Genomic DNA, 57,671 nt, shown 5'->3' with positions numbered 1-57,671 from the left:
TGGCGTTCAGCCGAGCCAGGTCGGTCGGCTTGTAGGTGAAGTTGCCGTTGGCATCGATGCTCAGGGAGCCCTGGACCGGCTGGGTGTACGAGTAGGTCAGCTGTGAGCCGTCCGGGCTGGTCGAGGAGATGGTGCCGGTGACCACGCCGGTGACCTTGTTGACCTGCTGGTTGATCACGGTCGGTGTGGTTGGGGTGTTGGCGTTGGCCGGCGATACCGGGACGGTGATGAAGGTCGGCAGGGTGCTGTAGCTGCTGTTGCTGACCGTCACGGTGAAGGTGTCGGTGGTGATGACGCCGAGGTTGGCGTTCAGCCGGGCCAGGTCGGTGGGTGTGTAGGTGAAGTTGCCGTTGGCGTCGATGGTCAGGTGACCTTGGACCGGCTGGGTGTACGAGTAGGTCAGCTGTGAGCCGTCCGGGCTGGTCGAGGAGATGGTGCCGGTGACAGTGCCGGTGACGGCATTGACGACTTGGTTGATGACCTTCGGTGTGGTCGGGGTGTTGGCGTTGGCCGGCGAGACCGGGACGGTGATGAACGCCGGGAGTGAGCTGTTGCCCGCCTCGTTGGTGGCGGTGACCGTGAAGGTGTCGGTGGTGATGACGCCGAGGTTGGCGTTCAGCCGGGCCAGGTCGGTGGGCGTGTAGGTGAAGTTGCCGTTGGCATCGACGGTCAGGTGGCCCTGGACCGGCTGGGTCACCGAATAGTGAATCGTCGAGCCATCCGGGCTGGTCGAGGAGAAGGTGCCGGTGACCTTGCCGGTGAGCACGTCCTGGTGGATGTTGATGGCGGACGGCAGGCTCGGCGTGTTGTTGGACGCGAGCACCGGGACCGTGACGGTCACATTGGTCGAGGCGATGCCGTTGGTGGCGGTGACGGTGAAGGTGTCTTTGGGGTTCAGGCCCAAGGCGGCCAGCGCGGCGCCGAAGACGTTGGACTTGTAGGTGTAGGTGCCGTCGCCTTGGACGTTGACCGAGCCCCACAACGGGTTGCCGGCCACCTTGTAAGTCATGTCCGGGCCGCCGGCGGGCAGGGTGAAGTTCAGGTTCCCGCTCACGGTGCCGGTGACGGGGTCGGACGTGGTGGTCGGGTTGCCCGCCCTGGGGACCAGGCCGGCGAAGTCCTGCATGCCGCGAACCCAGCCGTACATGATGGCGCCGATCGGGTTGGTGAGGATGAACGGTGCGGTCGGGCCGGTCAGACCGTTGTCGGCCAGGCTGCGGATGGTCTCCGGCGCGGTGAAGAAACCGATGAGCGCGTTCTGGATCGCCGCGATGATCGGGTTGGAGCTGGTCGCGTGCGGCTTGGTGGGGGTGGTCGTGGTGCCCGAGCCCGAATCAGTAGTTGCGGCAAGGGCTTTGGTGGCGGCCGCCGGGGCCGCCTTGTTGACGGCGGCCGGTGCGGTCGCAGCCGCCGGGGCAGCCGGCTTGTCGGCCGGGGCCGGCCCGGACGGCTCGGGGCTGGGGGAGTCGGTGCCGGTGGCCGGTGCGGCGGCCGGCTGCTTGTTCTTCTGTTTCTGCTTGCTCTTGGGCTGCTCGGTGCCGTCGGCGCCGGTCTTGGTGCCCTTCTTGCCCTTGCCCGGCGCACGGGTGCCGTCGGTCGAGCCGGTCTCGGTCGGGTTGGTGGCGCCGGGAGTCCCTGCTGCCGAGCCGTCCGTACCCGTCGTGCTGCCTGAGCCGATCGAGCTGCCGGATCCGCTAGTGCTGCCCGCGCCGGTAGTGCTACCTGCGCCCGTCGTGCTGCCCGAGCCGGCGCTGCCCGAGCCCGAAGAGTCGGTGCCGCCCGGTACCAGCAAAGTGCCCGAGTTGTCCGCTGCGGCTGCCTTGGGCTTCTTCGGCGCAGGCTTGTGACCCTTGCTGCTGCTGTGGACCGAGCCACCGTTGTTGTTCGAGTTGCTCGACGACGAGGATGAGGATGACGACGAGCCCTCGCCGCCGGAAGCGTTGGCGATGCCCGCTCCGCTGGCCATCGCGGCGCCTAGGCCGAGGGTGACGGCGCCGACGCCGAGCCAGTTGTAGGGCTGGCGGGCGGCCTTGGGTGCGACGCGGTGGGCGCCCTTCTTGCGGCTGATGTTCTTGGACCGCGTGGTCGACCGGTGCGCACCCGACATGCTGTAGCTCTCCATCTTTGGGCTTGTGTCCCACGACACAAATGGGTCTTGGATGTAGCTGATTTCACGGTAATCAGCGGAATCGTCAAATTAGTAGCAGATTCCCAGGCAAAGATGGGCAAATCCCAAGCAAATATATTGTTGATTGCGTCAATCGCTGTTTCGGATGCAGTCGAACCTCCTGGTCAGGGGGTGTTCTCGCGTTATCAGTGCGGCCAGGGCACAATGGGCGGCCATGAGCTTGAAAGTGATCCGAGTTACAGCTATCGGTGCGCTGGTAGCGGCCGGTGCGACGGCAATGACGGCGTGTTCCATGCTGACGCAGGGACGCCCGGGCCAGTCGACTTCCATCCCGGCGTCGGGCAATTCCAGCGCCGCCGCCCAGCCCAGCTCGCCGGACAGCAAGGTGTCGACGGTGCCCAAGGACATCCTGGTGAAGACGATCACGGATCAGTTGGCGCGCGCCGGAGTGACGCCGCAGGCGGTCACCTGCCAGCAGGATCTGCTCGGCCAGGTCGGCCAGACCGCCGCCTGCGATGTCTCCATCACGGCGGTCAACAGCTTCGAGCCCATCGTCACGGTGACGGTCGTCAACGGGGACAAGGTCAGCTACGCCATCACCCCGTCGGTGAACAAGAGCCAGCTCGAGGTTGCGGTCAAGGACATGGTGACCCGGTCGACCAACGCCGCGCCGGACTCCGTCGTCTGCGAGACGGGTCTGGACGGCAAGGTGGGTGCGGTGGCATTCTGCAACGTCACTGCAGGGGGAGCGACGAACCGTCAGGCGGTGTCGGTCAGCCAGGTGCAGGGCCTGTCGATGAACTATGGGCTGGCTCAGTTGAACGGCAATGCTCCTGCCCAGTCCCCGGGGCCCAACGCCGGTGCCGGGCAGACCCTGCCCAAGAATGTGGCGGAGGGAGCGTTGATGGCGCAGCTCAAGCACGCGGGCCAGAACCCGGACTCGGTGACGTGCGCCGGTGACATGCCGGCCACCGTCGGCGCCACGTTGGCCTGCACTGCGGTCGCCGCGGGGCAGAATCAGAACTACCTGCTGACCCTGTCCGCTGTCTCGAACGGCAGCTACACATTCAAGTATCAGCTCGCGCAATAACTTTCGATGGCTCCAGCGGCCATCGGTTCTTCGGATCGGCAGACTAAGGAGGATCTGCTGTGCGCGGCGTGCCGTACACAGCAGAATGACAACATGCAGTCGGGATGGAAGCCGAGCAAGATCGCCGGCGTTGTCGGTGTGATCATCGTCGCGGTCTTGATAGGTACGGGCCTGATCATGCTGGGCATCAGCGTGAAACACCCGTCCGACAGTTCGGACGAGCCCAAGGACAAGAAGTCGACGGCGTTGCCGATGGTCGCCAAAGACCAACTGGAGCAGACCCTCACCAAGCAGCTGACCAATCCGGACCAGCCGCCGCCGACGGTGATCTGCGACCACGGATTGATCGGCAAGGTCGGCCAGAGCACCCCGTGCGCCGTAACGATGGCTGATTCCAACGCTTTTGATCCCATCGTCACGGTGAACGGCGTGGACGACGCGAACGTCAAGTTCGACCTGCAGCCCTCGATATCCAAGGTGCATCTGGAGTCTGCGGTCGGCGCCATGATCAAGAAGGAGTCCGACGTCGCTCCGGACTCGGTCGTGTGTGACACCGGCCTGGAGGGCAAGCAAGGATTCGTCGCCATCTGCCACGTGACGGCCGCGGGATTCACCAGCAACCGCACCGTGCAAGTGGGTGAAGTGCAAGGCCTCTCAATGCATTACGGCCTGGCTCCGGCGCTGCCGAAGCCGTCGGCCGAGAAGGCGCTGATGGCTCAGTTGGCGCAGATCGGCAAGCACCCGGACACTGCCACCTGCCATGGTGACCTGGAGGGCAGGGTGGACAACACCTTGCTGTGCACGGTGGCATACGGCGGCTCGCGACAGGATTACCTGCTGACGGTGACCGGCGTGAGCGACCGCGGTATCACGTTCAAGTACACCCCGCAGTAATCGCCTGCGGCGCAACCGTAATCGCTGGCCGCTGGGGCAACAGCGGCCGGCGATGTGCGTCTCGGCGAAGGCCGAGCAGCGGTAGGCTGCACGATCGTTCCGGCAGTCGAATCCGTCTGGCCCGCAATGAATCAGGCGCGTCGAAGGTGGCGGCCCGCGTCAATCTGCCAGTTGGCGCGTCGAAGTCGTTGTCTAGGCGTGAATTTCACGCGTCGAGATCAAGCTCCAAAGGTAACGGTCCAGCTGGAACTGAACCCGGAGGTGTTGGTCACGGTGAAGGTGACGATGCCGCCGACGTAGGTGCCGATCGGGTAGATGCCCACGTAGCCGTCGGTGAAGGTGTAGGCGCCCGTGGTCGGGTTGACAGTGACCGAGCCACCGAGGGTGCTCGCCGAGTAGCTGACCGTCGTCCCGTCAGGGCTGGCGCCGCTGACCACGCCCGTGGTCACGTGGTTGCCGTGCGCCGACGTCGCGCTGCCGCTCGGGGTGTCGTTGGTGGCCGGGGAGATCGGCACCGTGATGATGTTGGTGTGGCTGTAGCCCGAGCTGTTGGAGGCCGTCACGGTGAAGGTGTCGGTATTGACCACGGACACACCGAGAATCGGGTTGGCGGCCGTCCGCGCCGTCGTGCTCGGCGTGTAGGTGAAGGCACCGGTGGTGCTGTTGACCGTGAGTGCGCCCAGCAGCGTGCCGATGTTCACGGTGTAGGTCACCGCGCCGCCGTCCGGGCTGGTGGAGGACAGCGTGCCGGTGACCACGCCGCTGGCCAGGTTCTGGTTCTGGTTCGTGGAAACCGGGGTGCTCGGGGTGTCGTTGGTCCCGGGTGAGATGGGCACGGTGACAGTCGTGGAGCTGCTGTAGCCTGCCGCGTTGGTCGCGGTGAGGGTGAACGAGTCAGTGGTGATGATGCCGAGGTCGGCGTTGTTCCGCGCCGTGACGGTCGGGGTGTAGGTGTAGGACGTCACGCCGCCGGTGGTGTTCAGGGTGACGCTGCCACCGAGCGCGGACTGGCCGCCGAGCAGCACATTGGAGGACACCGAGTAGTTGACTGCTCCGCCGTCGGGACTGGTCGACGAGATGGTGCCGGTGACCACGCCGGAGTAGATGTTCTGGCTCTGGTTGCCCGCGGCCGGCGTCGTCGGGGTGTCGTTGGCGGCAGGTTCGATGGGCACCGTGATCAAGCCCGGCAGGATGCTGCTGAAGGTGCCGTTGCTGGCCACCACGGTGAAGGTGTCCGTATTGACCACGGAGATACCGAGAATCGGGTTGGCGGCGGTTCGGGCCGCGCTGCTGGGCGTGTAGGTGTAGGCGCCGGTCGTGCTGTTCAGGGTGAGGGTGCCGCCGATCGGTCCGGTGAGCACTGAGTAGGTCAGCGGGGCGCCGGCGGGGTCGGTGGCGGAGACGGTGCCGGTGATTACGCCGGTGATGGTGTTGGCGTGCTGGTTGTTCGAGGTCGGGCTGCTCGGGGTATCGAGGATCGTCGCGATCGGTTGCACGGTGACGCTGACGGTGCCGATACCGCTGGTGTAGCCGGCCGCGTTGGTGGCGGTGACTCCGAAGGTGTCGGTGGTCAGGCCGAGGCTGGCCTCCAGTTGGGCCAGCGTGCTGGGCGTGTAGGTGAAGGTGCTGCCCGAGACGTTGACCGTGCCCTGGGTGGGCAGGCTGAGCACCGAGTACGTCACGGTGCCGCCGTCGGGGCTGGTGGACACCAGGGTGCCGGTGACCACTCCCGTGCTGGTGTTGGTGCTGATGTTCGTGGCGGTGGGGGTGCTGGGGGTGTCGCCGGTGGCGGGTTCGATCGGGACGGTGATGAGGGCGGTGCTGCTGTAGGTGCCGTTGCTTGCGGTGACGGTGAAGGCGTCTGTATTGACTACGGAGATACCGAGAATCGGGTTGGCGGCGATTCGGGCTGCGGTGCTGGGTGTGTAGGTGAAGGCGCCGGTGGTGCTGTTGACGGTGACGCTGCCGAGCAGGGTGCCGGTGAGTACGGAGTAGGTCAGTGGTTGGCCGGCGGGGTCGGTGGAGGTGATGGTTCCGGTGACCAGGCCGCTGGCGGCGTTGGCGTTGACGTTGATGGCGGTGGGTGTGCTGGGGGTGTCGCCGGTGGCGGGTTCGATCGGGACGGTGATGAGGGCGGTGCTGCTGTAGGTGCCGTTGCTTGCGGTGACGGTGAAGGCGTCTGTATTGACTACGGAGATACCGAGAATCGGGTTGGCGGCGATTCGGGCTGCGGTGCTGGGTGTGTAGGTGAAGGCGCCGGTGGTGCTGTTGACGGTGACGCTGCCGAGCAGGGTGCCGGTGAGTACGGAGTAGGTCAGTGGTTGGCCGGCGGGGTCGGTGGAGGTGATGGTTCCGGTGACCAGGCCGCTGGCGGCGTTGGCGTTGACGTTGATGGCGGTGGGTGTGCTGGGGGTGTCGCCGGTGGCGGGTTCGATCGGCACGGTGATGATGCCGGGCAGGCTGGTGGTGCCACCGGCGCTGGTGGCGGTGACCGTGAAGACGTCGGTGTTCAATCCGGTGATGAGGCTGGTGCCGTTGGCGGCGATCCGGGCCAACTCGGTGGGCGTGTAGGTGAAGGTGGTGACGCCACTACTGGAGTTCAGGCTGACCGAGCCCTGCAGCGGATTGGTCAGTACCGAGTAGGTCACGGCCTGCCCGTCGGGCGCAGTGGAAGACAGCGTGCCGGTGACGACGCCGGTGACGGCGTTGGCGACCTGGTTGATCGAGGTCGGGGTGCTGGGACTGTCATTCGCAGCGGTGACCGGGACCGTCACGGTCACGTTGGTGGCGGCGATGCCGGTGCTGGCGGTGACGGTGAACGTGTCGGTCGGATTCAGGCCGAGCGCGGACAGTGCGCTGCCCAGGATGTTGGATTTGTAGGTGTAGCTGCCGTCGGCGGCGACGGTGACTGAGCCGAACAGCGGATTCGTGGCCACCGTGTAGGTCAATTGAGCGCCGGCAGGCTCGGTGAATCCCAGTGTGCCCGTTACGGTCCCATTGGCGGGGTTGGAGGTGGTGGTCGGGGTTCCGGTATGGGGTACCAGTCCTGCGAAGTCCTCGATGCCGCGGAAGATGCCGTACAGGAACGCGCCGACGGGATTCAACAGCGTGGATGGCGCGACCGGGCCGGTGAGGCCGTTGGCTGCCAGTTGCGAGATGGTGGCCGGTGCGGTGAAGAAGCTGATGAGTGCGTTCTGGATGGCGGCGATGATCGGATTCGAACTCGTCGCGTGCGCGGTGGTGGTGGTCGCCGTGCTCGAATCTGTTGTGGCAGCCGGGGTTACCGCGGCCAGCGCGACGGTCTTGGTGGTTGCCGTGGTGGATGAAGTTTTTGCTGTGGTTGCAGCAGTCGGTGTCGGGGTGGTGGCAGGCGTCTGGGTGGCGGCGGTCGGGGCGGCGGGCTTCGGCTGCCCGGTCTTGGACTTCTTGCCCTTGCCGGTGACCTTCGTCGGGTCCGCGGTGGTGGTGGCGTCCGAGGTGGTGGTGTCGGTGGCGGTGGCTGCCGTCGGCTTGGTTTTGTCGTGCTTCTTGGGCGTGGATCCGTCGTGCTGTTTGGCGTCATCGGTGTGCTTGGCGCCGGTACTGGCCGAGCCTGGTGAAGTGTTGTTGTTCGAGCTCGTCGACGATGCGGCGGAGGCGCCGCCCTTGGCGTTGGCGATGCCGGTCCCGCTGGCCATCGCAGCACCAAGGCCGATCGTCATGGCGCCCACGCCGAGCCAGTTGTAAGGCTGCCGTGCCGGCTTAGGCGCGACCCGGTGTGCGCCCTTCTTGCGTCCGCTCCCGTGGGATGAATTGGTCGAACGATGTGTAGCGGCCATGGCTGTCTCCCCGACGAGTCGCTGCGACGTTCCCCGGCTGGGGAGCGGAAATGTTAGCTGAAACACGATATATTTAACGCGTAAATTTAACAAGGGTAGGCGGAATGGCGTAGCCGCACGCGCGGCCCGCGACTGTGCACACTGCGGGGATCGCCAACGCGCAGGTGTGGCGAGCGCCGGCGCCGGAGGTAGCGCGTGGCTTCCGGCGGGTAGCTGAAGGGCTGTGGCCCAAGGGTTTTCGGGTCGGGCCGGCCTGACCGGACGGCGTTCCTCGGGCGGCTTTCCGCCGTCAGATTACGGTCGGGGACCGGTCGGACGGGTCAGGACAGGTCCGGCTGGGGCGCGTTCGACACCCACAACCGCGCCACATCCAACTTCAGTCGGGCAAGCATGGCGCGCAGCAACGGCAGGCTCAGGCCGATGACGTTCGACGGGTCGCCCTCGATCCGGTCGATGAACCAGCCACCGAGCCCGTCGAGAGTGAATGCGCCGGCAACCCACAATGGCTCACCGGTCGCTACATAGGCATCCAGATCGGCCGCGGTTGGTGAGCCGAAATGCACTGTCGTGGAACCCAGTTCGCACACCTGACCGGTAACCGCCCCGGCGGCCATTCGCAGCACGCAGTGTCCGGTGTGCAACACGCCAGCTCGTCCGGCCATCGAATCCCATTGCCGCCGAGCGGCTTGCGGGGAACCGGGCTTGCCGGACAACCGGCCGTCGAACTCCAGCATCGAATCGCAGCCGATCACCACGCAATCGGAAGACACCGCCGCGTCGACCAACTCGACGACCCGCGCGGCCTTCGCAGCCGCCAGTGCAAGCACCACCTCTGCCGGCGGCGCCGAACCGAGCGCAGCGACAATCGCATCTTCGTCGACGTCGGACACCACGACAACCGGATCGACACCGGCCTTGCGCAGCACGCTGAGCCGGCCCGACGAGGCCGAGCCCAGCACCACCCGCGTCATGGGATGTTCTTCGCGCAAGCGCTCATCAGCGCCGAACGAAGGTCCGCTCCACCAACGTGACGATCTGCCAGCTGGTGATCGGGTAACGGAGCTTGGTCACGGGGTGACCCCACAGGTTGCGCTCGCCCTTGCCGACGTCGGCAGAGCCGCCTGAGGCACCGGCCAGCACCGTCACCAGTGCGGCGATTTCTTCGTCGCTCGGATTGCCCTTGACGATCTGGAACAGCGGTGCGGCTTCGGCTGTTTCCACGGCTTCTGCAGCCTGGGTTTCGGCTTCGGTAGTCACAAATCGTTCTCCTGGATGGGATTTCGGCGTGCTCAGAGGTGCTGGGCACCCGCGAACACGCCGAAATCACTCTCGATCTACAGCGGGATGTTGCCGTGCTTCTTCGGCGGGGTCTGGACGATCTTGCGCTCCAGCAGCCGCAGCGCGTTGGCGATGTAGCCGCGGGTGTGCGACGGCGGGATCACCGCGTCGACGTATCCGCGCTCGGCCGCCACGTACGGGTTCACCAGGGTGTCCTCGTAGTCCTGCTGCAGTTCCAGGCGCAGCGCGTCAACGTCTTCGCCGCTCGCTGCAGCGTCCTTGAGCTGCTGGCGGTAGACGAAGCCGACCGCACCGGAGGCACCCATGACCGCGATCTGGGCCGTCGGCCAGGCCAGGTTCACGTCGCAGCCCATGTCCTTGGAACCCATGACGCAGTACGCACCGCCGTAGGCCTTACGGGTGATCACGGTGACCTTGGCGACGGTGGCCTCACCGTAGGCGTACAGCAGCTTGGCGCCGCGGCGGATGATGCCGTTGTACTCCTGCTCGGTGCCGGGCAGGAAGCCCGGGACGTCCACCAGCATGATGATCGGGATGTTGAAGGCGTCGCAGGTCCGGATGAACCGGGCGGCCTTCTCCGAGGCGTTGATGTCCAGGCAGCCGGCGAACTGGGTCGGCTGGTTGGCCACGATGCCGACCGGGCGGCCGTCGATCCGGCCGAAGCCGATGACGATGTTCTGCGCGTAGCCTGGCTGGACCTCGAGGAACTCGTCGTCGTCGAGGATGCGCGAGATGACCTCGTGCATGTCGTACGGCTGGTTCGGCGAATCCGGGATCAACGTGTCGAGCTCGAGATCCTCTTCGGTGAGGTTGTCCTCGATGGCGCCGGGGTGCGGCGGCTCGGGGTAGCGCGGCGGATCGGCGTAGTTGTTCGGGGGCAGGTAGCTCAGCAGGTCCCGCACGTAGTCCAGGGCGTCCTGTTCGCCGGAGGCGACGTAGTGCACGGTGCCGGACTTGGCCTCATGGGTGTGGGCGCCGCCCAGCTCCTCCATGGTGACCTCTTCGCCGGTGACGGTCTTGATGACGTCCGGTCCGGTGATGAACATCTGGCTGGTCTGGTCGACCATGATGATGAAGTCGGTGAGCGCGGGGGAGTAGACGTGACCACCGGCCGCGGCACCCATGATCAGCGAGATCTGCGGGATCACGCCCGAAGCCAGGATGTTGTTGCGGAAGATCCGGCTGTACAGGCCCAGGGAAACCACACCCTCCTGGATGCGGGCACCGGCGCCGTCGTTGATGCCGATCAGCGGGCGGCCGGTCTTGAGGGCCAGCTCCTGGATCTTGACGATCTTCTCGCCGTAGACCTCGCCGAGGCTGCCGCCGAACACGGTGGCGTCCTGGCTGAAGATGCAGACGTCGCGGCCGTCGATGGTGCCGTAACCGGTCACCACACCGTCACCGAGCGGGTGCTTGTCGCCCAGGCCGAAGTTGGTGCTGCGGTGCTTGGCCAGCGCGTCGAGCTCGACGAACGAGCCCTCGTCCAGCAGTGCCAGGATGCGCTCGCGAGCGGTGAGCTTGCCCTTTTCGTGGACCTTGTCGACCGCGGCCTGACCAACCGGGTGCAGAGTCTCCTCGGTGCGCTTACGCAGGTCCTCCAGCTTGCCCGCGGTGGTGTGGATGTCGATCGGCTTGTCCACCGGAGGCTCGGTAACGCTCGTCATAGCCCTCGATGTTAACGGTTCTCTAAGAAGACGCGTCGGTGGGTGGGGTTTGAGCGTTTCACGCGGGCTTGCGCAGTACCACGGTGGCGAAACTGGTCAGCCCCGGGACCGGGTGTTTGAGCAGGAAATCGCTCTTGACGCGCTCCGCCGCGTCCAGTGCTGCGTGTGCTCGGTAGTAGTGGTGCCCGAAGCCGGCGCGCCACGCTTCGACCCGGAAGCCGATGCTCTCGAAGCGGCGGCGGGCGCGGCGGGTGGGGCCGGTGGTCCACCGGTAGTACGCCGGGTGCTTCTGCCAGTTCGGGTCGTCCCGGCGGTCGGGGAGGAACTTGGCGGCCACGGACCGGGCGGCCGGCTCGGGGGCCAGCTTGTTCACCACGAAGGGCAGTGCCGACAGCGTCGGAAAGAAGTGAACGGCCAGGCCGCCGGGGCGCAGCAGTTTGAAGCAGTTCTGATGGAACGTGCGGGCGTCGGCGAGGTGTTCGCACAGCATCTTGGAGAACACCAGGTCATAGCGGCCCAGGTCGTAGCTGCTCTGGTCGTCGGTGATCGGCTGGCACAGGTCGAGCAACCGGGTCTGCAGGTTGATGTCGGCGCTGGCCAACGCGGTCGCCGAGATGTCGAAGACCGTGCGCCGCTTGACGAAGTCCCAGTCGCCGATGATCGGGTCGGCGCCGCCACCGAGTTCGGCGACGGCCCGGGCGCGCTCGGTCGATGCCAGGTCACGCACCAGATCTTCGAAGCCGGCCCAGAGCGTCTCCACGTCCTCGTAGACGACGGCGGTGCGCCCGCTGCTGGACAGCGCGGTAGTCATCGCAGTGCGGTGCCCTTCCCGTGACGGCTTGGCAGGTGCGGCAACGGAGTCAAGACAACGTGCTGCGCGGGCTATATTAGCCACCGGTTCGGCTGTTTTATACCGTTAGTACGAATCCTTTCTCGGCCGCGAGGATGGCGCCGAACAGGCGTCCGCGCCGCGGTCGGCGCGGACTGTTTGTAGGGTTGCGGCACAACGGCGTCGAGCATCGCCACCAACGACGCAGGGCCAGTACCTCGGTCGGCCCCGCGCAGCGGAGAGGACACCAGCGTGGGATCGGAGCGCAGGTACGACGGCGTCGACGGTCCACGGGTGGCGATCGCCCACGACTACCTGACCCAGCGCGGCGGCGCCGAAAAGGTCGTGTTGTCGATGAGCAAGGCATTCCCGAATGCGCCGATCTACACCCAGCTGTACGACCCGGCCGGCACCTATCCCGAATTCGCCGAGCGGGACATCCGCGTGTCTCGGCTCAACCGAATACCGTTGTTCCGCAAGAACCATCGGCTTGCGCTGCCGATCTTGCCGGTCGTCGCGTCCTCGACATTCATCGACGCCGACGTCGTGGTGACCAGCAGCAGCGGCTGGGCGCACGGCTTTCACACCTCCGGCCGCAAGCTGATCCACTGCCACACCCCGGCGCACTGGCTGTACACCCCGGATCAGTACCTCAGCGATGGCGGCGACCTGGCGAAGCGGGTGCTGCTCAAAGCGACGTCCGGCTATCTCAAGGCCTGGGACCGTCGCGCCGCGCTGTCCTGCGACCGGTATCTCGCGGTGTCCACGATGATCCGGGACCGGATCAAGGACGTGTACGGCATCGATGCGGGGGTGCTGCCCTCGCCGGTGGCGATGAACACCCACGCCGGTGTCGAGCCGGTGCCGGCGGTGGCCGACTGGGCCGCCGACGACCAATCGTTCTACCTTTGCGTGTCCCGGCTACTGCCGTACAAGAACGTCGACAAGGTGGTGCGCGCCTTCGCCGGCAGCGACCGGCGGCTGGTCGTGGTCGGCCGCGGCCCCGAGGCCGACCACATCGAGCGCATCCGCACCCCGAACGTCACGCTGGCCTCGGACCTGACCGACGCCCAGATGGCGTGGCTCTACCAGTCCTGCCGAGCGCTCGTCGCGGCAAGCTACGAGGACTACGGCCTGACCCCGATCGAGGCCGCGGTGTGGGGCAAGCCGGCCGTGGTGCTGCGGTGGGGTGGCTTCCTGGATACGGTGGTCGACGGCGTCACCGGAACGTTCTTCGATGAGCCGCGGGCCGATTCGATCGCGGCTGCCCTGGACCGTTTCGAGGCGCAGGCCTTCGATCCCGTGGCGATCAGCCGGCATGCCGAACAGTTCACCGAGGAGCGCTACGCCGAGCGGCTGTATGCGGCGGTCGACGAACTGGCCGCCGTGGCGCACTGAACGGCGGTCTGCCGCTAACGGCTGCAAATTTACTGAGATAGTCAATTGACCGCGGCATAGCATGCCGGATCAGTCTGTCGGTCGCTATGGTTGACGCGAATTCCGCAAGAAGGAGCAATAATTCATGTTTCGCGAACCGGCGTCGGCAGATCCGGCTGACGTAGCCCGCAAGCAGGCCGCCGCGCCGGAGTTGCGATTGCCGCCGAAGCCCGAATGGGTGCTCGATGAGAACGGCCGGGTGATCGACTACAAGATGCAGGGCATGGGCTTCGTGCAGAAGGCCAAGAACCGCATCGGTGAATTGCTGTTCAACATGTTGGTGACCTACATCCCGTCGCACACCATTCGGCAGGGCTTCCTGAGGTTGTGCGGATCCAAGATCGGCAACCACACCTCGATCCTGCGCGGGACCACCGTCCTGGACCCGGCCTACCTGACCATTGCGGACGGCGTGGCCATCGGCTTCCGCTGCCTGCTCGATGCGCGCGCCGGCATCTATATCGGCAACAACGTCACCATCGCCAGCGATGTGCAGATCATCGGTGGCGGCCATGACGTCAACCATCCGGACTTCCTGCCGGTGCCCATCCCGACGGTGATCGGCGACTACGTCTGGATCGCCAGCCGGGCGATGATCCTGCCGTCGCTGATCGGCCGGGGCGCGGTGGTGGCGGCTCACGCACTGGTCAACAAAGACATCGCCGAATTGGACATCGTCGGCGGCGTACCGGCCAAGGTGATCGGCAAACGCGAGGCAAATGCGTTGCAGTACACCAACAAACACCGCCCGCTGTTCTACTGATGGGGTCGGCGCTCTCCGATCACCGGCTGGTCTTCGTGGCCCCCGACGCGGGGCAGACCGCGGTCGGCGACTATGCCCAGGACCTCGTCGAGGCATTGCGACCACATTTCGGCGAGGTCGTCGAGGAACGCACCGCGGGACCCGGCATCGACACCGTGGCCGACATCCGTCGGCACCGCGAACGGGTGCGCCGGCTGGTCGCCGACGGTCCACCCGGGCGCACCCTGGTGCACGCGGAGCTGTCCACCGGGGTGATGCCGACGTTCTGGGCGGTGGCCGGATTGTCCGGGGTTCCGGTGACTGCCACCATCCACGATCCGCCGCAGGGTTTGTGGTTCCTGGCCCGGCCGCGGTTCATCGCGAACTCGCGGTTGCTCACGCATGGCATCCACTACCCGCTGCGGCCAGTGTCGCGGGCCATCGAAGGGCGGGTGCACGGCGAGCGCACGCTGATCGCACTGACTGAGACCGGCCGGCAGTCCATCGAGCGCACGTATCCGCGTACCCGCACGGCCTACATACCGCACCTGGTCCGTGAGCGCCCTGTCGTCCCGCCCACCCAGGACCGTCCGAAAGCCGTCGGGTTCTTCGGATTTGTCTATCGCGGCAAGGGATTTGAACAGATCGCGCAGATCCGCGAACAGCTGCCCGACGACATCCTGATCCGGGTCGCCGGTCGCGGCACCGAGGAGCTTCCCCGTGCCGACGGCATCGAGATCCTCGGCGGGGTCGACGGCGCCGCCGAGGACGCGTTCTTCGCATCGGTGCGAGCGATCGCCCTGCCATACGGCAAGCGGCATTTCTACGCCGAGACCTACCCGGCCTCCGGCGTGGTGGCCCACTCGATGGCCTATCGCACCCCGGTGGTCTGCACGGGCTACGGGTCGCTGGCCGAGCTCGGACCCGAACACGGCGTGCTGAGCGTGCCGCCCGCCACCGCCGACGGCGTGGCCGGGGAACTGGCCACCGAGATCGCTGCGCTGCTGAACGATGAGGCGCGGTTGACCGAACTGGGCGTCAACTCCGACCGGACCAGGCAGGAACGGTCGCCGGCCCGCACCGCCGAGGCGTTCGTCGAGGTGTGGAGTCAACTGGCCGGACCAGCGTGACCGAGTCCCCAGCGGCGCCGGGGGACGCCGAACCCACCGCGCCGCCGGCCCAGCAGCACATGTCCCACGCCTTGTGGGCGGTGTTCTGGATGTACGGTGGCCGCGGCTTCGGAATGCTCTGGACGCTGGCGCTGGTCAGCCGGCTCGGTGTGGAGAACTACGGCAAGTACGCCATGGCCTATGCGGTGTACTCGATGATCGGCCCACCGCTGGACAATCCGTTCGCGGTTCGGTCGGTGCGCGAATCCGAGGAACGGTTCCTGTCCGAGCGCACCACGCGATACCTGCTGGGGCTGGGCCTGATGGCCGCAGGCATCGTGCTGCTCGAGGTGAATTACATCGCCTGGCTCGGGTTGTTCGTCTCGGGCGGTGAGCTGACCCTGAAGGCTTGGCAGAGCCGGGCGCTCCGGGATGGCCACCCGCACAAGGCCGCCCAGATGGACACCCTCCGCCAGACCACCAGTGTGGTGCTGGCGTGCGGCTACCTGTACTCGGTGCCGCACCCCACCCTGCAGATCGCCAGCATGCTGCTGCTGTCGCCGTATGTGTTGATCGCGATCGCGGTGGGGCCGACGGCACTGCGCCACAGTCCAGGCATCCCCGGTTCGCCGCGCCTGATCGCCATCTTGATCGGCGAGACGCTCGGCCTGGCCGCCTACCTGCAGGGCGATCTGCTGCTGCTGGGGTGGATGACCAACCAGACCATCGCCGGTTACTACGGCATCTGCACCACGGTGACGATCGCGATCGTCGCGGTGGGTCAGTCATTCGGGATGTCGTACAACCAGACGCTGCGGGAGGGTTCGGGTGATCTGTCGGCCGGGCCACCGCTGAAGGGCACCTTGCTGCTCGGTGCCGCGGCCGGTTTGTTGGTGCTCATCACCGGTCTGGTCATGCTGGCGATACCGTCGGTGCCCGAGCAGCTGGCTGTCGCGATGACCATCATGTCGCTGTTCGCCGCCATGCGCACCATCAGTTCGGTGTTCCAGGCGGTGCTCTACAACCAGCGCCGCGACGGCATCCGGCTGGCGGCGAATCTCGGCCTGGTTCCGGTCAAACTCGCTCTGGTGGCGCTACTGGTGCTGGCCGGAGCGGGTGCGGTGGGTGCCGCGATCGCCACCGTTGTCACCGATGCCGTGCTGCTCGCCATTTATGCCCGGGTGCTGTACCGGAAGCCGGTCGCGTGAGCGCCGCCAAGCCCACGGTGGCGTTCCTGCTGTCCAAGGATCCGGTGGCCGATCATGGTGGCGACGTCGAATTGTCGCGTCTGGTAATGGAATTGGCCGCCGAGTCCTTCGAGGTTTCGGTGATCTGCCTGTCCCACGAGCCGCCCGGCACCGAGGCTTTCGACGGCGTTCCGCTGGTGCGGGTCGCCAAGTCCGAGGTGCGGCCGCTCCCGCTGCTGTTCGATGTGGCGCGCACGGGGCGCAGCCTGGTGCACGCGCGGTTCGACAACGACGATCTGGTCGCCGCGATCGAGGCCGCCGGCGCCGACATCTATGTGGCCGAACACAGCTACATGGCCGAATCATTCATGCGCAGTGCGGCTTTCGGTAGGGCGCGGATGGTCGTCAACACCCACGTCAGTGAGTCGCTGGTGTGGCGAGCCACCCGGGGCGCACTTGGCCGCTTGCAGGTCGGCCGGTTGCTGCGTGACGAATTACGGGTCGCGCGGGCCGCCGATTCGGTGGGCACCTTCGATGCCGAGGAAGCCGAGTTCTACCGGGCGAACGGGGTGTGTGACGCCCGGTGGATGGACATCACTCTGCCTCCCGGACAACAGGTTTCAGTGATCGATACCCCGCGCCGGCTGGTGCTGATGGGGACCCGCGATTGGCCGCCCAACCAGGAAGCCTTCGAAGAGGCGCTGCGGCTGTGGCCCCGTATCGCCGAGGGGATCGACGGCGCGGAGTTGTGTGTCATCGGCGCCAAGGCCGCAAAGGCACCGGAGCCGACGTACCCGGCGGGCGTGCGTGATCTGGGCTTCGTCGACGACCTGCCCGGTTTCCTCGGCACCTGCCGGGCGATGATCGCGCCGATCCGCACCGGCGGGGGAGTGCGGGTGAAGATCCTGGACGCGGCCCGGATGGGGCTGCCGGTGGTGGGAACCGCCGCCGCGGTCGGTTCGCTCGGGCCGCTGCTGGGGCTCGGTGTGTTCGACGGCGATGACGTCTTCGTCGAGCAATGCCGAAAGCACTTGTTGGACAACGATTTTGCTGCGCGGGCCGGTAGCGATCTGTACGGCCTCAACCGGGGTTACTGGCTGGACCGCCGGCCGCATCGGGCGGTCGCGGAACTGCTAGGCGGGCGCCGCGGATAGTGGTAGGCCCTGCACGGCAACGGTTTTGGCCTCCGCGACCGGTGTGTCGGGGAGTGGTTTGGTGGTGTCCACGCCTGGTGTGTCCAGTGCGCCCTTCCGGCGTAATTCGTCGGAGTAGATCAGGAACGTGATGAAGAACGTGTAGAGGAACGTGATCTGTGCGATCACCACGACCGGGTGGTCCAGGTTCAGCGCGATGACGGAGAACGCGATGAACACCCCGCCGTAGAAGGCGTGCGGCAGCGAGTTGGTGCGGATCAACCGCGCGGCCATGACGCACCCGATGGCGACCACCAGAACGAACGACAAACCGACGATCACCCCGCCGCGGTGCACGGCGATCAGCGGCGCATTCGACACGAAGTTCTGCTCGAACGCGTAGGCGCCGTCCTTGAATTCGCGCAGCGACCAGCCCCAGCCGAACAGCCAGTGGTCGCCCATACGGCCCGGGAACTCGCGGATTGCCGCCATGCGGTCCGACGCGCCGGCATCGTTGTGGCCCAGTGAGCCCAGCAGTCGGGTGCGGACGGCCGGCACCGCCATGGCCGCCGCGAATGCCAGGAACAGTGCGCCGATGATGACCTGCCGGTCGCGGGAGCGCATGTTGTGGAAGATGAAGACCAGGGCGATGCCGACCAGCACGCTGAGCATTGCCGCACGGCTGAGGGTCAGCGCGATCGACGCCGCCAGGATGGTCATGATGACGACCCGCTGCCATCCGGCGAACATGATGGCGGCCACCGCGATACCCACCACCAGGCCGATGCCCGCGGCGTTCGGGTCCAGCCACAGCCCGCCGAGGCGCTGGAAGGTCTCGCTGCCCTGGCCGACGGCGAACCGGCCCACCTTGGGCAGCGTCGAGGTGCCACCGGTGAAGTAGAACCGGTCGGCGGCGACATAGCCGAAGATCTGGAACGGCTTGACGATCAATCGCGTCGAGCCCAGCGCCACCGCGGCGATACCCCACAGCGCGCTGAACGTGCAGGAGTACACGAAGACCCGTCCGACCTTGAGCAGCTGGTCGGCGGGCAGCGCCAGGATGACGAACATCGCCGAGGTGGCCACCGCCCACTTGGTGAAGTCCATGATGTTCACGATCGACGAGAAGGTGAACACCATCGAAAGACCGGACAGCAGCACCATGATCAGGACGGCGGACATCATGGTGGTGTGCCGGCGCACCGCTCGTGGGTGCAGCAGCAGCGCGAGCAGTGACCCGCAGGCGAATACCAGGTACAACGGCACGTGGACGCCGGGGAAGTAGCCGAACGGCAGGGTGGTCACCGAGATGGTCATGCCGTAGATGAGCCACATCGGATGGCGCATACCGATGTAGACGCCGACGATCATCGCCAAAAGGCCGCCGATGGCGATGACTCCCAGCTTCCCGCCCAGGGCGGCGCCCACCGCGGCAAGGGGGCCGAGAATGCACGCCGCCGCGCCGACATACATTTCGGTTCGCGTCAAAGTGGGCAGCCTGAATGCGGGCTGGTTCATTGGGAAATCATCTCCGCACTCTTCTGCGATCCCGGGCGCACCGAACTATCCTCGCATTGTCTTCGCTGAGATCGCTACAAGGGTGCTGTGCCCTTGTGCGTTATCTCAGGCCAGGTGGCGCTATCGTAGTCACGTTATGGCGACCTATGAGCGAATGGAGTGCCCTGTTGGCCATCGGTGATTATGCGCGGATTTTCCGCCGGCTCTGGTGGGTCGTCCTGTTGTGTCTGGCAATCGGCGCTGCCGCAGGCGCGGCATCGATGCTGTTCCATACGACTCAATATTCTTCCACGGCACGACTTTTCGTCACCACGCAGAGTGGTACGTCGGTCGGTGACGCCTATCAGAACAACTTGTTCTCCCAAGAACGGGTCTTTTCCTACGCCGGGCTGGCCACTAGTGAGCAGGTTGCTGCGCGCGCGGTCGATCAACTGAAAGCGTCGATTACCGCCGACGAGTTGCGGGCCAAGATCACGGCCGTTCCGTTGCCACAATCGGTATTGCTGGACGTCACAGCCAAGGATTCGGACGCCGCCACTGCCCAGCTTTATGCAAATGCGGTTGCCGACCAACTCGTCAACGTCACGACCGAGTTGGAAACGTCGCGCCGTGGTGGAGAGTCGGCGGCCGGCGCCATCCTGGTCGACGACGCGAGTTTCGGCACTCCGGTCAAGTCCACCGGACTGGTGATGCGCATCGTGCTCGGCGCCTTCGGTGGCCTGGTCGTCGGGATCATCGTCGCCGTCATCCTGGGCGTGTCGGACTCCAAGGTTCGTCGCCGCGAGCGGATCGAGGACGTCACCAACAGCGCGCTGATCGGCACCCTGGTCGACGACAAGAATCGCGACGGTCTGATCGACTTGGCCGAAGGCGGCCTGGCAGTCGAGCGTCTGCGCGAGTTGCGGACCAACATCCAGTTCGCTCGTCAGGGCGACGGCCGGCGGCCGCACGTCATCGCCGTCACCAGTCCGTCCGCGCAGGACGGGCGGTCGACCACGGCCGCGGACCTGGCGGGGGTGTTCGCCGAATCCGGCCACTCGGTGCTGCTGGTCGACGGCGACCTGGTCAATCCGTCGCTCCCGAAGGTGCTGGGGTTGACCGACGCCGAGCAGGCAAGGGCCCAGGACAAGGGCCTGACCAGTGTCCTGATCAGGCAGTCCACGCTGGCCGAGTCCACCATTCGGGTCGGTGGTTTCCGGCTGCTGCCGGCCGGGCCGCTGTCGGCCACGCGTCGTCAGCTGTGGGGCGACGACACCGTCGCTGGGGTGCTCGAGGAGCTGCGTGCGCAGTTCGACTACGTGATCATCGATACCCCGCCGCTGGTGAAGTACTCCGACGGCACGGTGCCCGCGGCGCTCGGCGACGGTGCGGTGCTGCTGGGCCGGATCGGGCACACCAAGGCTGCCGGTCTGCGCAAGGCCCTGACCATCCTGTCGACCGCGAACGCCGACCTCATCGGTGTGGTGGCGACCGGTGAGCCGGCCGCTCGCAAGGAGCTGGCCGCGGACAAGGTCGACGAGGGCGACGCCGAAGGTGAGCACCCCGAAGCCGCCGAGGCTCCGGTCGCAGCCGGAGTCGACGACGGTAGCTCGGCCACGGAGGCGCTCGATCGGTCACGATCGCGCCACCGTCATGAAAATCCGGAGTAATTCCGTGCCGATCGCGCGACGCGGACGGCTTACCGGGCTGGCGGCAGGCGCGTTGGCCGCGGTTCTGGTGGCGTCGTCGGTCAGCTCGTGCTCTGCGCCGCCCAACCGGGCCACGGCGCAGGAGCAGCCGACGCCGAAGACCTTCGCACCGCCGTACGGCGGCAAGCCGAAGTTGGCGCAACCGGACATGACCGACGACGGTCCGGGTTCGCTGGTCTCCGTCGAGCCGATCAAGACCGGCGGCAGCGAGCTGCTCGATCAGGACGGCGCCACTTATATGCGGGTGGTGTACCGATCGACCTCCGGCGTCGATGGCACCCCGACGCAGGTGTCGATGGCGCTGGCCATCCCGGCGGGTGACCCGCCCAAGGGTGGCTGGCCGATCATGGGCTTCGGCCAGGGCACCAAGGGCGTGGAGAACAAGTGCGCCAGCAGTCTGTACCCCAGCCTGCCCCTGCAGGCCTGGACCATGGACGTGTTCGTCAAGTCCGGCTACGTGGTCGCGGCCAGCGACTTCCAGGGCTCGGGCGTCAAGGGCGTGCTGCATCCGTTCCTGGACGGAAAGACATACGGCTACAACGTGATCGACTCGGTACGGGCAGCGCGTCGGGTCGGTGTCGAGACCCAGGACCGGTGGCTGTCGTACGGCCACTCGGCCGGTGGTCTGGCGGTCTGGGCGGCCGCCGAGGAGGCTCCCGACTACGGCAAGGGCCTGAATCTGCTGGGCACCATCTCGATGGCGCCGGCCGCTGACATGGCCGGTCTGGCCGACGAGGCCTGGAACGGGACACTGTCCGACGAGCAGCGCATCACCCTGGTGTTCGTGCTGCAGTCGATCAAGTGGTTCCACCCGGAGATGAACCTGGACGACTACCGCTCGGGTGAGACCGCCAAACACTGGGACGAGTTGCTGGACTGCATCCCGCCCAACTTCTCCGATATCGCCCGGGTGCGCGCATTGATGACCAATGCCGACTTCAAGCCGAAGAGCTATGACGACGTGGTCTGGTTGCGTAATCAGTTGGCGGCCAAGGCTGTTGGTAACAAGCGCATCGATACCCCGATGGTCGTCGGGTACGGCACCCAGGACACCCTGGTCAATGAGTCGTGGTTCGTGAAGGCGCTGGAGCGGTCGTGTGCGCTGGGTAGCAATCTGGAGATCCAGAAGGGCCCGGGTAAGGGGCACGCCGACTTGGACAGCGGAGGGACCCTGGGCTGGCTCAACGACCGGTTGATGGGAGTCGAGCCCCCGCCGAGCAATTGTGATCAGTGGGAGAAGACCCAAGCACACAATCCGGAGCCGAAGAAATGAGGGCGCCGGCCGATGCGCCCCGGGTGCGTGACTACCTGACCATGCTGGCCCGTGGCTGGGTGATCATCCTGGTGGCGACGGTGTTGTCGATCGGTGCGGCCGGGGCGGCGGTGGAACTGCAGAAGCCCAAGTACCAGGCGTCGGCCTTGGTGTTCGCGGAGGTGGCCGGTGACCCCGGTGCATTCTCGACCTATACCGGCGGTATGGGTGCGAACGCGCGGATTCCCACCTATGTAGACCTGGCGCAGTCCAGGCTGGTCGCGCGGCGCGCGATCGAGGACCTGAAACTCAACACCACCCCCGAGGATCTGGTCAGTAGGGTCTCGGCGGAATGGGTGCCCGGTGGCGCGAATGTGTGGGGACGGGTGAACTCGGCGCTGCTGCGGGTCACCGTCACCGACGCTGATCCGGACACCGCGGTGAAGACGGCCAACGCCATTGCGGGTCATCTCATGGGTGTGTCGCGGGAACTGGAATGGACGCAGTCCAAGGAGACGGACGCCATCCAGTACACCGGACCCAATGCCGAACTCGTGCCGATCGATCCGGCACGCACGGCAGAATTGGTGAAGCCCCCGGTGATGCGTGCCCTCGCGGTCGGCGGGGGCGTCGGCCTGGCGTGCAGCGTGCTTCTGGTGTTGGGGGTCGGCATCGCCCGTGATCGGGTGGCCAACCGCAGCCAGCTGGACCACATTGTCAAACAGGCGACGCGAGCCGAAGCGTAGGAGCGTTGTGAATTATCCGAGGACGTCCGTATGGGCGCTGTTGGCGGGCCTGCTGGCCGCGACCCTGGTGATGACGGGTTGTGGCAGTTCGTCGGTGCCGGCGCCGAGCGCCCAGCAGGACGACATCAAGTTGTCCGCCGATTACTCCGGCAGCGGCCCGGGAACGCTCAAGAGCGCGACGAAGATGCCGATCGTGGACCGGCGGCTGCTGCGGGTCGCCGAGGTCGCGGCCAAGATCACCTACCTGTCGACCTCGGGGATCGACGGCAGCGTGCAGCCCGTCACGGGCAGCGTTTTCGAGCCGGTGGGTACCCCACCTGAGGGTGGTTGGCCGGTCATCGTGTTCGGGCATGGCACCACCGGCGTGACGGCGGACTGCGGGCCGTCGGTATCGCCGAACCTCTACGGCACGGCCGATGCGATCAGGGCCCTGCTCGGTCTGGGGTACGTGATGGTGGTTCCGGACTATCAGGGCCTGGGCAACGACAAGACCTACCACCCGTACCTCGATGCCACCACCGCGGGCTACAACATGATCGACGCCATGCGGGCGACCAAGAAGCTGGTGCCCAAGGCGTCGGACAAATGGGTCGCCTTCGGTGTCTCGCAGGGCGGCCAGGCGTCGTGGGCGGCCAATGAGCTCAACGCCAAGTATTCGAGCCCGGACCTGACCCTGGTGGGTTCGGTGAGCGTGTCGCCGGCCGCCGACGTCACCGGCCTGGCCGACCTCGCGATGAACGGCGCCCTGACACCCCAGCAGTCGATCGCCATGGTGATGATCCTGACCTCGCTGAAGAAGGAACATCCCGATCTGAACCTGGACGACTACCGTCGCGGCGCCGCACAGAAGAACTGGACGCTGCTGTCGAGTTGTTCGCTCGATCTGACCCAGAAGCGACTCGACGTGGCCAAGGCACTCTCGCCGGATGACCTGCGTCCGGCCGGCCCGGCCGCGGCCGATCTGCTGCGCGGCTACCTGGCCCAGATGAGTGCGCTACCCAAATCGCCTGCGAGCGCGCCGATGTTGGTGTTGCATGGTGATGCCGATCAGGTGATCCCGGTCGCGTGGACCGAGGCTGCGGTGAAACGGGCGTGCGACATGGGGGACGTCGTGGCGTCGTTCGTCGCGGCAGGTCGCGGTCACGGTGACTTCGATCCGATAGCTGCGCTGGACTGGATCCAGAAGCGGTTCTCCGGTGCGCCGGCGGACAACACCTGCAATGTCGATGGTGGTCCGTCCATCAGAAAGGGTATCTGAGCGTAAGTGTCCAAGCACGCCGCGGCTGAGCCGCCGAACACCGCCGCGCTGCAAGACGCCGCGGCAGGGGCACCGGTGGAAGAGCAGCCGATCGAATCTCAGGTGATCGAGAGCTCGCCGACGCACCGCCGCATCGTCGGGCTGGACGGTATTCGGGGCTTGGGCTGTTTGGCGGTGGTGGTCGGCCACGTCGGTGAGATTTACACGCCGCACACCCATCACAAGGCGCTGCTGGACATCCTGGGGTTGGCGCTGATCCTGTTCTTCGTGCTCAGCGGCTTCCTGCTGTTCCTGCCGTACGTGCGTAAGTTGACCAAGCCGAACGCGGTCATGCCTGACACCCGCCAGTACTTCCTGCACCGGGTGTTCCGGGTCTTCCCGGGCTATCTGGTCATCTTCCTGATCTGCAATTTCGCGCTGCGTGCGGTCTTCGTGGAGAACCCGACGATCCAGCGTCCGGGAACGCAGCACGGCACCGGCATGATCACCGATCCCGCCGAACTGCTGGCGAACCTGACACTGACGCAGACCTACATCCCGAAGTTCGTGCAGACCGGCATCAATCCGTCCTGGTCGCTGACCCTGGAGATCGCGTTCTATCTGTCGCTGCCGCTGCTGGGCATGCTGATGTTCGCGTTGCGCCGGCGGTTCGACGTCCATCCGCTGAAGCTGGCGCTGCTCGGCCCTGGGATTCTGCTTGCCGTCGGGCTGACCGGCCGGGCGCTGATCCCGCTGGTGTATGCGAATGTCGATGTGCACAACTACCAGCCCGACGGTGATTACCACGTGCCGGACCTGTGGCTGCAGAACTGGGGTCCGAACCTGGCAGCGGTGTTCAGCCGCTGTCTGCTGAGCAACGCCGACCTTTTCGCGTACGGCATGCTGGCGGCGGTCCTGTTCGTGGCGATCGAGCAGGAGGTGATAAGCGCTAAGGCGGGGAAGTGGATTCACCGGGCTTCGATCGTCGGCATCCCCGTATTCGGCGTGGTCACCCTCAAGCTGCTGAAAAACCAGAGTGCATTCGGCTTCGCCGCAATCGGTGTGGTCTCCGGTCTGTTCCTGGTCATGGTTGTGCTGCCGCTGGCCTGGGGCGGCGATCCGCGGCTGGCCCGGTGGTTCGATGCCCGGCCATTCTACTTCGTCGGGCTGATCTCGATGTCGGTGTACCTGTGGCACTACCCGCTGTTGTTGCTGTTGGGCCGGTACCACCTGGTTGCCGGTGACAGTTGGGGTGGCATGTTCCGCAACATGGCCATTGTCACCGTGGTCACGCTGGTGCTCGCCACCATTTCCTACTACTGCGTGGAGAAGCCCGGTCTGAACCAGGTGAAGCGCTTCCGGAAACGCTGATGCGCCGAAACCTATTGTGGGCCACGGTGATCGGTGTTGTCGTTCTACTGACGGCGGGGGTCGTGGTGATCGTCTCACCGCATGTGCGGCAGTTCATCGGGCTGGAACCCGACCCCAACGTTCCGCAGCCGATCGCGACCGCCGATCTCAGCGGTACCGGGCCGGGGACGCTGGTCAGCGCCGTCACCATGCCCGACTTCAGTCGCAACCTCAAGAGCACGCAGATAAATGCGGCGCGCGTGGTCTACCGGTCCACCGAGGGCGACACCGGCCAGCCGACCGTGGTGTCCGGCTCGGTGTTCACCCCGACCGGACCGCCGCCACCGGCCGGTTGGCCGGTGATCGCCCTGGGACACGGCACGCTCGGTATCGACGAGCCGTGCGGGCCGTCGTTGTCACCGACGTTGTTGGGCAACGTCGACGCGGTGACCAAGTTCGTCAAGGCGGGTTTCGCCGTCGCCGTCGCCGACTACCAGGGTCTGGGGGCGCCGGGCGTGCACCCGTATCTGGATTCGCGCACCGCCGGGCGGAACATCATCGACGCGGTCCGGGCACTGAAAAACACCTTCCCCGAGGTGTCCGGCCGGTGGGGTGCCTGGGGCGGGTCGCAGGGCGGTGGCGCGGTCTGGGGTGCGGCCGAGCAGGTGAGCAGCTACGCGCCGGAGATGCCGCCGGTCGGCGTGGTGGCGCTGGCGCCGGCCGCCGACGTCAGCGGCCTGGTCGACCTGGCGGTGCAGCAAAAGCTGGATCGCGATCAGATGGCCGCGATCGTGGTGATCGTGGAGTCGCTGGCGCGACTGCATCCCGACCTCAACCGCGACGACTATCGGCAAGGTCTGGCCGCCGAGCAGTGGGACGTGCTGACCGCGTGCAGCGGTGACAAGGTGCACGACCGCGACTCGGTGATCGCGCGGTTGCAACCGGGTGACGTCAGTCCGCGAACCCCGGCCGCAGCTGATCGCCTGCGTGGCTACCTCAAACAGTGGGCGCTGCCGCAACAGCGCCTGGGCGCGCCGATGTCCGTGGTCTTCGGAGGCGCGGATGAATACATCAACCACGCCTGGACCGAGGCGGCGATCCACCAGGCGTGTGCCCTCGGCGGCGCGGTGACGTGGGATTTTCAGCCCGACAAGGGCCACGGCACCCTGGATACCGGGGCGCAGGTCAATTGGCTGGCCGCTCGCTTCGCGGGCACGCCGGTCGACGCGACGTGCGGTCCCGAGGCCTGACGGCCGTCTGTCGCTACCGCCGCGCCGTGCGTGCACGCATTAGGGTCTGACGGGTGCGTAAGCGTGCCCCTCGTAATCCTGACGGCGACGCCACCTGGGCGGGCCAGCTTCTGATCGCGGCCAAGTGCGTCGTCAAACGCCGGCTCGCGCCGGCCGGCGTCGCGGTAACTACCCCCGAGCGGCCGTACCTCGTGGTTCCGATCCTCGGGCAGTCCAATGCCTTCGGCATGGGTCAGGGATTGGACTTGGCCGGTCCCGACCAGCCGCATCCGCAGGTGCACCAGTGGGCGATGTGCGGCCCCTCCAGGGGAAATGTTGTGCAGGCCGTCGATCCGTTGCTGCACGAGGTTCCGGGCAGGCACGTTGTCGGCTTCGGTATGACGTTTGCCAAGCAGCTTGCCGAGGCAACCGGACGGACGGTCCTGCTGATCCCGGGGGCCCGCGGCGACACCTCGTTCACCCCGAAGAACGGTTACACGTGGGATCCGGCCGATCGCAAGACCCGGCACAACCTGTACCAGGACGCGGTTACGGCCATCGACGCGGCGCTGGCCCGTTATCCGGGGAGCACCGTTGCGGCCATCCTCTGGCACCAGGGGGAGACTGATGTGCCGCTCATGGCGGCCTCGGTCTACCAGGTCAAGCTCGACTCGGTGATCGATGACCTGCGCCGTCGATATGGCTCTGACCTGCCGATACTGCTAGGGCAGATGTCTCCGGAGGAGATGGAACTCAGCGGCAAGGACTATCCGCCGATCAATGCGGTGCACGCCGACACACCGAATCGGCGGACAAGGACGGCGTTCGTGCCGGGCCTGCGTGGCTGCATCAACGGCGGGCTCGACCGGCACTACAACGCGATCGGCATGCGTCAGATGGGTGCCGACATGTGGTCGGCGTACCGCCAGCTCAGTGCGGGTGACATCGAGGCGTATAAGGCCCTCTGACCCTGGCTTTGGGTCGCTTTTGCAGGTTATCCACAGAATTCCTGGCTAATCGCTGTGCTGACGGGATCGGTGGCAACTATCTAGCCAATCTGCCGATTGCGGTTGCGAATTATTGTCCCTGTGGTAAAAATAAGCCTCAGTCCGGCAGTTCTGGGAAACTTCCCACTCGCGCGATTGCGGATACGCAGCAAATGCTGCACCATCTAAGGAGTGGCTAGCAAAGGTTCGCGAAGATGCTGCGGGGCTCGGGGAACTGAGTAGTGTGAGCGTTTCGCGGATGTGGACCACGATGAGAGGGAATTCAGCGGTGACACTGGTTTCTAGCGAGACGAGTGCTTTCGGGGCGTTTGCTACGCCCGAGGTGGAGGCACCGGCGCATCCCGTCTTGGTGCCCGTTGCTGAACGTTCCGCGGGGCTCGCGTGGCAACGCCGCTACGTGGCTGCTCTGATGGTGTCCGACGTCTTCGTCGTGGGGACCGCCATGGCCTGCGCGCAGATGGTTCGGTTGGGCCGCCCCGTCACCCAGTTCGATCCGCTGACCAAATACTTCGGCCTGCTGTCGGTGATTTTCGGCTTGATGTGGCTGGGCATGTTAGCGGCTTACGGGACCCGCTCCCCGCGGATCGTCGGCGCTGGTACCGAGGAGTACCGACGGGTGCTGTCGGCGACCATGTCGACCATCGGCGTCGTCGCCGTGACCCTGATGATCTTCCGGCCGGAATACGCCCGGGGCTACCTGGCGCTGGCCTTCCCCCTCGGGCTGGTGCTGCTGCTGCTCAGCCGCAACCTGGCGCGCCGGGTACTGGGCTGGTACCGCAACCAGGGCCGTTGTGTCAGCTCGGTGCTGGCCGTGGGTAGCCCGGCCGCGGTGCGCAGCCTGGTGCAGTCGTTGGGCCGAGCCCACGACTATGGATACTCGGTCGTCGGCGTCTGCCTGACCGGCCGCCCGGCCGGTGGCACCATCGACATCCCGGGCGTCGGCACGCTGCCGGTTCTGGGCAACGAGCACAGCGTCGAGACCGCGCTTGCCGCGACCGGCGCCGACACCGTCGCCCTCACCACCACCGACCACCTCGGCCCGGCCGGGGTTCGCGAACTGTCCTGGGAGATGGACCGGCTCGGCGTCGACGTGGTGGTCTCCCCGGGCATGGTCGATGTCGCCGGCCCTCGTCTGACCATGCGGCCCGTGGCCGGTCTGCCGCTGATCCACGTCGAGCGGCCGCAGTACAGCGGCACCAAGAAGCTGCAGAAGCGGGCGTTCGACATCTGCGTGTCGATCCTGATCCTCACGCTGACCTTGCCGCTCATGGTGCTCAGCGCCATTGCCATCAAGCTGACCAGCCGTGGGCCGGTGTTCTACCGCGCCGAGCGGATCGGACTGGACGGCCACGCGTTCGGGATGATCAAGTTCCGCACCATGGTCGAGGGTGCCGACAAGATGGTCGCGACCCTGGGTCACCTCAACGAGATGGATGGCGGGGTGCTGTTCAAGATCCGGGAGGATCCGCGGGTCACCCCGATCGGCCGGCTGCTGCGCAAGTACAGCATCGACGAGCTGCCCCAGTTCATCAACGTGCTGCGTCGCGAGATGAGCGTGGTCGGCCCGCGGCCGCCGCTGCGTCGCGAGGTGGACACCTACAACGACCAGGTCCGTCGGCGGCTGCTGGTGCTACCCGGCATCACCGGACTCTGGCAGGTCAGCGGTCGCGCCAACCTGTCTTGGGAGGACTCGGTCCGGCTGGACCTGTCGTACGTGGAGAACTGGTCCATCGCAGCTGATCTGGTGATCGCGGTGAAGACCATCCGGACCGTGCTGTTCGGTGAAGGTGCTTACTGAGCATCGACCGGTGTCGCTGGGAGTTCTGGTAGTTTGGCGGCTATGCGCGGACGGGTTGTCGATTCACCCCCGCGAGGCGCGTCGAATCATATTCTGCGGCAACTGAATTCAACACGATGGTGATTCTTCGCCGGAGCTTGTGGGTGCTGGGCGCGGTTGTCGCGCTGGTGCTGCAATTCGTCGTGCTGGCCAAGTTGGCGCCGTTCGGGGGACTGCTGCTGCCCAAGGCCCTGGACATGTTCGGTGTGGTCAGTGGCCCGCCGCAACCCATTCCGAATGCGGACACCTCCGATTCCGGTCCGGGCACGCTGCTGCGTGCCGACACCATGCCCACGCTCAACGCCACCCATCTGGGACGCGACCTCAAGGCCGCCCGGATCATCTACAAGTCGACCAACGGCGACACCGGCGCGACCACCGAGGTCTCGGGAGCGGTGTTCGTGCCCCAGGGCACCCCGCCGCCGGGCGGCTGGCCGGCGATCGGCCTGGCCCACGGAACCGTTGGCATCGACAACCAGTGCGCCCCGTCGTTGTCGGGCGCACTGGACAATCTCGCCGCGACGGTGCAGTGGATGACCTCGCACGGTTACGCCGTCGCGCTCGCCGACTATCAGGGCCTCGGCACCAAGGGCGTACACCCGTACCTGGATGCCCGCACTGCCGGCCGCAACGTCATCGACTCCGTCCGTGCCCTGCGGCACACCTTCCCCGATGTGTCTGACCGATGGGCGGCCTTCGGGCACTCGCAGGGCGGTGCGGCCGCGTGGGCGGCCAATGAACAGGCCGCCATCTACGCCCCCGAGCTGCAGCTGGTCGGCGCGGCCGCGATGGCCCCCGCCGCAGACGTATCAGGCATGGTGGACAAGGCCTTTGAAGGCCGGCTGAGCCCCGACCAGCCGCTGGCGTTCCAGGCGATCGTGGAGTCGATGGCCCGGATACATCCGAACCTCAACCGCGACGACTTCCGGTCCAAGGCCGCGGCCGTGGACTGGGACAGCCTGTCGGACTGCAGCGGCCCCGGGCTCTATGAACGGGGTAACATCGCCGCCCGGTTGGGAGCGAAAGACATTGCCCCGCAGAACCAGGCGGCCGCCGATCAACTGAAGCTGCTGTTGCAGGCCTGGGAGCTGCCCCAGCGGCCCCTCTCGGCGCCTCTATCGGTGTGGTACGGCGGCGCGGACACCCTTGTCGACGCGTCCTGGACCCGGGCAGCGATCGCACGGGCCTGCGCGCGCGGTGGCGTCATCGCCATCGAGTTCCAGCCAGACAAAGGACACGGAGACTTCGACCTGATGTCTCAGGTGAAATGGCTGGTGGACCGCTTCGCCGGACTTCCGGCCCCGAACGATTGCCCGAGAACATGACCCCTCTGGATGCCCATGCACTGACCTCAGCGGTCGCCGGCAGCTGCTGGCGGCGCGTGGACGTGGTCGCCGAAACCGGTTCCACCAACGCCGATCTGCTGGCCCGCGCGGCGGCCGGAGAAGATATCGCCGGGGCGGTGCTGCTGGCCGAGCACCAGCTCGCCGGGCGAGGCCGTAACGGTCGGGTCTGGTCGGCAGTGCCGGGCACACAGATCCTGATGTCGGTCGGGGTGCCGACGGCCGGCGTATCCGGTGACGTCTGGGGCTGGCTGCCGCTCGTCACCGGGCTGGCGGTGGTGGACGCCGTGGCCCGCTGCAGCTCTGTGCGGGCGGGCCTGAAATGGCCCAACGACGTCCAGGTCGACGGCCGCAAGCTGGCCGGCATCCTGGCCGAGGTGGCGGCCGGTCCGGCTGATCCGGTCATCGTCGTCGGCATCGGCCTGAACGTGTCGATCCCGGCCGAAGAGCTGCCTGATCCGGCGGCGACGTCATTGGCGGTGCTGGGCTCGGCGCCGGGCCGCTCGGAACTGGTCACCGCGCTGTTGACCGAGCTGGACCGTCGGTTCTCCCAGTGGCGGGCCGGCCGGGCCGCAGAGCTGGCCGCTGACTACCGGGCGGCCGGGGTCACGGTCGGGTCCAGGGTGCGCGCGCTGCAGCCGGGGGACCGCGAGGTGGTCGGCGACGCCGTCGCGGTCGACGACCATGGCCGGTTGGTGATCGCGCACGACGGGCAGTCGACCGCGGTGTCCGCAGGCGACATCGTGCATCTGCGGCCGGTGTAGGGCCCGCGCGCCGTCAGCCGCTGCGTAGCATGCAGGCGTGGCGTATCCGGACAGTGTGTTGGCCGCTGACGAGCGGGTCGTGTTGCACCGTCATCCGCATGTCAAGCGGCTGGCCGGACCGGTGCTGATACTGCTGTGCGTCACGGCATTGGCGGCGTTCACCGCCGCCGTGGTCAACCACACCGGGTGGGATCAGGGTGCCAAGAACATCATCTTCGCGGTCATCGCCGCGGTCTGGCTGGTGGTGGTCGGCTGGCTCACCGTTTGGCCGTTCCTGGGTTGGTGGACAACGCATTTCGTGATCACCGATCGGCGGGTGATGTTTCGCCGCGGAGTGCTCAGCAGGTCGGGCATCGATATCCCGCTGGCCCGGATCAACAGCGTCGAGTTCCGGCACGGGGTGTTCGACCGGATTCTGCGTACCGGCACCCTGGTCATCGAATCCGCGTCGCAGGATCCCCTTGAGTTCCACGACATTCCGCGCGTGGAACACGTGCATTCACTGCTGTATCACGAAGTTTTCGAAACCGGCGAGTCCGGGGAGTCGCCGAGCTGATTGACGCGGCGGCCGCGCCGGCGCAGCGGCGTGACGGTGCTGCTCGCCTGTTCGAGAACCTCGGCGATACCGCCGGCGGTCATCGTGGCCTCCAGCGCCTTCTCCGGGTCGTGGGTCATCTCATCAGGGAAGACCCAGCGCCGGAACGCCCAGAACCGGAACGCCATCTGCAGCAGGTTGCCGATGATGTAGGCCGAGACGAAGTCGGCGATGTTCTCCATGGTCAGCGACACCATCGGGACCCGCAGTCCCAGCATGTAGCTGGAAACCCACAACGGCGCCATGCTCAGCACCACGCCGACACCGCTGACCCCGAAGAACAGCAGTGCTTCGTGGTGTCGCTCGCGGCCGCCGCGGTTCTGGAAGCTCCATTCCCGGTTCAGCACGTATGACGCGATCACTGCGACGATTCCGGCGATGACCTTGGCGGTGACCGGCTTGGTCTCCAGCACGGTCAGCTTCAGGGTGTAGAAGATCGCCGTGTCGATGACGAAGGTGGTGGCGCCGACGATCGCGAACTTGATCAGCTCGTGATGCTTCTCGGCGAAGGGCCGGATTCCGCGGGGCAGCCGCGCAATGGTGGCCTCGGTGAACGACACAACAGGGCAGTTTACGGACTTTTGCCGCAGTAAGCGTACCCGTGCAGGTCGCGGCGGGTGCCGGCCCCCGCACGCTACTGGTTGGTAGGCGGTCGGGCGGGTCCCCGGGCCGTGACAATATAGGCGCCGTGACTCAACCCCCAGTTGTGGCCATGGTGGGTGGTGGCCAGCTGGCCCGGATGACCCATCAGGCCGCCATCGCGCTCGGTCAGACCCTGCGGGTGCTGGCCGCGTCGGCCGATGAACCGGCCGCTCAGGTCAGCCCGGCAGTGGTGCTGGGCTCGCATACCGACCTGGATGCGCTGCGGCGCGTGGCCGACGGTGCCAGCGCGCTGACCTTCGACCACGAACACGTCCCGACCGAGCTGCTGGAGACGTTGATCGCCGAGGGCGTCAACGTGGCACCGCCGCCGTCGGCCCTGGTACATGCCCAGGACAAGCTGGTGATGCGACGCAGGCTGGCCGAGCTGGGTGCGTCGGTGCCGCGGTTCCTGGAGATCAACGGGCCGTCGGACAGTGCCGCGTTGGATGCCTTCGCCGCCACGATCGGTGGCCCGCTGGTGGTCAAAGCGGCCCGCGGCGGCTACGACGGCAAGGGCGTCACCCTGACCGACGACCTGGCCCAGGCGCGAGCGGCCGTCGAGGACTATCTCGAAGATGGTGTCGCCGTCCTGGTCGAGGAGAAGGTGGCGATGCGCCGCGAGCTGGCCGCGCTGGTGGCCCGTTCGCCGTTCGGGCAGGGTGCGGCGTGGCCGGTGGTGCAGACGGTGCAGCGCGACGGCATCTGCGTCGAGGTCATCGCACCGGCCGCCGACCTCGATCCCGCGCTGGCCACCGAAGCCGAACGGCTGGCCCTGCAGCTGGCCGAGGAACTCGGCGTGGTCGGGGTGCTCGCGGTCGAATTGTTCGAGACCGTGGATGGCAAGCTGCTGGTCAATGAGCTCGCCATGCGGCCGCACAACTCCGGGCACTGGAGCATGGATGGCGCTCGCACCGGGCAGTTCGAGCAGCACCTGCGGGCGGTACTCGATTACCCATTGGGCGACACGTCGCCGATTGCCCCGGTCACGGTGATGGGCAATGTGCTCGGTGCGCCGCAGGCCCCCCAGATGTCGATGGACGAGCGGGTGCACCACCTGTTCGCCCGGATGCCCGATGCCAAGGTGCACCTGTACGGCAAGGGGGAGCGGCCTGGACGCAAGATCGGGCACGTGAATATTGTTGGTGGACTTGATGGTTCGCTGAACGATCCGGAATATGTGGCAGCGGTGCGGGAGCGGGCGCAGCGGGCCGCGCACTGGTTGTCGCACGCACAGTGGACCGACGGATGGGATGGACACTCATGAGTGACGAGCGCTTGCGCGAAGAGCAGCCAGCCGGGGCGCGGAACGTTCCGCGCGTCGGCGTCATCATGGGCAGCGACAGTGACTGGAACGTCATGCAGGACGCAGTGACCGCGCTGGCCGAATTCGACATTCCCTTCGAGATCGGGGTGGTCTCGGCGCACCGGACACCCGGGCGGATGTTGGACTACGCCAAGTCCGCGGCCGGCCGCGGCATCGAGGTGATCATCGCCGGCGCCGGGGGCGCGGCACACCTGCCCGGCATGGTGGCCTCGGCCACCCCGCTGCCGGTGATCGGGGTTCCGGTGCCGCTGGCGCGCTTGGACGGGCTGGATTCGTTGCTGTCGATCGTGCAGATGCCCGCCGGGGTGCCGGTGGCGACGGTGTCGATCGGCGGCGCGCGCAACGCAGGACTGCTGGCGGTCCGGATCCTGGGTGCGACTGATGCGCAACTGCGTGCCCGGATCGAGGCCTTCCAGGCCGATCTGGAGGCTACGGTGCTGGCTAAGGACGCAGCGCTGCGGGACAGGCTGTTGGGCGGTACAGACTAGCCGCCGATCCACCCGCTATGGTTACCCGCGAGTAGCTAGGAGACCCACATGGTGAACAACCCGTCGTTCGATCTGTTCAAGCTGTCCGACGAGCATGAAGAGCTGCGTACCGTGCTACGCGCCTTGTGCGAGAAGGAGATCGCGCCGTACGCCGCGGAGGTGGACCGGGAGGCCCGGTATACCGACGAGGCGTTGGCGGCACTGGACGGTTCGGGTTTTTCGGCGGTGTTCGTTCCCGAGGAGTACGGCGGCCAGGGTGCCGACGCAGTGGCGGCATGCATCGTGATCGAAGAGGTCGCCCGGGTGTGCGCCTCGTCCTCGCTCATCCCGATCTGCAACAAGCTGGGCACCACCGGCCTGCTGCTGCGCGGCTCCGAAGAACTCAAGCAGCAGGTGCTGCCCTCGATCGCAGCCGGTGAGGCCACCGCGTCGTACGCGCTCAGTGAGCGTGAGGCCGGCAGTGATGCCGGCGCGATGCGCACCAAAGCCGTTGCGGACGGGGATCATTGGATCCTCAACGGGTCCAAGTGCTGGATCTCCAACGGTGGCAAGTCCACCTGGTACACGGTGATGGCGGTGACCGACCCGGACAAGGGTGCCAACGGTATCTCGGCGTTCATCGTGCACAAGGACGACGAGGGTTTCACCGTCGGTGCCAAGGAACACAAGATGGGCATCAAGGGGTCGCCCACCACCGAGCTGTATTTCGAGAACTGTCGCATCCCGGGCGACCGGATCATCGGGGAGCCCGGTACCGGGTTCAAGACCGCACTGGCGACCCTGGATCACACCCGGCCGACCATCGGCGCCCAGGCCGTGGGTATCGCCCAGGGTGCGTTGGAGGCGGCGATCGGTTACGTCAAGGAGCGCAAGCAGTTCGGTAAGTCGATCGCCGATTTCCAGAACACCCAGTTCATGCTCGCCGACATGGCGATGAAGATCGAGGCGGCCCGGTTGATGGTCTACACCTCGGCCGCGCGCGGTGAGCGGATGGAACCGAACCTGCAGTTCCTGGCCTCGGCCTCGAAGTGCTTTGCCTCCGATGTGGCGATGGAGGTGACCACGGACGCGGTCCAGCTGTTCGGTGGTTACGGCTACACCACCGATTTCCCGGTCGAGCGTTTCATGCGCGATGCCAAGATCACCCAGATCTACGAGGGCACCAACCAGATCCAACGCCTGGTGATGTCCCGCACCCTGCTGCGCTGAGGATTGCCTACACCGATGGCCTGGGGATTGTTTCCCCAGGCCATCGGTGTATTTGCAGGTCGGACCGGACTATCGCCAAAGCGATGCGATCCGCCGGTAGACGGTCCGCACGGTGTCGTTCTGCCGTGCCATGTGGGCAGGGCTCTTGGGAACCGGTACCAGCACGGTGACCGGGTGCCCGGCGAACACCGAGCTCATCACGGCGGTCAGCGTCTTGTGCTCGTATGCGGCGTCGATGGCACGCCGATAGCTCTCGGCGTATTGCGGTTGCGTGAAGAGCACCTTGTTGTAGCCGATATAGAACGGCACCAATCCGCCACCTTGCTCCAGATAGTGGACCGTGCCCACCGCGACGTCGGGCCACTGCTGGTTGAACACGTCGTCGGCGATGACCACACCACCGTCGGTCAGGCAGCTCTCGGCCAGTCGCATGTCACTCAGCACAATTCCCGCGGTGTGACCGCCGTCGACGGAGAACAGCCGCACATCGGTCAGTGCCGGGATATCGCCGGGACCAATTTTGGTCGAATCGCCCTTGTGGATGACCAACCCGTTGCGATCGCTCCACCGGTCGATGCTCCGCAGGAACTCGGCGAAATCACCTTGGCCGGACTTATCTATGTTTGCTTCCTGGTCCTCGAACAGGTCGATCGCGATGGACGACTCACCGGCTCGTTGCAGGAGCTTCAGTGCGACGAACAGCTGACCGTGATGCACACCGATCTCGGCCACCGGACCGCGAACGCGTTGGCTGCGTTGCGCGGCGTCGACTGCCGCAAGCAGGCCGATGGCGGGCGACTGGGTGTAGCCCTGTACTCGCCGATGACCGAATCGGCGGTATGTAGCGAATTTTGACGCGATGGCTGGCACGTCTTCTAACGTACGCATCTAGCCCCCTAATGACTCTGTGGCCACCACTATATTGACGGGAGGGTCACCTGCGCGATCGAGTGCCTCCATGCATGGGATTCTCCAACATCAGATCAGCCGCGGGTAACTTTTTCCATAATCCGGCGGCGCTCCGTCAGTGTGGGGTCGGGGTGTGTGACCTGCACCAGTGAAGCTCCTGCCGCCAGGATTGCCAGCAAACTCTCAGCGAGTTGGCTAGTGGTGTTCCAGCCTACCGTCGAAAGCACCCGGTCGCTGGATGTGAGGTGCTGTTCGCCTGCCGACGCCCGGGCTGCGGTCAGGACTTCGTCGACCGACAGACCGTTCAGTGCCGGGCCCGGGTGCCGCTCCGGGACGATCTGGTCGCCGTGCACCCGCACCGCGGTCGCGTAGTCGGTCACGCCCACCGGCAGACCGTCGGCTGGTTTGCCGAACGGATCCAGCGACAGCGCCGCGATCTCACCCATGCCGACCGCGGCGTCGGCCTCATCCAGGCGGTCGACCGTGCACAGCGCGATATCGGCCTGCAGTCCGGGGTCCGCGGTCAGGACCTCCGCGCCGATCCACCAGGTGCCCAGCAGCACCGCGGCGGTCTGCCAGTGCGCCGGCAACAACACCGCGACCCGGCTGCCCGGACCGGCGCCCAGCTCGTCGCGCAACAGATTGGCGGTCTTGGCCGCCCAGTTGGCCAGGGTCACCGACGACACCTCGATGCGTTCACCGGTCGCGTCGTCGTAGTAGGTGATTCGCGGGCCCATCGGGTCGCGTTGCAGTAGCGGGTCGAGCAGAGCGGCACTGACGGTGGTCACGTCAGGCCACGCTACTGGCCGGGCGGGCACACGTTCGGAGGGAATCGACCGCAGGCCGGGCGGTATCTCACAGGTCCGGTAGGTTGGACGGCATGCCCAAGACTCTGAGCAGGAAGTTCGGTCGAATGGCCGTCATGCTGACCCTGGTGGCAGCACTGATCTCGGTCACCTCGGCGCCGGCCAACGCGGTCGTCGCCCCGGCTGACGGCTACGGCTTCGCCAACGGGTCGGCCTGGGTCACCAACAGCGCTGCGGATTCCAACCGCGAGCTCGACGCCGTCGCGAAGACGGGTGCGTCCTGGATCCGCCTGCCCATCGACTGGGGCACCGTCGAGATGACCAAGGGTCAGTACAACTGGGGCTACGTCGACAACCTGGTGAATAGCGCCCAGTCTCACGGCCTGCGCATCCTGGGCTGGATCGGTTACACACCGATCTGGGCCCGCACCGAAGGCGCCCAGCTGCTGTTCCCGTCGTCGCCACCGCGCGACATGGCCGCCTGGGGTCGTTTCGTCACCGCGGCAGCCCAGCGCTACGCCGGCCGGATCAACTCCTGGGAGATCTGGAACGAGCCGAATCTGCCGCTGTTCATGGGCTTCATCTCGAACAAACCGCAGCATTACGTCGACATCATCAAGACGGCGTACCCGGCCATCAAGTCGGTCGCGCCGGGCGCCACCGTGGTTGCGGCCGGGCTGAGTCCGCTGGACGGCCAGGACTCGCCTCCGGGCTTCCTGCAGCAGCTGTACGACGCCGGTATCGGTGGGTACTTCGACGCCGCGGCCGCGCACCCTTACGTCTTCCCCGGGGGCCTTGCCGCCGACAGCCAGAACGGCTGGTCGGACGTCGGCCGTATGCACGACATCATGGCCGCGCACGGCGACGGTGGAAAGAAGATCTGGCTCACCGAGATGGGCGCCGCCACCAGCGTGGGCGACGGCCAGGGTGTGAGCCAGCAGGAGCAGGCCAAGGAGATCACCGATGTGCTGGCCGCTGCTGCGGCCACGCCGTACGTCGGTCCGGCCTTCATCTACAGCGTCCGCGACACCAACAGCGCCAACACGGGGGACCGCGAGTCCTGCTTTGGTGCGCTGCTGACCACCGACTGGCAGCCCAAGCTCTCCGCGTCGGTGCTGGCCCGCTGACGTCCCACACCTGACCTGAAAATCGTTGTGCCCGAACGTATTGTCGTTACCGGTGCCGGTGGTCAGGTAGCGCGGTTCCTGGTCGGCCGACTTGCCGGCCGAGAGGTGCTGGCCCTGGCCTCGGCGCAGTGGGACATCACCGATCCCGTTGCCGGACAACACTTCCTGCGTCCCGGTGATGTGGTGGTCAATTGCGCGGCCTTGACCGCTGTTGATGACGCCGAAGCCGACCCGGGGCGCGCGTTCGCCGTTAACGCCGCCGGTGCCGGAAATGTGGCGCGGGCATGCGCCGCTGCCGGCGCCAGGCTCCTGCACATCTCCACCGACTACGTCTTCAGCGGCCGATTCGACGGTGCGCCAAGGCCTTACCAGGTTGACGACCCGACGGAGCCGATCAGCGTCTACGGGCGCAGCAAGCGCGATGGCGAACTGGCGGTGCTCGCCGAACTGCCACAGGCTCAGGTGCTGCGCACCGCGTGGGTGTACACCGGTTCCGGCACCGACTTCGTGGCAACCATGGTGCGCTTGGCGGCCGGCGACGGCGTCGTCGACGTGGTGGCCGATCAGACCGGATCGCCCACGTATGTCGGTGATCTGGTGGCGGCGATCATCGAACTCATCGACCGGCCGGTGGCGGCACCGGTGTTGCACATCGCCAACGAAGGCGCAGTCAGCCGGTACGAGCAGGCCCGCATGGTGTTCGCGGGCGTCGGCGCCGATCCGGACCGGGTGCGACCGGTCAGCAGTGCGGTCCATCCCCGCCCGGCAGCGCGGCCGCAGTACTCGGCGTTGTCGGTGACCCGGTTCGCGGAGCTGGGCGGCACCCCGATGCGGCCGTGGCAGGCCGGGCTGAGCGCTGCTCTGGAGGCGTTGGATTGAGGTGTGTCCCAGGTCATCGTGGCCGCGCGGCTACCCTCTACCTCCGTGGGCGACGAACGGATGAGCTGCATTGACTGACGAACTCGTGGTCGTCACGGTCACCTATTCACCGGGACCACACCTGGACCGGTTCCTGGCCACCCTGCCGCATGCCACCGATCGTCCGGTCACCGTGGTGCTGGCCGACAACGGCTCGACCGACGGCTCGCCCGAGGAGGCCGCCGAGCGCTATCCCGGGGTTCGACTACTGCACACCGGCGGCAATTTCGGCTACGGCACGGCCGCCAACCGCGGTGTCGCACAATACGTTCACGACGGCGAGTTCTTCATCGTCGCCAACCCCGACGTTCAGTGGGGGCCCGGCAGCATCGACGCCCTACTGGAGGCCGCTCAGCGATGGCCCGACGCGGGCGCGCTGGGGCCGCTGATCCGGGATCCCGACGGCACGGTGTATCCGTCGGCTCGTCATCAGCCGAGCCTGATCCGCGGCGGTATGCACGCGGTGGTCGGGCCGTTCTGGAAGAACAACCCCTGGACCGCCGCCTACCGGCAGGACCGGCTGGAGCCCAGCGAACGTCCGGTCGGCTGGCTGTCGGGATCGTGCCTGTTGCTGAGACGGGCTGCCTTCGACCAGATCGGCGGTTTCGACGAGCGCTATTTCATGTACATGGAAGACGTTGACCTCGGCGATCGACTGCTCAGGGCCGGTTGGCAGAATGTTTACGTACCTAACGCCGAAATTTTGCACGCGAAGGGCCACGCGACCGGACGAGACCCTGCCCGCAACTTGGCGGCCCACCACCAGAGCACCTACACTTTCCTGGCAGATCGGCATCCCCGCTGGTGGCAGGCTCCACTGCGGTGGACCATAAAGGGCGCTTTGGCGACGAGAGCTGTTCTCGTAGTGCGAAACTCACGTCGCAAGCAGACGAAGGAACGGGGTTAGGGTGAGCGCGACTGTCAATCCTGCGGAAGTTGACGCCGTCATCTTGGTCGGCGGTCAGGGCACCAGACTGCGGCCGCTGACCCTGTCCGCACCCAAGCCGATGCTGCCCACCGCGGGCGTGCCGTTCCTGGCTCACCTGCTGTCCAGGATCGCCGCCGCCGGTATCCGGCACGTGGTGCTGGGCACCTCGTACAAGGCCGAGGTGTTCGAGGCGGAGTTCGGCGACGGGTCGACGTTCGGACTCGAAATCGACTACGTGGTCGAGGAAGAGCCGCGGGGCACCGGTGGCGGTATCGCCAACGTCGCACCCAAATTGCGTTACCCGACGGCCATGATCTTCAACGGCGACGTCCTGTCCGGACTGGACCTGGGCGCCATGCTGGACAGTCATGCCGAGAACCGGGCCGACGTCACCTTGCATCTGGTCCGGGTCGGCGACCCCCGCGCATTCGGTTGTGTGCCAACCGATGCCAACGGATGTGTCACGGCGTTCCTGGAGAAGACCCAGGACCCGCCGACCGATCAGATCAATGCCGGTTGCTACGTCTTCCAGCGCGAGGTGATCGACCGGATCCCCACCGGGCGCGAGGTCTCGGTGGAGCGTGAGGTGTTCCCGAAGCTGCTCTCCGACGGGCTCAAGGTCTGCGGGTACGTCGACGCCACCTACTGGCGCGACATGGGCACCCCAGAGGACTTCGTCCGTGGCTCTTCGGATTTGGTGCGTGGAATCGCGCCTTCGCCGGTTCTGGACGGCCAGCGCGGCGAGAGCTTGATCCATGACAGCGCGGCGATCGCCCCGGGCGCACTGTTGATCGGCGGCACCGTGATCGGCCGTGGCGTCGAGATCGGCGGTGGCGCACGGCTGGACGGCGCGGTGATCTTCGACGGAGCCCGGGTCGAGGCCGGCGCGGTGATCGAGCGCTCCATCGTGGGGTTCGGTGCCCGGATCGGTCCGCGGGCGCTGGTGCGCGACGGGATCATCGGCGACGGCGCCGACATCGGGGCCCGTTGCGAGCTGCTGCGTGGCGCCCGGGTGTGGCCAGGTGTCACCATCCCGGACGGCGGGATTCGTTACTCCACGGACGTCTGAGCCGCCCTAGAGCAGGCTCTGGGCCGCCCGGGCCAGGCGCGCCATCCCGGGGTCGGGGTCGGGCAGTGCCTCCAGTGGCCACCACTGCAGGTCCAATGATTCGTCGCTGCAGGCGATTTCGGCGTCTGCCGGGGCGTAAGCCAGGTACTGCATGTCCAGGTGCCGGGTAGGCAGCCCCAGCGAGCAGGTGAGCGCGTGCACGTGCAGTGCGGCCGGGTCGGCTGACAGTTCCAGGCCGCTGATCCCTGATTCCTCGGTGGCCTCGCGCAGGGCCGCAGACCGGATGTCGGGGTCGACGTCCTCGCAGTGGCCGCCCAATTGAACCCAGCGGCGCAGCCGCGGATGCAGGGTCAGCAACACGCGGGTCCTGGTGTGGTCCAGGACGAGTGCCGAGGCGGTGATGTGCCCGGGCTCGCAGGCCCGTCGGCAGGCGTCGGGCCGGGCCAGGACGAAACCCAGGACGGCTTCGCGCAGGCTGTCCTGGTCGGCGTCCGGGGCCGGCCAGTCTCGCAGTGCCTGGCACACCGACTCGTGCAGGGTCATCGGCGGATCAGCAGCCCGTCGGTGGACACCGGGGGGCGCGGTTCGGCCGGTTCGGCGGGGTGTCCGATTGCGATGGCACCCAACGGTTCCCAGTCATCGGGTAAGTCCAGCACGGACCGCACGACATCGCCGGCGAAGATCGTCGAACCGATCCAGCAGCTGCCCACTCCGCGGACCGCCAGCGCCACCAGCAACCCCTGTACGGCGGCACCGACGGCCACCGTGAACATGGTGTGCTCGGCGGCGGTGCGGGCCGCATCGGGATAGTCGTGTGCGCCGTCGGGCACCAGAAACGGGATGACGAGTTCGGGTGCGTCGTACAGGATCTGGCCGCGCCCGACCCGTCGATCCACCGAGTCGGCGGGCCGGCCGTCGCCGGTCAGATCGGCGTGCCACTTGGCTTTCATGTTGTCCAACAGTGTGATTCGGGTCGCCCGGTCCTGTACCCAGACGAATCGCACCGGTCGGGTGTGATGCGGGGCCGGCGCGGTCAGGGCCTCACCGACGGCGGCTTCGATCAGCTCCGGATCCACCGGATCGGAGCCGAAGGCCCGGACCGACCGGCGCAGCAACTGAGCCTGGCTGCGGCCCAACGTCAATGCTTCTTCGGTGCCCAGCCAGAACAGATCCTCCTGGCCGGCGCGCACCAGCGTGCGACCGTTGGAGCCGTCGTCGACGGGGGACAGGCCGCGCACCACGGCCACCGGGATGCCGGTGAGTTTGCCCTTGACCAGGTCGGCGGCCGCAGCGATCTCGTCGGCCACGGCCACTTCGGTCACCAGAAGCTCGTTTCCGTGTTTGTCGACCGCACCCGAATATCCGTGCAGCACAGCCAAACCGGACGATCCGATGGCGGCGTCGATCTGCCCGTTCCGCCAGGCCCGCCCCATGGTGTCGGTGATCACCACCGCCACCTCGATGCCGAGTCGCTGTTGCAGATCGGCCCGCAGCTTGGCCGCGCTGCCGTCGGGATCGATTGGCAGCAGGGCGAGTTCGGTGGTGTCGACATTGGATCCGTCGACCCCGGCCGCGGCCTGGACCAGGCCGATGGCGTTCTCGGTGATGAGGGTCTTGCCCTTGCGGGCCAGTACTCGCACCGCCTCTGTGTCAATGAGTTTGCGCCGCAGGGCATCTCGTTCGTCGGGGTCGGTCGGCGAGGTGACGATCCGGCCCTCGGATTTGGACAACACCTTGCTGGTCACCACCAACACGTCGGCGTCGCGCAGCCACGGTGCCGCGGTGGCGATGGCCGCGGCGACGTCATCGCCGGGCCGGAACTCGGGAAGCCCAGGGACCGGCAGGATTTCGACGGCGTCGGCAGCGCCGTGCTCATGGGCGGCACCGCCGCCGGGTGCAGCGCCGTCCGTCACCACGACTCGATCCCGGCCAATTGCAGTCCGGCACGGACCATCTGAGCGGTGGCTTCGGGATCGGTCATCAGCAGCGGCACGGCACGCACCGCAACGCCCTCGACGTCGGCCTGATCGCCCTCGTCGATCAGCCAGCCGTCCAGGATGCCGGTGCCGCTGCGGGCGCCGTAGTGGTTGCCGACCGCCGCCGAGGTGCTGTCCACCCCGATCACTCGAAGGCAGTCATCGGCCATGCCGCGCAAAGGCTTTCCGGCCACGATCGGGGAGTACCCGATCACCGGGGCGGCGGTCGACCGCAGGGCGCCACGAATGCCGGGGACGGCCAGGATCGCTCCGATGCTCACCACCGGGTTGGACGGGGCCAGCAGCACCACGTCGGCCTCGGCGATCGCCTCGGCGACGCCCGGGCCCGCGGTGGCCTTGTCGGTCCCGATGAAAGCGAAGCTGTGCGTGGGGATCTGGGCCCGGTGCCGCACCCACCATTCCTGGAAGTGGATCGCCCGCTTCTCGCCGGCGTCGGGATCGGTTACCACGACGTGGGTTTCGCTGCGTTCGTCGGATACGGGCAGCAGCCGGGCGCCGGGCTGCCACCGGTTGCACAGTGCCTCGGTGATCTGCGACAGCGGATACCCGGCCCGCAGCATCTGGCTGCGCACCAGATGGGTCGCCAGATCGCGGTCGCCCAGGCCGAACCAGTCCGGCTGCACGCCGTACGCGGCCAGTTCTTCCTTGGCATGCCAGGTTTCGTCCCGGTGGCCCCAGCCGCGTTCGGGGTCGATGCCACCGCCGAGGGTGTACATGCAGGTGTCCAGATCCGGGCAGATGCGCACGCCGAACATCCACGCGTCGTCACCGACGTTGACGACGGCGGTCAGCTCGTGCGCCGGCGCGTCCTGCTCACCGTGATCCGATTCCGCCGCGAACTGGCCCAGCCCCAACAGCTTCTGGACCCCGAGCAGAAATCGGGCGCCACCGACACCGCCGACCAGAACTGTCACCTTCACAGCGAATGACCCTAGGCGATTGCGGTTGGGTCGTGCGGTCGGCCCAGGCCAGGGGCCCGCGGCGGGCAGGAATTCAATTATCAATATTCACTTGCGTAACAGCGGAAATCGATTCGGGCTGCGCGAACAAGATTGCGCTCCAGGGTGTAATTGATCACTTTTGCGACACGCCGTGGTTTCGACGCGCGGAATTCAGGTCACAAGATGGTAGGAAATGCCGCCATTCCGCTTGACCGGCGCAGCTAACCCGTGTCTAATCACACCAGTGTCATTTCGCGATTCGCCACCGGTTTCGGTGCCGCAGACCGAGATTCGACCGTTTGTTCGAATTGAGATGGCTTCACACCGCAACACGTGAGGCTCCGCAGAAGACTACAACGCAGGGGAGGAGGCGGCAGATGTCTTACGAGCAGGTCGATTTCGATCATGTCGTCCGGTTTGACAGTCGGATGCTCGGCTCTGTAGGCAACGCTCCGCACACCAACACCGGACCGACTCACTTCACCGCCAATGGGCGGCCGCAGCTGAGTCTGGTTCCCGACCAATCGGACGTCGAACCGGACAACGGCGACGACCAATGGCAAGAGCGCGCACTGTGCGCGCAGACCGATCCCGAGGCGTTCTTCCCCGAAAAGGGCGGTTCGACTCGTGAGGCCAAGCGCATCTGCCTGGGGTGCGAGGTTAAGGACGCGTGCCTGGATTACGCGTTGGCCAATGACGAGCGGTTCGGTATCTGGGGCGGTCTCTCAGAGCGCGAACGCCGTCGGATCAAGCGCGGCGTCATCTGAGGCGGCCCGCCCGGTTCGCCGGGCGGGCTCAGTCCTCGAGTGTCGGATCGATCACCGACGGTTCGACGCCGAGGTAGGTGGCAACCTGGGCCACCAGCACATCATGCAGCAATTCTTCCAGGTCGTTGGAATCTTTAGCTCTGCGTTCGATTGGCTTGCGAAACAACACAATTCGCGCCCGCGTGGCATTTCCGCGGACATCGACACCGGCCGGGATCAGCCGGGCCAGCGCAATCGGGCCGTCGGCGACCACCTCTGGCGGCCACTGCACGTTCTCGGGGTCTTTCGGGGAGATGCGCGGGATCTCGTCGACCGCGATGTCCAAAGTGCTCACCCGGCTGCTCCAGCGCCGTTCGATCGGCTCGTAGGCTTCCAGCACCGCCATGTCGAAACGTTCTGCGCGACTGCGCCAACCGGGCACCGTCGAGGGAAGCAGTGGGCCACGCATGCCGCGGCGCGCACGCGAGTGGGCCATCGGCCGATAGTAACGGTTGGGGATCGGCGCGCCCCGCATGTGCGTGTCCGGCCGCGGGCGGCCCGTCGAAGAGATAGCCTTTGGCCCGTGAATGCTCCCCGTCGCTGCTGCCGGCCAGGGTGCCCGCACTATGCCGTGGCGACGTTGACTTTTGTCTACTCCGATTCCACGGCGGTCGTTGGTCCCTTGGCTACGGCGTCGGAGCCGCACTCGTGGGACTTGTGTGTATCGCACGCCAGTCGCATCACCGCCCCGCGGGGCTGGGAGTTGGTCCGGCACGCCGGGCCGCTGCCGACCCACTCCGAGGACGATGATCTGGTGGCACTGGCCGATGCGGTGCGCGAGGGACGTGAGTTGCCGGCGCGAATGCCCACCGGCTTCAGCGAGCCCCCCGCCGGTGTGCCGAGCGGTGCGGTGATGGCGCCTTCAGTCCAGCGGGCGCAGCACAACGGTCGTCGGCGCGGGCATCTGCGGGTGCTGCCCGATCCGGCCGACTGATCGACGAGGCCTAGGTCCGCCAAAACACCGCCCGTTGGCCCCCTGGTGGGCCCCGCGGTAATTCGCCAGCCGATAGGGTGGGCGTTGACACACCCTCGCGCTGAGGTGGTCTGAATTCACAAGAGATCGGGGAAACGGCTATGTCTCGGCCCGCAGCCGCTGTGCATGCAGTCATCAAGGCCTACGACGTCCGGGGATTGGTCGGCGAACAGATCGACGAGGGCTTCGTTTCCGAGGTCGGGGGCGCGTTCGCGCGGTTGATGCGGGCTGAAGGCGCGACCAGGGTTGCGATCGGTTATGACATGCGCTCGAGCTCCCCGTCATTGGCCGCGGCCTTCGCGGGCGGGGTCACTGCCCAGGGGCTCGATGTGGTGCGCATCGGACTGGCCTCCACCGATCAGTTGTACTTCGCCTCGGGCCTGTTCGACTGCCCAGGTGCGATGTTCACCGCCAGCCACAACCCGGCCGCATACAACGGCATCAAGTTGTGCCGTGCCGGCGCCAAGCCGGTCGGCAAGGACACCGGGTTGAGCACCATCAGCGATGAGGTCATCGCCGGCGTGCCCGACTATGACGGCGCCGCCGGCTCCGTCGAGGACCGCGACGTGCTCGACGAGTACGGCTCCTTCCTGCGCTCACTGGTCGATGTATCCAACTTGCGTCCGTTGCAGGTTGCGGTGGACGCCGGTAACGGCATGGGCGGACACACCACCCCGGCGGTGCTGGGCAGCCTCGGTTCGATCACGTTGCTGCCGTTGTTCTTTGAGCTCGACGGCACGTTCCCCAACCACGAGGCCAATCCGCTGGACCCGGCAAACCTGGTCGATCTGCAGAAGCATGTCCTCGACAGTGGCGCCGACATCGGACTGGCCTTCGACGGAGACGCCGACCGCTGTTTCGTGGTCGACGAAAAAGGCCGGCCGGTCTCGCCGTCGGCAGTCACCGCGCTGGTGGCCGAGCGCGAGCTGAGCCGCGAGCCCGGGGCGACGGTGATCCACAACCTGATCACCTCTCGCGCGGTGCCCGAGATCATTGCCGAGCACGGGGGCATCGCGGTGCGTTCGCGGGTCGGGCACTCGTTCATCAAGGGCCTGATGGCCGAGACCAATGCGATCTTCGGCGGCGAGCATTCTGCGCACTACTACTTCCGCGATTTCTGGGGTGCGGATTCGGGCATGCTGGCGGCGCTGCACGTACTGGCGGCCCTGGGCGAGCAGGACCGGCCGTTGTCCGAGCTGATGGCCGACTACGAGCGGTACGCGGCGTCGGGCGAGATCAACTTCACCGTGGCCGATGCGCAGGCCTGCGTCGAAGGCGTGCTGGAGTCGTACGGCACCGCGGTCCAGACGCTCGATCACCTGGACGGTGTGACCGTCGACCTCGGTGACGGGCGCTGGTTCAACCTGCGGAGCTCGAACACCGAGCCTTTGCTGCGGCTGAATGTCGAGGCGCCCGGCACCGCCGAAGTCGACGAGGTCGTCGCGCACATCGGCGCGCAGATCGCAGCGGTGAACGGGAGCGGGACCACCCCGTGAGTGCCGCGCACGCGACCGTCGACCTCGACGATGTCGAGGCGCTGCTGGCGGCGGACCGTGATGGTCTGCTGCGGGCGGCATCGATGGCCGGTGCGCAGACCCGAGCCGTGGCCGCGGCTTTGGGCGAAGGCGAATTCGACGGGCTGCGTTCGGAGCAACGGCCGCGCACCGTGGTCTGGGTGCACGGGCGTGGTCCGGCGGAATCCGCCGGGACCATGCTGGCTGCTGTGCTGGGAGCGGCGATGTCCATGCCGTTCGTGGTGACTGCCGAGGTGCCGTCGTGGATCGGTGCGTTGGACGTGGTCGTGGTGGCCGGTGAAGATCCGGGGGATCCGGTTCTGGCGACCGCGGCGGGCACCGCGATTCGACGCGGTGCTCGGGTGATCGCGGTGGCTCCCAATGAAGGGCCGCTGCGGGACGTGGCCGCCGGACGCGCGGTGGTACTGGCGCCCCGGCTGTCGGTGCCCGACGACTTCCTGCTGACCCGGTATCTGGCCGCCGGGTTGGCGACCCTGATGGTGGTGGACCCCGCACTGCGGGTCGATCTGGACGCCCTGGCCGACGAACTGGACGCCGAAGCCCTGCGCAACAGTGCCGGACGCGAGGTGTTCACCAATCCCGCCAAGCATCTGGCCGAACGGATATCCGGACGCGAGGTGATACTGGCCGGCGATGGCGTGGCGATGCTCGCGCTGGCGCGGCACGCGGCAACGGTATTGCTGCGGGTGGCACATCAGTTGGTGGCCGCCGTCGGTGACGCCGATGTGTTGGTGGCGCTGCGCGGTGGTCTGGGTGCGGCCGACTACGAAACGTCGCTGTTCCATGACGAGGAATTGGACGGCCCGCTGCCGGCGCGGGTGCGCACCCTGGTGTTGTGTGCCGACGACGTCCGTGCCGCGGTGGCCGCGCGGACCGCCGGCCTCGACGGACTGGATGTGGTCAGCCCCAATGATGTTCCCGATGCCGCATCCGCGGCGTCGGTGCCCGCCAGCAGTCTGGAACGACAGATCGCGACGCTGGCGGTGCGGCTGGAGATGGCCGCGGTCTACCTGAAACTGGTTCGAGGATAAGTCAAGTGCAACTGCTACGTGGCGCGGTACGCAACTACGCCTGGGGTTCGCGTACGGCGATCGCCGAGTTCACTGGAAAGCCAAGTCCGACAGCGCATCCCGAGGCTGAGCTGTGGTTGGGCGCGCACCCCGGTGACCCGGCGTACCTGCAGACCCCAACCGGCGAAGCCTCACTGCTGGAGGCCATCGAGGCCGATCCGGACGGTCAGTTGGGGCCGGCGGTGACCGCTCGGTTCGGTTCGGCGCTGCCGTTCCTGGCCAAGGTGTTGGCAGCCGACGAGCCGCTGTCGCTGCAGGCCCACCCAAGCGCCGAGCAGGCCGCCGAGGGCTTCGACCGCGAAGAGCGGCAGGGCATTTCGCTCACCGCAGCGAATCGCAACTATCGGGACCGCAGCCACAAGCCCGAGTTGATCGTGGCGCTGGGGCCGTTTCATGCGCTGGCAGGCTTCCGCCCGGTGGCCAGCAGCATCGAACTGATGCGTGCGCTGGCGGTTTCGGATCTGGACCCCTATGTCAACTTGTTGGCGGGACAGGCCGACGCCGACGGTCTGCGGGCCGTGTTCACCACGTGGATCACCCTGCCGCAGCCCGATCTGGATGTGTTGGTGCCTGCGGTGCTCGACGGTGCGGTGAACTACATCCGTTCTGGAGCAAACGAATTCGGGGCCGAGGCCAAGACCATTCTGGAGTTGGGTGAACAGTACCCAGGTGATGCCGGGGTGCTGGCCGCCATGCTGCTCAACCGGATTCGGCTGGACGTCGGTGATGGGATCTATCTACCGGCCGGCAATTTGCACGCTTACCTGCATGGCATCGGGTTCGAGGTGATGGCCAACTCGGACAACGTGTTACGTGGTGGCTTGACCCCCAAGTACGTCGATGTGCCCGAGTTGTTGCGGGTGCTCGACTTTGCCCCGACCGACGGTGTGCCGATCCGGCCCCGCGCCGTCAGCGACGGCGTCGAGGTCGACCTGGAATGGGTATATGACACGCCTGCGCCCGAATTCGCGGTGTCGGTGCTGCATCTGGACGGCGGTCGATTGGGTCGGGAAGTGGACGCGCCGGCGCACCATGACGGGCCACAGATCCTGTTGTGCACCCAGGGCGCTGTCGAGGTCCGTACGAAGGCCGGCGCGCTGACGCTGGACCGGGGCGATGCGGCCTGGATCGCGGCAGATGACGGTCTGATCCAGTTGCTGGCCGATGAGCCCGCGGCGCTGTTCCGGACCACGGTGGGCATCTAAGGGAGGACGGTCATGTCGACCTCGGGGAGTGCGCGCGCGATCATCGCGGCGCTGCTGGCCAATGCCGGTATCGCGTTGGCCAAGTTCGTCGGCTTCGCGATCACCGGGAGTTCGTCGATGCTCGCCGAGGCTGTGCACTCGGTGGCCGACACGTCCAACCAGGCCCTGCTGCTGTGGGGGCAGCGGCAGGCCCGCCGAGACGCCGATGCGTTGCATCCGTTCGGCTATGGGCGCAGCAGGTACTTCTACTCGTTCGTGGTGGCGCTGGTGTTGTTCACCCTCGGTGCGGTGTTCGCGCTGTATGAGGGCTACCACAAGATCGTCCATCCGCAGTCGCTGTCCGATCCGCTGGTGGCGGTGGCGATCCTGGGCGTGGCGATTGCCTTGGAGGGATACAGCTTTCGTACTGCGATGAGCGAGTCGCGGCCGCTCAAGGGCAACGGCAGCTGGTGGCGATTCATCCGCAACTCGCGCAACCCCGAGTTGCCGGTGGTGCTATTGGAGGACACCGGGGCGCTCATCGGTCTGGTGCTGGCGCTCGGCGGCGTGGGGTTGACCATTCTCACCGGTGACCCGGTGTGGGACGGCGTGGGCACCATGGCGATCGGCGCCCTGCTCGGTGTCATCGCCGTGATCCTGATGGTCGAGATGCACAGCCTGTTGATCGGTGAGGGCGCAACCAACGACGAAGCGCAGGCGATTCGCGCCGCGTTGGAGCAGACGCCGCACGTGGATCGGCTGATCCACCTGCGTACGCAGTATCTCGGCCCGGACGAGATGTTGGTGGGCGCCAAGATCGCGCTGGCTCCTCAGACGGACCTGGCGACGGTGGCCGCGACCATCGATGCGGCGGAGGTTTCGGTCCGCGCCGCAGTACCCGCCGCGCGGGTTATCTACATCGAGCCGGACCTTGATCGCTCGACCCCATAGCGGGAATCTGGCTAACTGTGCAGCTCACGACTGACAAAATCTGACGGGTATGTCAACTGCGCTGAACCTGTGCGGATTTTCCCTTGCTGACCGGTAGCATCGCGCCGTGACTACGAACGCGCCCGAGCGCTATTCGTTCTTGGCCCGCGCTCGAAGGGCTTCGCCCAGTAAAGTCGCCGCGCTGCTGCGGTGGATGCTGTTCCGGACGCGCTGCAAGGACTATCAGGGGCCGGCGTTCTTTCTCGGTCGGCGCTCGACCTTCGACGTGAGCCCCACTGCGCGGATCCGGGTCGGCCAGGCTCTGTATATCCAGACGGACTTCGATGGCCGGGTTCAGGGTGAGTTGGTGATCGGCGATCGAGTCTGGTTCCGCCAAGGAGTGACGCTCTCTGCGCACAGTCGAGTGGAGATCGGCGACGATTCGATGTTTGCCGAGTACGTGTCGATCCACGACAACAACCACACGCCCGGCACGGTCGATCATCCGACACGGTTCCGGGAACAGATCTCGGCCCCGATCATCATCGGCAAAAATGTCTGGGTGGGCTCCAAGGCGACCATCACCATGGGCGTCACCATCGGCGACAACGCGATCATCGGTGCGGGCGCGGTAGTGGTGCGCGACGTTCCGGCGGGCGCCCGGGTCGGCGGTGTGCCGGCGCGGGTGATCGGGCAGATGAGTGAAGAGCGGTAGGCCGATCAGCTAGCCGGATCAACCGGGCCGGCAGTGCAATTTCCCAAGGTTTGGGCGCGCTGACCTCCGCATCCCCTGATTGCTTTACAAAATATGCCTCAATGTCTAGACCGCGGACAAAGTGGTGGCTATAGTCAAGTTGTCGTGTGATGGCTACCACTGGAGGTGACCGCAATGTCTGCGGATGTATCGGATGTCTCAGAAGCAAATGTCGATGCCACGCAGTGGCGTGACCGCAAGCGCTACCTATGGCTCATGGGCCTCATTGCGCCGACGGCGCTGTTCCTGATGCTTCCGCTGATCTGGGGTCTGAACCAGTTCGGCTGGCATGGTGCCGCGCAGCTGCCGCTGTGGATCGGCCCGATTCTGCTCTACGTCCTGTTGCCGGTTCTGGACCTGAAATTCGGTCCCGACGGTGAGAACGCGCCCGACGAGATGATGGAGCAGTTGGAGAACGACAAGTACTACCGCTACTGCACCTACGTCTACATCCCGTTCCAGTACGCCAGCGTCATCATGGGCGCGTATCTGTTCACCGCGAAAGACCTGGGCTGGCTCGGTTTCGACGGCGGACTGAGCTGGTGGGCCAAGCTCGGCGTCGCGCTGTCGGTCGGCGTGCTGGGCGGCGTCGGTATCAACACCGCTCACGAGATGGGGCACAAGCGCGAGGATCTGGAGCGCTGGCTCGCGAAAATCACGCTGGCACAGACCTTTTACGGTCACTTCTACATCGAGCACAACCGCGGCCACCACGTCCGGGTCGCCACTCCGGAAGATCCGGCGTCGTCGCGCTTCGGTGAGACCTTCTGGGAGTTTCTGCCGCGGACCGTCTGGGGCGCGCTGAAGTCATCCACGGAACTAGAGGCCCAGCGCATTCGGCGGCTCGGTCGCAGCCCGTGGGACCCGCGTACCTATCTCAGGAACGACGTGCTCAACGCCTGGCTGATGTCGCTGGTGTTCTTCGGGGTGTTGGTCGCGGTGTTCGGCCCGGCGCTGATTCCGTTCATCGTCATCCAGGCGGTGTACGGGTTCAGCCTGCTGGAGTCGGTGAACTATCTGGAGCACTACGGCCTGCTGCGGCAGAAGACCGCCAGCGGTCGCTATGAGCGCTGTGCGCCGGTGCACAGCTGGAACTCCGATCACATCGTGACCAACCTGTTCCTCTACCACCTGCAGCGGCACAGCGACCACCACGCCAACCCGACCCGGCGCTACCAGACGTTGCGCAGTATCGACGGTGCACCGAACCTGCCCAGTGGTTACGCCAGCTTGATCGGTCTGACCTACTTCCCGCCGCTGTGGCGGCGGATGATGGACCACCGCGTGCTCGCGCACTACGGCGGCGACATCACCAAGGTCAACGTCCACCCGCGGGTGCGTGACAAGGTGATGGCGCGCTACGGGACGGAGGTGGCAGCGTGAGTGCCTACGAGTGCCCGGGATGCGGGTACGTCTACGACGAGGCCAAAGGCGCTCCGCGCGAAGGCTTTCCGGCTAGAACGGCATGGAGCGATGTGCCCGACGACTGGTGCTGCCCGGACTGCTCGGTGCGCGAGAAGGTCGATTTCGAGCCGCTTGGGGCGAGCGCAGCGACGGGAAATGAAAGAGGAGCGGTGAAATGAGCGATGGCGCGAACGAGCCCTACAAGCTCTTCGTCTGCGTGCAGTGCGGATTCGAGTACGACGAGGCCAAGGGTTGGCCCGAGGACGGTATCGGGCCGGGCACCCGGTGGGACGACATCCCCGATGATTGGAGTTGCCCGGACTGCGGTGCGGCCAAGTCTGACTTCGAGATGGTCGAAGTTGTCCGTCCGTGAGCACAGCTGACGCGAGATGAGTATTAACCTCGCGGGTGTGAACACCCCGATGCCTCGGCCTCAGGCGCCCCGTGTGCCCTACGCCGAGGCATCGCGGGTATTACTGCGCCATTCGATCCTCGACGGTATGCGCGAACTGCTGGTCGCCAAGGACTGGTCATCGATCACGTTGTCGGACGTCGCCCGCAGCGCGGGGATCAGTCGGCAGACCATTTACAACGAATTCGGGTCGCGCCAGGGGTTGGCGGAGGGCTATGCGATGCGGCTCGCCGACCGCCTGGTGGACGCGGTGGTGGCGGCCATCAACGCCAATATCGGCGACATCCATGCGGCGTTTCTGCAGGGCTTCCGGATGTTTTTCACGGAGTCGGCATCCGATCCGCTGGTCATCTCGCTGCTGACCGGTGTCGCCAAACCCGATCTGCTGCAGATCATCACCACTGACAGCGCCCCGATCATCACGCATTGTTCGCAGCGACTGACCCAGGCATTCCTGGACAGCTGGGTGGAGACCACCGAAGAAGACGCCGGGGTGCTGGCGCGGGCAATTGTCCGACTGGCGATGAGTTACGTATCGATGCCGCCGGAGGCGGATCACGATGTCGCCCTTGACCTGGCCCGGCTCATGTCGCCGTTCGCCGAACGCTACGGTGGTGGGGATACCCCGTAGCCGTCAGAGCGCTGTTACGCGCCTGTCCCGCGAGCCCGCAGGCTTATGGGGGTCGGAGGTGCGCATGGGTGCACTCAAAGGCAACTGACGAGCGAATGGGGCTCTATCCACATGACGGAATTGAAGGCAGACGTCCGTAACGGCATCGACTACAAGGTCGCCGACCTGTCCGAGGCCGAATTCGGCCGCAAGGAGATTCGCCTGGCTGAGCACGAGATGCCGGGTCTGATGACGCTGCGTCGCGAGTACCACGATGTGCAGCCGCTCAAGGGCGCACGCATTTCCGGCTCGTTGCACATGACGGTGCAGACCGCGGTGTTGATCGAGACGCTTGTCGCGCTCGGTGCCGAGGTGCGCTGGGCGTCGTGCAACATCTTCTCCACGCAGGACCACGCCGCGGCCGCGGTGGTCGTCGGCCCGCACGGCACCGTCGAGGAGCCGCAGGGCACCCCGGTGTTCGCCTGGAAAGGCGAGACGCTGGAGGAGTACTGGTGGGCCGCCGAGCAGATGCTCACCTGGGAAGGTGAGCCGGCCAACATGATCCTGGACGACGGCGGGGATGCCACCATGCTGGTGCTGCGCGGTGCGCAGTACGAGAAGGCCGGTGTGGTGCCGCCCGCCGAGGAAGACGACTCCGCGGAGTGGAAGGTCTTCCTGGCGCTGGTTCGCGAGAGCCTGGAGAAGGACAAGACCAAGTGGACCAAGATCGCCGAGTCGGTGAAGGGTGTCACCGAGGAGACCACCACCGGCGTGCTGCGCCTGTACCAGTTCGCCGCTGCCGGTGAGCTGGCCTTCCCGGCCATCAACGTCAACGACTCGGTCACCAAGAGCAAGTTCGACAACAAGTACGGCACCCGGCACTCGCTCGTCGACGGCATCAACCGCGGCACCGACGTGCTGATCGGCGGTAAGAAGGTGCTGATCTGTGGCTACGGCGACGTCGGCAAGGGCTGTGCGGAGTCGCTGGCCGGCCAGGGCGCGCGCGTGCAGGTCACCGAGATCGACCCGATCAACGCACTGCAGGCGCTGATGGACGGCTTCGACGTGGTCACCGTCGAGCAGGCGATCGGCAATGCCGACATCGTCGTCACCGCCACTGGCAACTACGACATCATCCTGCTCGACCACATGAAGGCCATGAAGAACCAGGCCATCCTGGGCAACATCGGCCACTTCGACAACGAGATCGACATGGCCGCGCTGGAAAAGTCGGGCGCCACCAAGCTCAACATCAAGCCGCAGGTCGACCTGTGGACCTTCGGGGAGAGCGGCAAGTCGATCATCGTGCTGTCCGAGGGCCGCCTGCTCAACCTGGGCAACGCCACCGGCCACCCGTCGTTCGTGATGAGCAACAGCTTCTCGAACCAGGTGATCGCTCAGATCGAGCTGTGGACCAAGAACGACGAGTACGACAACGAGGTGTACCGCTTGGCCAAGCACCTCGATGAGAAGGTCGCGCGCATCCACGTCGAGGCACTCGGCGGCACGCTGACCAAGCTCACCAAGGATCAGGCCGAGTACATCGGGGTGGACGTCGAAGGCCCGTACAAGCCGGAGCACTACCGCTACTAACCGATTCCTCGCGAACAGACACAAATGTCCCCGGCGCCTCGGCGTGTCGGGGACATTTGTGTCTGCTGACCAGGACGCGGCTGCTACCGGATAACGTCTGGGGGTGCGCTCATTCGCCCGCGTTGCCACTGCGCTGCTGACTGCCATGCTGACTGCAACCGCGTGCGGAGGAGACCATGCTGCGGAGTCGGCTCGTCCTTTCCCGTCCGCTGCCGGCCGCGGCCCGTGCTCGGTCAGCACCGAGCGCGACGTGCCGGCCACCATGCGCGATGGCACCGTGCTGCGGGCCGACGTGTATCGCCCGCAGACCCACGACGCGGTACCGGTGATCCTCATGCGCACCCAGTACGGAAAGTCGGGCGCCCAGACGTCCCCGGACCGCTACCAACCGCCGGACTGGTTCGCCTCGCACTGCTATCTCGTTGTGGTGCAAGATGTTCGGGGCCAGGGAAGCTCAGGTGGGGTGTTCAGCGAGTTCACCAACGACTCCGCTGACGGCTATGACACCGTCGAATGGGCCGCCGCGCTGCCCGGCGCCAACGGCAAGGTTGGCATGTACGGGTCGTCGTATGTCGGTGCCACCCAATGGCTTGCCGCGGTGGCAGCACCACCGCACCTGGTGACCATCGTGCCGGCCAACACCGGTTCGGACTACTACGACGGCTGGACCTACGAGGGCGGCGAGTTCCGGCTGGGATTCGTGCAACCGTGGGCGATCGACACGATCGCGCTGACCGCCGCAAAGAATCGGCACGACGATGCGGCCGCCGCCCAACTACAGGCCGCCGCGGACGACCCCACCCACTGGCTGAATTTCCGTCCGCAGCAAGACCTTCCGCCCATGCAGCCGCACAACCCGGCCGTCGCGCCGTGGTACTTCGACTGGGTCCGGCACAACGCGCGTGACGACTTCTGGAAGCGGGTGAGCATCCGGGACCGGTACGCGTCGGTCAAGATCCCGGTGCTGCACTTCGAAGGTTGGTATGACGCATTCCTGGCCGGCGGTGTGGAGAACTTCGCCGGAATGGTGGCCCATGGCGGCAGTGAATCGGCAAGGGACAACCAGCGTTTGATCATCGGGCCATGGGATCACGTGGCCTGGGGCCGGCCCGATTCAGAGCCCGCGCCGATGCTCAGGGACATCGGCGCGGTGGGCAACAGCCCGATCAACGAGCTGATGCTGGCCTGGTACGACCACTTCCTCAAGGGCCAAGACAATGGGGTGGCCGGAAAGCCGCGGGTCGACTACTTCGTGATGGGCGCCAACACGTGGAAGACCGCGACGAATTGGCCGCTGCCGCAGACCCAATCGATCAACTACTTCCTGTCCGGTTCGGGCGGTATCACCGATCGCGCCGGTCAGTTGCTGCCGGTGTTGCCCGGGCCGCAACCGCCGGACAGTTACACCTACAACCCGTTGGACCCGGCGCCGAGCCTGGGCGGGCACTCCTGCTGTGACGCCTCGACCAGCCAGCAGGGTCCGTACGACCAGACGCCGGTGCAGCAGCGCTCGGATGTGTTGGTGTACACCACCGATCCGCTGACGCAGGACACCGAACTCACCGGGCCATCGACCGTCACGCTGTGGGCGCAGTCGTCGGCGACCGATACCGATTTCACGGCCAAACTAGAGGTGGTCAAGCCCGATGGGCAGGCGATCAACCTCAACAATGGCATCGTGCGGGCGGCGTTCCGGGACTCCCTGTCGGCGCCGACCCCGATCGTGCCCGGCATCCCGTATCAGTACCGCATCGAAATCTGGCCCACCAGTTACCAATTCAGATCCGGTGACCGGATCCGATTGGAGATCTCCAGCAGCGATTACCCGCAGTTCGCACCGAACCCGAACACCGGGGCACCGTTCGGCACCGACGCCGCCACCACGGTCGCGACGCAGACGATCCTGCACGACCCGGCGCATCCGTCATCGATCACGCTGCCGGTGATCTCTGGGTCGTAGTTGGTCGCTCAACTAGGTGGCAGAATCTGTCGGTGGTTCGAACTAGTGTTCGAGTATGGCAACGGATCGCAGCACCATCCTCACCGCGCATGCGGCGCTGGAGGAGTTGCATGCGAAGGTCGCCTCGTTTGATTACACCGGCTTGAGCGTGGCTGAGTTGTTGGAGTTGCAGTCCCGTCGGGAGGT

At 66.4% G+C, this 57,671-nt stretch carries 52 protein-coding genes (1 of these 52 running past the window's edge); 38 read left to right on the top strand and 14 right to left on the bottom strand.

The features are described 5' to 3' along the window. Nucleotides 1-2,122: the 5' portion of an Ig-like domain-containing protein gene (locus tag ABIA30_RS26070; protein WP_370070856.1), read on the bottom strand. It extends 1,676 nt beyond the left edge of the window; the window shows 2,122 of its 3,798 coding nt (coding positions 1-2,122); its start codon is at nucleotides 2,120-2,122; the stop codon falls past the left edge of the window. Between the two features lie 220 nt (nucleotides 2,123-2,342). On the opposite strand from ABIA30_RS26070, the gene ABIA30_RS26065 reads away from it, so the two are divergent. Beyond that, nucleotides 2,343-3,218 (top strand): DUF4333 domain-containing protein, encoded by an 876-nt coding sequence (locus ABIA30_RS26065; protein WP_370070854.1) that lies wholly within the window; start codon nucleotides 2,343-2,345, stop codon nucleotides 3,216-3,218. A 93-nt stretch (nucleotides 3,219-3,311) separates the two neighbouring features. Further along, complete coding sequence (locus ABIA30_RS26060) at nucleotides 3,312-4,112, top strand: DUF4333 domain-containing protein (RefSeq protein WP_370070852.1); 801 nt, start codon at nucleotides 3,312-3,314, stop codon at nucleotides 4,110-4,112. Nucleotides 4,113-4,330: 218 nt separating this feature from the next. On the opposite strand, the gene ABIA30_RS26055 is transcribed toward ABIA30_RS26060, so the two are convergent. From ABIA30_RS26055 to ABIA30_RS26035, 5 genes are all read right to left on the bottom strand, one after another. Next, nucleotides 4,331-7,930, bottom strand: coding sequence for a beta strand repeat-containing protein (locus ABIA30_RS26055; RefSeq protein ID WP_370070850.1), 3,600 nt, complete (start codon nucleotides 7,928-7,930; stop codon nucleotides 4,331-4,333). 320 nt (nucleotides 7,931-8,250) lie between these two features. Beyond that, nucleotides 8,251-8,901 carry a nucleoside triphosphate pyrophosphatase gene (locus ABIA30_RS26050; RefSeq protein WP_370070848.1) on the bottom strand — a complete coding sequence of 217 codons (651 nt, stop codon included), beginning with the start codon at nucleotides 8,899-8,901 and terminating at the stop codon, nucleotides 8,251-8,253. Nucleotides 8,902-8,926: 25 nt separating this feature from the next. After that, on the bottom strand, nucleotides 8,927-9,187 hold the full coding sequence (locus ABIA30_RS26045) for an acyl-CoA carboxylase subunit epsilon (RefSeq protein ID WP_370070846.1): 261 nt from the start codon (nucleotides 9,185-9,187) through the stop codon (nucleotides 8,927-8,929). 77 nt (nucleotides 9,188-9,264) lie between these two features. Further along, nucleotides 9,265-10,893: an acyl-CoA carboxylase subunit beta gene (locus ABIA30_RS26040; RefSeq protein WP_370070844.1), complete on the bottom strand. Its 1,629-nt coding sequence runs from the start codon at nucleotides 10,891-10,893 to the stop codon at nucleotides 9,265-9,267. Nucleotides 10,894-10,951: 58 nt separating this feature from the next. Further along, nucleotides 10,952-11,704: a class I SAM-dependent methyltransferase gene (locus ABIA30_RS26035; protein WP_370070842.1), complete on the bottom strand. Its 753-nt coding sequence runs from the start codon at nucleotides 11,702-11,704 to the stop codon at nucleotides 10,952-10,954. 270 nt (nucleotides 11,705-11,974) lie between these two features. Here ABIA30_RS26035 and ABIA30_RS26030 point away from each other — a divergent pair, with 270 nt between their 5' ends. The 5 genes from ABIA30_RS26030 to ABIA30_RS26010 all read left to right on the top strand — a co-directional run bounded on the left by ABIA30_RS26030 (nucleotide 11,975) and on the right by ABIA30_RS26010 (nucleotide 17,351). Further along, nucleotides 11,975-13,120 (top strand): glycosyltransferase, encoded by a 1,146-nt coding sequence (locus ABIA30_RS26030; protein ID WP_370070840.1) that lies wholly within the window; start codon nucleotides 11,975-11,977, stop codon nucleotides 13,118-13,120. Nucleotides 13,121-13,244: 124 nt separating this feature from the next. Next, complete coding sequence (locus ABIA30_RS26025; RefSeq protein ID WP_370070838.1) at nucleotides 13,245-13,922, top strand: acyltransferase; 678 nt, start codon at nucleotides 13,245-13,247, stop codon at nucleotides 13,920-13,922. Continuing rightward, entirely contained in the window at nucleotides 13,922-15,031 is a 1,110-nt protein-coding gene (locus ABIA30_RS26020) for a glycosyltransferase family 4 protein (protein WP_370070836.1), read from the top strand. The genes ABIA30_RS26025 and ABIA30_RS26020 overlap by 1 nt, the downstream gene beginning before the upstream one ends. Beyond that, nucleotides 15,028-16,218: a hypothetical protein gene (locus ABIA30_RS26015; protein WP_370070834.1), complete on the top strand. Its 1,191-nt coding sequence runs from the start codon at nucleotides 15,028-15,030 to the stop codon at nucleotides 16,216-16,218. Before ABIA30_RS26020 ends, ABIA30_RS26015 begins: the two co-directional genes overlap by 4 nt. Beyond that, the gene (locus ABIA30_RS26010; RefSeq protein WP_370070832.1) at nucleotides 16,215-17,351 is read left to right on the top strand and encodes a glycosyltransferase; all 1,137 of its coding nucleotides are present in this window, start codon (nucleotides 16,215-16,217) and stop codon (nucleotides 17,349-17,351) included. The genes ABIA30_RS26015 and ABIA30_RS26010 overlap by 4 nt, the downstream gene beginning before the upstream one ends. On the opposite strand, the gene ABIA30_RS26005 is transcribed toward ABIA30_RS26010, so the two are convergent. Next, a complete protein-coding gene (locus ABIA30_RS26005; protein ID WP_370070830.1) occupies nucleotides 17,331-18,818 on the bottom strand; it encodes an O-antigen ligase family protein in 1,488 nt (495 codons plus the stop codon). The two genes, ABIA30_RS26010 and ABIA30_RS26005, sit on opposite strands and share 21 nt — an antisense overlap. Nucleotides 18,819-18,994: 176 nt before the next feature. Here ABIA30_RS26005 and ABIA30_RS26000 point away from each other — a divergent pair, with 176 nt between their 5' ends. The 11 genes from ABIA30_RS26000 to ABIA30_RS25950 all read left to right on the top strand — a co-directional run bounded on the left by ABIA30_RS26000 (nucleotide 18,995) and on the right by ABIA30_RS25950 (nucleotide 31,857). Then, nucleotides 18,995-20,497: a P-loop NTPase gene (locus tag ABIA30_RS26000; protein WP_370070828.1), complete on the top strand. Its 1,503-nt coding sequence runs from the start codon at nucleotides 18,995-18,997 to the stop codon at nucleotides 20,495-20,497. A 4-nt stretch (nucleotides 20,498-20,501) separates the two neighbouring features. Then, entirely contained in the window at nucleotides 20,502-21,809 is a 1,308-nt protein-coding gene (locus ABIA30_RS25995; RefSeq protein ID WP_370070826.1) for a lipase family protein, read from the top strand. Then, nucleotides 21,806-22,534 (top strand): YveK family protein, encoded by a 729-nt coding sequence (locus tag ABIA30_RS25990; protein ID WP_370070824.1) that lies wholly within the window; start codon nucleotides 21,806-21,808, stop codon nucleotides 22,532-22,534. Before ABIA30_RS25995 ends, ABIA30_RS25990 begins: the two co-directional genes overlap by 4 nt. A gap of 7 nt (nucleotides 22,535-22,541) precedes the next feature. Further along, nucleotides 22,542-23,792 (top strand): lipase family protein, encoded by a 1,251-nt coding sequence (locus ABIA30_RS25985; RefSeq protein WP_370070822.1) that lies wholly within the window; start codon nucleotides 22,542-22,544, stop codon nucleotides 23,790-23,792. 6 nt (nucleotides 23,793-23,798) lie between these two features. Further along, a complete protein-coding gene (locus tag ABIA30_RS25980) occupies nucleotides 23,799-25,142 on the top strand; it encodes an acyltransferase family protein (protein ID WP_370070820.1) in 1,344 nt (447 codons plus the stop codon). Beyond that, nucleotides 25,142-26,371 carry a lipase family protein gene (locus tag ABIA30_RS25975; protein ID WP_370070818.1) on the top strand — a complete coding sequence of 410 codons (1,230 nt, stop codon included), beginning with the start codon at nucleotides 25,142-25,144 and terminating at the stop codon, nucleotides 26,369-26,371. The genes ABIA30_RS25980 and ABIA30_RS25975 overlap by 1 nt, the downstream gene beginning before the upstream one ends. A 53-nt stretch (nucleotides 26,372-26,424) precedes the next feature. After that, the gene (locus ABIA30_RS25970) at nucleotides 26,425-27,318 is read left to right on the top strand and encodes a sialate O-acetylesterase (protein ID WP_370070816.1); all 894 of its coding nucleotides are present in this window, start codon (nucleotides 26,425-26,427) and stop codon (nucleotides 27,316-27,318) included. Between the two features lie 448 nt (nucleotides 27,319-27,766). Beyond that, nucleotides 27,767-29,155 carry a sugar transferase gene (locus tag ABIA30_RS25965; protein ID WP_370070872.1) on the top strand — a complete coding sequence of 463 codons (1,389 nt, stop codon included), beginning with the start codon at nucleotides 27,767-27,769 and terminating at the stop codon, nucleotides 29,153-29,155. Between the two features lie 116 nt (nucleotides 29,156-29,271). After that, nucleotides 29,272-30,519, top strand: a complete 1,248-nt coding sequence (locus ABIA30_RS25960; protein ID WP_370070814.1) for a lipase family protein — start codon at nucleotides 29,272-29,274, stop codon at nucleotides 30,517-30,519. After that, nucleotides 30,516-31,301, top strand: a complete 786-nt coding sequence (locus tag ABIA30_RS25955) for a biotin--[acetyl-CoA-carboxylase] ligase (protein WP_370070812.1) — start codon at nucleotides 30,516-30,518, stop codon at nucleotides 31,299-31,301. Before ABIA30_RS25960 ends, ABIA30_RS25955 begins: the two co-directional genes overlap by 4 nt. A 37-nt stretch (nucleotides 31,302-31,338) precedes the next feature. Beyond that, a complete protein-coding gene (locus ABIA30_RS25950) occupies nucleotides 31,339-31,857 on the top strand; it encodes a PH domain-containing protein (protein WP_370070810.1) in 519 nt (172 codons plus the stop codon). Here the strand turns inward: ABIA30_RS25950 and ABIA30_RS25945 are convergent. Further along, entirely contained in the window at nucleotides 31,812-32,456 is a 645-nt protein-coding gene (locus ABIA30_RS25945) for a GtrA family protein (RefSeq protein WP_370070808.1), read from the bottom strand. The genes ABIA30_RS25950 and ABIA30_RS25945 overlap by 46 nt on opposite strands. Before the next feature lie 128 nt (nucleotides 32,457-32,584). Here ABIA30_RS25945 and ABIA30_RS25940 point away from each other — a divergent pair, with 128 nt between their 5' ends. From ABIA30_RS25940 to ABIA30_RS25930, 3 genes are read left to right on the top strand one after another with little or no spacing between them, the layout of a single operon-like run. Further along, a complete protein-coding gene (locus ABIA30_RS25940) occupies nucleotides 32,585-33,802 on the top strand; it encodes a 5-(carboxyamino)imidazole ribonucleotide synthase (RefSeq protein ID WP_370070806.1) in 1,218 nt (405 codons plus the stop codon). Further along, nucleotides 33,799-34,350: a 5-(carboxyamino)imidazole ribonucleotide mutase gene (purE, locus tag ABIA30_RS25935; protein WP_370070804.1), complete on the top strand. Its 552-nt coding sequence runs from the start codon at nucleotides 33,799-33,801 to the stop codon at nucleotides 34,348-34,350. Before ABIA30_RS25940 ends, purE begins: the two co-directional genes overlap by 4 nt. A 48-nt stretch (nucleotides 34,351-34,398) precedes the next feature. After that, nucleotides 34,399-35,559, top strand: a complete 1,161-nt coding sequence (locus tag ABIA30_RS25930) for an acyl-CoA dehydrogenase (RefSeq protein WP_370070802.1) — start codon at nucleotides 34,399-34,401, stop codon at nucleotides 35,557-35,559. Nucleotides 35,560-35,628: 69 nt separating this feature from the next. On the opposite strand, the gene ABIA30_RS25925 is transcribed toward ABIA30_RS25930, so the two are convergent. Further along, nucleotides 35,629-36,447 carry a class I SAM-dependent methyltransferase gene (locus ABIA30_RS25925; protein WP_370070800.1) on the bottom strand — a complete coding sequence of 273 codons (819 nt, stop codon included), beginning with the start codon at nucleotides 36,445-36,447 and terminating at the stop codon, nucleotides 35,629-35,631. A gap of 95 nt (nucleotides 36,448-36,542) precedes the next feature. After that, entirely contained in the window at nucleotides 36,543-37,256 is a 714-nt protein-coding gene (locus ABIA30_RS25920) for a TIGR03089 family protein (protein ID WP_370070798.1), read from the bottom strand. Nucleotides 37,257-37,348: 92 nt separating this feature from the next. On the opposite strand from ABIA30_RS25920, the gene ABIA30_RS25915 reads away from it, so the two are divergent. The 4 genes from ABIA30_RS25915 to ABIA30_RS25900 all read left to right on the top strand — a co-directional run bounded on the left by ABIA30_RS25915 (nucleotide 37,349) and on the right by ABIA30_RS25900 (nucleotide 41,316). Beyond that, nucleotides 37,349-38,401, top strand: a complete 1,053-nt coding sequence (locus tag ABIA30_RS25915; RefSeq protein ID WP_370070796.1) for an endo-1,4-beta-xylanase — start codon at nucleotides 37,349-37,351, stop codon at nucleotides 38,399-38,401. A 27-nt stretch (nucleotides 38,402-38,428) separates the two neighbouring features. Next, on the top strand, nucleotides 38,429-39,280 hold the full coding sequence (gene rfbD / locus ABIA30_RS25910) for a dTDP-4-dehydrorhamnose reductase (RefSeq protein WP_370070794.1): 852 nt from the start codon (nucleotides 38,429-38,431) through the stop codon (nucleotides 39,278-39,280). Nucleotides 39,281-39,350: 70 nt separating this feature from the next. Next, nucleotides 39,351-40,226 (top strand): glycosyltransferase family 2 protein, encoded by an 876-nt coding sequence (locus ABIA30_RS25905; RefSeq protein WP_370070792.1) that lies wholly within the window; start codon nucleotides 39,351-39,353, stop codon nucleotides 40,224-40,226. A 1-nt stretch (nucleotide 40,227) separates the two neighbouring features. Continuing rightward, the gene (locus tag ABIA30_RS25900) at nucleotides 40,228-41,316 is read left to right on the top strand and encodes a sugar phosphate nucleotidyltransferase (RefSeq protein ID WP_370070790.1); all 1,089 of its coding nucleotides are present in this window, start codon (nucleotides 40,228-40,230) and stop codon (nucleotides 41,314-41,316) included. A gap of 6 nt (nucleotides 41,317-41,322) precedes the next feature. On the opposite strand, the gene ABIA30_RS25895 is transcribed toward ABIA30_RS25900, so the two are convergent. Genes ABIA30_RS25895 through cofD form a run of 3 tightly spaced genes read right to left on the bottom strand, consistent with a single transcriptional unit; the run spans nucleotide 41,323 to nucleotide 44,233 of the window. After that, nucleotides 41,323-41,859 carry an NUDIX hydrolase gene (locus ABIA30_RS25895; protein ID WP_370070788.1) on the bottom strand — a complete coding sequence of 179 codons (537 nt, stop codon included), beginning with the start codon at nucleotides 41,857-41,859 and terminating at the stop codon, nucleotides 41,323-41,325. Beyond that, nucleotides 41,856-43,229 carry a coenzyme F420-0:L-glutamate ligase gene (locus ABIA30_RS25890; RefSeq protein ID WP_370070870.1) on the bottom strand — a complete coding sequence of 458 codons (1,374 nt, stop codon included), beginning with the start codon at nucleotides 43,227-43,229 and terminating at the stop codon, nucleotides 41,856-41,858. Before ABIA30_RS25890 ends, ABIA30_RS25895 begins: the two co-directional genes overlap by 4 nt. Continuing rightward, nucleotides 43,226-44,233 carry a 2-phospho-L-lactate transferase gene (gene cofD / locus ABIA30_RS25885; protein WP_370070786.1) on the bottom strand — a complete coding sequence of 336 codons (1,008 nt, stop codon included), beginning with the start codon at nucleotides 44,231-44,233 and terminating at the stop codon, nucleotides 43,226-43,228. The genes ABIA30_RS25890 and cofD overlap by 4 nt, the downstream gene beginning before the upstream one ends. A gap of 398 nt (nucleotides 44,234-44,631) precedes the next feature. On the opposite strand from cofD, the gene ABIA30_RS25880 reads away from it, so the two are divergent. Beyond that, on the top strand, nucleotides 44,632-45,021 hold the full coding sequence (locus ABIA30_RS25880; RefSeq protein WP_370070784.1) for a WhiB family transcriptional regulator: 390 nt from the start codon (nucleotides 44,632-44,634) through the stop codon (nucleotides 45,019-45,021). Between the two features lie 28 nt (nucleotides 45,022-45,049). On the opposite strand, the gene ABIA30_RS25875 is transcribed toward ABIA30_RS25880, so the two are convergent. Further along, complete coding sequence (locus tag ABIA30_RS25875; protein WP_370070868.1) at nucleotides 45,050-45,469, bottom strand: metallopeptidase family protein; 420 nt, start codon at nucleotides 45,467-45,469, stop codon at nucleotides 45,050-45,052. Nucleotides 45,470-45,583: 114 nt separating this feature from the next. On the opposite strand from ABIA30_RS25875, the gene ABIA30_RS25870 reads away from it, so the two are divergent. The 12 genes from ABIA30_RS25870 (at nucleotide 45,584) to ABIA30_RS25815 (ending at nucleotide 57,485) form a co-directional block, all read left to right on the top strand. Then, nucleotides 45,584-45,994 carry a DUF3499 domain-containing protein gene (locus ABIA30_RS25870; RefSeq protein WP_370070782.1) on the top strand — a complete coding sequence of 137 codons (411 nt, stop codon included), beginning with the start codon at nucleotides 45,584-45,586 and terminating at the stop codon, nucleotides 45,992-45,994. A 140-nt stretch (nucleotides 45,995-46,134) separates the two neighbouring features. Continuing rightward, on the top strand, nucleotides 46,135-47,529 hold the full coding sequence (locus ABIA30_RS25865) for a phosphomannomutase/phosphoglucomutase (protein WP_370070780.1): 1,395 nt from the start codon (nucleotides 46,135-46,137) through the stop codon (nucleotides 47,527-47,529). Further along, on the top strand, nucleotides 47,526-48,599 hold the full coding sequence (locus ABIA30_RS25860) for a TobH protein (RefSeq protein WP_370070778.1): 1,074 nt from the start codon (nucleotides 47,526-47,528) through the stop codon (nucleotides 48,597-48,599). The genes ABIA30_RS25865 and ABIA30_RS25860 overlap by 4 nt, the downstream gene beginning before the upstream one ends. A 5-nt stretch (nucleotides 48,600-48,604) precedes the next feature. Further along, nucleotides 48,605-49,843, top strand: a complete 1,239-nt coding sequence (manA, locus tag ABIA30_RS25855) for a mannose-6-phosphate isomerase, class I (RefSeq protein ID WP_370070776.1) — start codon at nucleotides 48,605-48,607, stop codon at nucleotides 49,841-49,843. Nucleotides 49,844-49,855: 12 nt separating this feature from the next. Then, nucleotides 49,856-50,773: a cation diffusion facilitator family transporter gene (locus ABIA30_RS25850; protein WP_370070774.1), complete on the top strand. Its 918-nt coding sequence runs from the start codon at nucleotides 49,856-49,858 to the stop codon at nucleotides 50,771-50,773. A 106-nt stretch (nucleotides 50,774-50,879) separates the two neighbouring features. Continuing rightward, entirely contained in the window at nucleotides 50,880-51,467 is a 588-nt protein-coding gene (locus ABIA30_RS25845) for a DapH/DapD/GlmU-related protein (protein WP_370070772.1), read from the top strand. A 174-nt stretch (nucleotides 51,468-51,641) separates the two neighbouring features. Then, complete coding sequence (locus ABIA30_RS25840; RefSeq protein WP_370070770.1) at nucleotides 51,642-52,889, top strand: alkane 1-monooxygenase; 1,248 nt, start codon at nucleotides 51,642-51,644, stop codon at nucleotides 52,887-52,889. Continuing rightward, nucleotides 52,886-53,089, top strand: a complete 204-nt coding sequence (locus ABIA30_RS25835; protein WP_370070768.1) for a rubredoxin — start codon at nucleotides 52,886-52,888, stop codon at nucleotides 53,087-53,089. Before ABIA30_RS25840 ends, ABIA30_RS25835 begins: the two co-directional genes overlap by 4 nt. Then, complete coding sequence (locus ABIA30_RS25830; RefSeq protein ID WP_370070766.1) at nucleotides 53,086-53,283, top strand: rubredoxin; 198 nt, start codon at nucleotides 53,086-53,088, stop codon at nucleotides 53,281-53,283. The genes ABIA30_RS25835 and ABIA30_RS25830 overlap by 4 nt, the downstream gene beginning before the upstream one ends. A gap of 49 nt (nucleotides 53,284-53,332) precedes the next feature. After that, entirely contained in the window at nucleotides 53,333-53,953 is a 621-nt protein-coding gene (locus tag ABIA30_RS25825; RefSeq protein ID WP_370070866.1) for a TetR family transcriptional regulator, read from the top strand. Nucleotides 53,954-54,064: 111 nt separating this feature from the next. Beyond that, nucleotides 54,065-55,525, top strand: a complete 1,461-nt coding sequence (ahcY, locus tag ABIA30_RS25820; RefSeq protein WP_370070764.1) for an adenosylhomocysteinase — start codon at nucleotides 54,065-54,067, stop codon at nucleotides 55,523-55,525. A gap of 145 nt (nucleotides 55,526-55,670) precedes the next feature. Next, nucleotides 55,671-57,485, top strand: coding sequence for a CocE/NonD family hydrolase (locus tag ABIA30_RS25815; protein WP_370070864.1), 1,815 nt, complete (start codon nucleotides 55,671-55,673; stop codon nucleotides 57,483-57,485). The last annotated feature ends 186 nt before the right edge of the window (nucleotides 57,486-57,671 follow it).

Source organism: Mycobacterium sp. MAA66 (assembly GCF_041261665.1).
Lineage (GTDB): Bacteria > Actinomycetota > Actinomycetes > Mycobacteriales > Mycobacteriaceae > Mycobacterium.
Note: the sequence above shows the minus strand (reverse complement) of the source record. Positions and strands in the feature narration are given on the sequence as shown.

What these genes read in the sequence shown, in the direction of transcription:
- ABIA30_RS26065 (WP_370070854.1), top strand. Translation starts at nt 2,343, where the DNA reads ATGAGCTTGAAAGTGATCCGAGTTACAGCTATCGGTGCGCTGGTAGCG.
- ABIA30_RS26060 (WP_370070852.1), top strand. Translation starts at nt 3,312, where the DNA reads ATGCAGTCGGGATGGAAGCCGAGCAAGATCGCCGGCGTTGTCGGTGTG.
- ABIA30_RS26055 (WP_370070850.1), bottom strand. Translation starts at nt 7,930, where the DNA reads ATGGCCGCTACACATCGTTCGACCAATTCATCCCACGGGAGCGGACGC.
- ABIA30_RS26050 (WP_370070848.1), bottom strand. Translation starts at nt 8,901, where the DNA reads ATGACGCGGGTGGTGCTGGGCTCGGCCTCGTCGGGCCGGCTCAGCGTG.
- ABIA30_RS26040 (WP_370070844.1), bottom strand. Translation starts at nt 10,893, where the DNA reads ATGACGAGCGTTACCGAGCCTCCGGTGGACAAGCCGATCGACATCCAC.
- ABIA30_RS26035 (WP_370070842.1), bottom strand. Translation starts at nt 11,704, where the DNA reads ATGACTACCGCGCTGTCCAGCAGCGGGCGCACCGCCGTCGTCTACGAG.
- ABIA30_RS26025 (WP_370070838.1), top strand. Translation starts at nt 13,245, where the DNA reads ATGTTTCGCGAACCGGCGTCGGCAGATCCGGCTGACGTAGCCCGCAAG.
- ABIA30_RS26020 (WP_370070836.1), top strand. Translation starts at nt 13,922, where the DNA reads ATGGGGTCGGCGCTCTCCGATCACCGGCTGGTCTTCGTGGCCCCCGAC.
- ABIA30_RS26000 (WP_370070828.1), top strand. Translation starts at nt 18,995, where the DNA reads ATGAGCGAATGGAGTGCCCTGTTGGCCATCGGTGATTATGCGCGGATT.
- ABIA30_RS25990 (WP_370070824.1), top strand. Translation starts at nt 21,806, where the DNA reads ATGAGGGCGCCGGCCGATGCGCCCCGGGTGCGTGACTACCTGACCATG.
- ABIA30_RS25975 (WP_370070818.1), top strand. Translation starts at nt 25,142, where the DNA reads ATGCGCCGAAACCTATTGTGGGCCACGGTGATCGGTGTTGTCGTTCTA.
- ABIA30_RS25965 (WP_370070872.1), top strand. Translation starts at nt 27,767, where the DNA reads ATGGTGTCCGACGTCTTCGTCGTGGGGACCGCCATGGCCTGCGCGCAG.
- ABIA30_RS25960 (WP_370070814.1), top strand. Translation starts at nt 29,272, where the DNA reads ATGGTGATTCTTCGCCGGAGCTTGTGGGTGCTGGGCGCGGTTGTCGCG.
- ABIA30_RS25955 (WP_370070812.1), top strand. Translation starts at nt 30,516, where the DNA reads ATGACCCCTCTGGATGCCCATGCACTGACCTCAGCGGTCGCCGGCAGC.
- purE (WP_370070804.1), top strand. Translation starts at nt 33,799, where the DNA reads ATGAGTGACGAGCGCTTGCGCGAAGAGCAGCCAGCCGGGGCGCGGAAC.
- ABIA30_RS25930 (WP_370070802.1), top strand. Translation starts at nt 34,399, where the DNA reads ATGGTGAACAACCCGTCGTTCGATCTGTTCAAGCTGTCCGACGAGCAT.
- ABIA30_RS25925 (WP_370070800.1), bottom strand. Translation starts at nt 36,447, where the DNA reads ATGCGTACGTTAGAAGACGTGCCAGCCATCGCGTCAAAATTCGCTACA.
- ABIA30_RS25915 (WP_370070796.1), top strand. Translation starts at nt 37,349, where the DNA reads ATGCCCAAGACTCTGAGCAGGAAGTTCGGTCGAATGGCCGTCATGCTG.
- ABIA30_RS25895 (WP_370070788.1), bottom strand. Translation starts at nt 41,859, where the DNA reads ATGACCCTGCACGAGTCGGTGTGCCAGGCACTGCGAGACTGGCCGGCC.
- ABIA30_RS25880 (WP_370070784.1), top strand. Translation starts at nt 44,632, where the DNA reads ATGTCTTACGAGCAGGTCGATTTCGATCATGTCGTCCGGTTTGACAGT.
- ABIA30_RS25875 (WP_370070868.1), bottom strand. Translation starts at nt 45,469, where the DNA reads ATGCGTGGCCCACTGCTTCCCTCGACGGTGCCCGGTTGGCGCAGTCGC.
- ABIA30_RS25865 (WP_370070780.1), top strand. Translation starts at nt 46,135, where the DNA reads ATGTCTCGGCCCGCAGCCGCTGTGCATGCAGTCATCAAGGCCTACGAC.
- ABIA30_RS25850 (WP_370070774.1), top strand. Translation starts at nt 49,856, where the DNA reads ATGTCGACCTCGGGGAGTGCGCGCGCGATCATCGCGGCGCTGCTGGCC.
- ABIA30_RS25840 (WP_370070770.1), top strand. Translation starts at nt 51,642, where the DNA reads ATGTCTGCGGATGTATCGGATGTCTCAGAAGCAAATGTCGATGCCACG.
- ABIA30_RS25830 (WP_370070766.1), top strand. Translation starts at nt 53,086, where the DNA reads ATGAGCGATGGCGCGAACGAGCCCTACAAGCTCTTCGTCTGCGTGCAG.
- ABIA30_RS25825 (WP_370070866.1), top strand. Translation starts at nt 53,333, where the DNA reads ATGCCTCGGCCTCAGGCGCCCCGTGTGCCCTACGCCGAGGCATCGCGG.
- ahcY (WP_370070764.1), top strand. Translation starts at nt 54,065, where the DNA reads ATGACGGAATTGAAGGCAGACGTCCGTAACGGCATCGACTACAAGGTC.
- ABIA30_RS25815 (WP_370070864.1), top strand. Translation starts at nt 55,671, where the DNA reads ATGCTGACTGCAACCGCGTGCGGAGGAGACCATGCTGCGGAGTCGGCT.